49 protein-coding genes (1 of these 49 running past the window's edge) are annotated in these 57,671 nt (G+C 63.0%); 20 read left to right on the top strand and 29 right to left on the bottom strand.

The annotated features are described in order from the left end of the window. The 3 genes from G7007_RS15505 to G7007_RS15495 form a co-directional block, all read right to left on the bottom strand. A protein-coding gene (locus G7007_RS15505) for an RHS repeat-associated core domain-containing protein (RefSeq protein ID WP_181103031.1) crosses the window boundary here: on the bottom strand, positions 1-2,446 show its 5' portion. 1,019 nt of this gene lie to the left of the window's left edge; only the first 2,446 of its 3,465 coding nucleotides appear in the window; its start codon is at positions 2,444-2,446; the stop codon falls past the left edge of the window. Positions 2,447-2,565: 119 nt separating this feature from the next. Beyond that, positions 2,566-4,131 (bottom strand): hypothetical protein, encoded by a 1,566-nt coding sequence (locus G7007_RS15500; protein WP_181103029.1) that lies wholly within the window; start codon positions 4,129-4,131, stop codon positions 2,566-2,568. Between the two features lies 1 nt (position 4,132). After that, positions 4,133-5,182 (bottom strand): hypothetical protein, encoded by a 1,050-nt coding sequence (locus G7007_RS15495; protein WP_181103027.1) that lies wholly within the window; start codon positions 5,180-5,182, stop codon positions 4,133-4,135. 228 nt (positions 5,183-5,410) lie between these two features. Between G7007_RS15495 and G7007_RS15490 the strand changes: the two genes are divergently transcribed. From G7007_RS15490 to G7007_RS15465, 6 genes are all read left to right on the top strand, one after another. Further along, positions 5,411-7,258: a hypothetical protein gene (locus G7007_RS15490; RefSeq protein ID WP_181103025.1), complete on the top strand. Its 1,848-nt coding sequence runs from the start codon at positions 5,411-5,413 to the stop codon at positions 7,256-7,258. Between the two features lie 22 nt (positions 7,259-7,280). Beyond that, positions 7,281-9,734 carry a hypothetical protein gene (locus tag G7007_RS15485; protein ID WP_181103023.1) on the top strand — a complete coding sequence of 818 codons (2,454 nt, stop codon included), beginning with the start codon at positions 7,281-7,283 and terminating at the stop codon, positions 9,732-9,734. Beyond that, a complete protein-coding gene (locus G7007_RS15480) occupies positions 9,731-12,604 on the top strand; it encodes a hypothetical protein (RefSeq protein ID WP_181103021.1) in 2,874 nt (957 codons plus the stop codon). Before G7007_RS15485 ends, G7007_RS15480 begins: the two co-directional genes overlap by 4 nt. An 11-nt stretch (positions 12,605-12,615) precedes the next feature. Beyond that, positions 12,616-16,590 (top strand): RHS repeat protein, encoded by a 3,975-nt coding sequence (locus G7007_RS15475; protein WP_181103019.1) that lies wholly within the window; start codon positions 12,616-12,618, stop codon positions 16,588-16,590. 294 nt (positions 16,591-16,884) lie between these two features. After that, positions 16,885-17,280 (top strand): hypothetical protein, encoded by a 396-nt coding sequence (locus G7007_RS15470; RefSeq protein ID WP_181103017.1) that lies wholly within the window; start codon positions 16,885-16,887, stop codon positions 17,278-17,280. Between the two features lie 115 nt (positions 17,281-17,395). Continuing rightward, positions 17,396-17,869 carry a hypothetical protein gene (locus tag G7007_RS15465; RefSeq protein WP_181103015.1) on the top strand — a complete coding sequence of 158 codons (474 nt, stop codon included), beginning with the start codon at positions 17,396-17,398 and terminating at the stop codon, positions 17,867-17,869. Here the strand turns inward: G7007_RS15465 and G7007_RS15460 are convergent. The 14 genes from G7007_RS15460 to minC form a co-directional block, all read right to left on the bottom strand. After that, positions 17,853-18,593 (bottom strand): fimbrial biogenesis chaperone, encoded by a 741-nt coding sequence (locus tag G7007_RS15460; protein WP_181103013.1) that lies wholly within the window; start codon positions 18,591-18,593, stop codon positions 17,853-17,855. The two genes, G7007_RS15465 and G7007_RS15460, sit on opposite strands and share 17 nt — an antisense overlap. Positions 18,594-18,653: 60 nt before the next feature. Beyond that, positions 18,654-19,190 carry a fimbrial protein gene (locus G7007_RS15455; protein WP_181103011.1) on the bottom strand — a complete coding sequence of 179 codons (537 nt, stop codon included), beginning with the start codon at positions 19,188-19,190 and terminating at the stop codon, positions 18,654-18,656. Between the two features lie 196 nt (positions 19,191-19,386). After that, entirely contained in the window at positions 19,387-19,797 is a 411-nt protein-coding gene (locus G7007_RS15450; RefSeq protein WP_181103009.1) for a PA2817 family protein, read from the bottom strand. Positions 19,798-19,863: 66 nt separating this feature from the next. After that, positions 19,864-20,853 (bottom strand): ABC transporter ATP-binding protein, encoded by a 990-nt coding sequence (locus tag G7007_RS15445; RefSeq protein WP_181103007.1) that lies wholly within the window; start codon positions 20,851-20,853, stop codon positions 19,864-19,866. 1 nt (position 20,854) lies between these two features. Continuing rightward, on the bottom strand, positions 20,855-21,664 hold the full coding sequence (locus G7007_RS15440; protein ID WP_181103005.1) for an ABC transporter permease: 810 nt from the start codon (positions 21,662-21,664) through the stop codon (positions 20,855-20,857). Beyond that, positions 21,654-22,487 carry an ABC transporter permease gene (locus G7007_RS15435; protein WP_181103003.1) on the bottom strand — a complete coding sequence of 278 codons (834 nt, stop codon included), beginning with the start codon at positions 22,485-22,487 and terminating at the stop codon, positions 21,654-21,656. Before G7007_RS15435 ends, G7007_RS15440 begins: the two co-directional genes overlap by 11 nt. A gap of 46 nt (positions 22,488-22,533) precedes the next feature. Continuing rightward, positions 22,534-23,604, bottom strand: a complete 1,071-nt coding sequence (locus G7007_RS15430; RefSeq protein ID WP_181103001.1) for an ABC transporter substrate-binding protein — start codon at positions 23,602-23,604, stop codon at positions 22,534-22,536. Between the two features lie 231 nt (positions 23,605-23,835). Further along, a complete protein-coding gene (locus G7007_RS15425) occupies positions 23,836-25,995 on the bottom strand; it encodes a mechanosensitive ion channel family protein (protein WP_181102999.1) in 2,160 nt (719 codons plus the stop codon). Between the two features lie 45 nt (positions 25,996-26,040). Further along, positions 26,041-26,205: a hypothetical protein gene (locus tag G7007_RS15420; RefSeq protein WP_181102997.1), complete on the bottom strand. Its 165-nt coding sequence runs from the start codon at positions 26,203-26,205 to the stop codon at positions 26,041-26,043. A gap of 452 nt (positions 26,206-26,657) precedes the next feature. Next, positions 26,658-27,947: a M18 family aminopeptidase gene (locus tag G7007_RS15415; RefSeq protein ID WP_181102995.1), complete on the bottom strand. Its 1,290-nt coding sequence runs from the start codon at positions 27,945-27,947 to the stop codon at positions 26,658-26,660. Positions 27,948-28,156: 209 nt separating this feature from the next. Then, complete coding sequence (locus G7007_RS15410; RefSeq protein ID WP_181102993.1) at positions 28,157-28,792, bottom strand: RluA family pseudouridine synthase; 636 nt, start codon at positions 28,790-28,792, stop codon at positions 28,157-28,159. Between the two features lie 88 nt (positions 28,793-28,880). After that, positions 28,881-29,135 (bottom strand): cell division topological specificity factor MinE, encoded by a 255-nt coding sequence (minE, locus tag G7007_RS15405; protein WP_060393040.1) that lies wholly within the window; start codon positions 29,133-29,135, stop codon positions 28,881-28,883. A gap of 3 nt (positions 29,136-29,138) precedes the next feature. Beyond that, entirely contained in the window at positions 29,139-29,951 is an 813-nt protein-coding gene (minD, locus tag G7007_RS15400) for a septum site-determining protein MinD (protein ID WP_181102991.1), read from the bottom strand. Between the two features lie 98 nt (positions 29,952-30,049). Further along, positions 30,050-30,805 (bottom strand): septum site-determining protein MinC, encoded by a 756-nt coding sequence (gene minC / locus G7007_RS15395; protein ID WP_181102989.1) that lies wholly within the window; start codon positions 30,803-30,805, stop codon positions 30,050-30,052. A gap of 111 nt (positions 30,806-30,916) precedes the next feature. Here minC and G7007_RS15390 point away from each other — a divergent pair, with 111 nt between their 5' ends. Further along, positions 30,917-31,849 (top strand): lipid A biosynthesis lauroyl acyltransferase, encoded by a 933-nt coding sequence (locus G7007_RS15390; protein WP_181102987.1) that lies wholly within the window; start codon positions 30,917-30,919, stop codon positions 31,847-31,849. A 147-nt stretch (positions 31,850-31,996) separates the two neighbouring features. Here G7007_RS15390 and G7007_RS15385 read toward each other — a convergent pair whose 3' ends face one another. Both G7007_RS15385 and G7007_RS15380 read right to left on the bottom strand, forming a co-directional pair. Next, positions 31,997-32,455 (bottom strand): MarR family winged helix-turn-helix transcriptional regulator, encoded by a 459-nt coding sequence (locus tag G7007_RS15385; RefSeq protein ID WP_181102985.1) that lies wholly within the window; start codon positions 32,453-32,455, stop codon positions 31,997-31,999. A gap of 56 nt (positions 32,456-32,511) precedes the next feature. Further along, entirely contained in the window at positions 32,512-33,468 is a 957-nt protein-coding gene (locus tag G7007_RS15380; protein WP_181102984.1) for a LysR family transcriptional regulator, read from the bottom strand. 119 nt (positions 33,469-33,587) lie between these two features. On the opposite strand from G7007_RS15380, the gene G7007_RS15375 reads away from it, so the two are divergent. Then, the gene (locus G7007_RS15375; RefSeq protein ID WP_181102983.1) at positions 33,588-34,334 is read left to right on the top strand and encodes a sulfite exporter TauE/SafE family protein; all 747 of its coding nucleotides are present in this window, start codon (positions 33,588-33,590) and stop codon (positions 34,332-34,334) included. A 169-nt stretch (positions 34,335-34,503) separates the two neighbouring features. Here the strand turns inward: G7007_RS15375 and G7007_RS15370 are convergent, their stop codons facing one another. Next, positions 34,504-35,853 carry a class II 3-deoxy-7-phosphoheptulonate synthase gene (locus G7007_RS15370; RefSeq protein WP_181102982.1) on the bottom strand — a complete coding sequence of 450 codons (1,350 nt, stop codon included), beginning with the start codon at positions 35,851-35,853 and terminating at the stop codon, positions 34,504-34,506. Between the two features lie 114 nt (positions 35,854-35,967). On the opposite strand from G7007_RS15370, the gene G7007_RS15365 reads away from it, so the two are divergent. Beyond that, positions 35,968-36,723: a spermidine synthase gene (locus G7007_RS15365; RefSeq protein ID WP_181102981.1), complete on the top strand. Its 756-nt coding sequence runs from the start codon at positions 35,968-35,970 to the stop codon at positions 36,721-36,723. Positions 36,724-37,009: 286 nt separating this feature from the next. Beyond that, positions 37,010-38,716, top strand: coding sequence for a DEAD/DEAH box helicase (locus tag G7007_RS15360; protein WP_172798432.1), 1,707 nt, complete (start codon positions 37,010-37,012; stop codon positions 38,714-38,716). A 360-nt stretch (positions 38,717-39,076) separates the two neighbouring features. Here G7007_RS15360 and htpX read toward each other — a convergent pair whose 3' ends face one another. Both htpX and G7007_RS15350 read right to left on the bottom strand, forming a co-directional pair. Beyond that, complete coding sequence (gene htpX / locus G7007_RS15355; RefSeq protein WP_060393050.1) at positions 39,077-39,964, bottom strand: protease HtpX; 888 nt, start codon at positions 39,962-39,964, stop codon at positions 39,077-39,079. Positions 39,965-40,190: 226 nt separating this feature from the next. Beyond that, positions 40,191-41,402 carry a pyridoxal phosphate-dependent aminotransferase gene (locus tag G7007_RS15350; protein WP_181102980.1) on the bottom strand — a complete coding sequence of 404 codons (1,212 nt, stop codon included), beginning with the start codon at positions 41,400-41,402 and terminating at the stop codon, positions 40,191-40,193. Between the two features lie 168 nt (positions 41,403-41,570). Here G7007_RS15350 and msrB point away from each other — a divergent pair, with 168 nt between their 5' ends. Together msrB and G7007_RS15340 are read left to right on the top strand one after the other, a co-directional pair. Beyond that, a complete protein-coding gene (msrB, locus tag G7007_RS15345) occupies positions 41,571-41,966 on the top strand; it encodes a peptide-methionine (R)-S-oxide reductase MsrB (protein ID WP_181102979.1) in 396 nt (131 codons plus the stop codon). Between the two features lie 43 nt (positions 41,967-42,009). After that, on the top strand, positions 42,010-42,498 hold the full coding sequence (locus G7007_RS15340; protein ID WP_219859118.1) for a glutathione peroxidase: 489 nt from the start codon (positions 42,010-42,012) through the stop codon (positions 42,496-42,498). On the opposite strand, the gene G7007_RS15335 is transcribed toward G7007_RS15340, so the two are convergent. Continuing rightward, entirely contained in the window at positions 42,458-44,818 is a 2,361-nt protein-coding gene (locus tag G7007_RS15335) for a hybrid sensor histidine kinase/response regulator (protein ID WP_181102978.1), read from the bottom strand. The genes G7007_RS15340 and G7007_RS15335 overlap by 41 nt on opposite strands. A 61-nt stretch (positions 44,819-44,879) precedes the next feature. Here G7007_RS15335 and G7007_RS15330 point away from each other — a divergent pair, with 61 nt between their 5' ends. Then, a complete protein-coding gene (locus G7007_RS15330) occupies positions 44,880-45,770 on the top strand; it encodes an ATP-binding protein (RefSeq protein WP_181102976.1) in 891 nt (296 codons plus the stop codon). After that, a complete protein-coding gene (locus G7007_RS15325; protein WP_181102974.1) occupies positions 45,767-46,249 on the top strand; it encodes a GAF domain-containing protein in 483 nt (160 codons plus the stop codon). The genes G7007_RS15330 and G7007_RS15325 overlap by 4 nt, the downstream gene beginning before the upstream one ends. 74 nt (positions 46,250-46,323) lie before the next feature. On the opposite strand, the gene G7007_RS15320 is transcribed toward G7007_RS15325, so the two are convergent. Beyond that, positions 46,324-47,778: a TrkH family potassium uptake protein gene (locus G7007_RS15320; RefSeq protein ID WP_181102972.1), complete on the bottom strand. Its 1,455-nt coding sequence runs from the start codon at positions 47,776-47,778 to the stop codon at positions 46,324-46,326. Between the two features lie 202 nt (positions 47,779-47,980). Here G7007_RS15320 and G7007_RS15315 point away from each other — a divergent pair, with 202 nt between their 5' ends. Then, positions 47,981-48,535, top strand: coding sequence for a nitroreductase family protein (locus tag G7007_RS15315; protein ID WP_181102970.1), 555 nt, complete (start codon positions 47,981-47,983; stop codon positions 48,533-48,535). A gap of 587 nt (positions 48,536-49,122) precedes the next feature. Here the strand turns inward: G7007_RS15315 and G7007_RS15310 are convergent. From G7007_RS15310 to G7007_RS15290, 5 genes are all read right to left on the bottom strand, one after another. Beyond that, positions 49,123-50,457, bottom strand: coding sequence for a sensor histidine kinase (locus tag G7007_RS15310; protein ID WP_181102968.1), 1,335 nt, complete (start codon positions 50,455-50,457; stop codon positions 49,123-49,125). A gap of 66 nt (positions 50,458-50,523) precedes the next feature. Then, positions 50,524-50,940, bottom strand: a complete 417-nt coding sequence (locus tag G7007_RS15305; RefSeq protein WP_181102967.1) for a Spy/CpxP family protein refolding chaperone — start codon at positions 50,938-50,940, stop codon at positions 50,524-50,526. A 251-nt stretch (positions 50,941-51,191) separates the two neighbouring features. Then, a complete protein-coding gene (locus G7007_RS15300) occupies positions 51,192-51,869 on the bottom strand; it encodes a response regulator transcription factor (RefSeq protein ID WP_181102966.1) in 678 nt (225 codons plus the stop codon). A 47-nt stretch (positions 51,870-51,916) separates the two neighbouring features. Next, positions 51,917-52,216, bottom strand: coding sequence for a YciI family protein (locus G7007_RS15295; RefSeq protein WP_181102965.1), 300 nt, complete (start codon positions 52,214-52,216; stop codon positions 51,917-51,919). Position 52,217: 1 nt separating this feature from the next. Continuing rightward, entirely contained in the window at positions 52,218-52,826 is a 609-nt protein-coding gene (locus tag G7007_RS15290; protein WP_181102964.1) for a septation protein A, read from the bottom strand. Positions 52,827-52,893: 67 nt separating this feature from the next. On the opposite strand from G7007_RS15290, the gene G7007_RS15285 reads away from it, so the two are divergent. The 5 genes from G7007_RS15285 to rluB all read left to right on the top strand — a co-directional run bounded on the left by G7007_RS15285 (position 52,894) and on the right by rluB (position 57,281). Further along, complete coding sequence (locus tag G7007_RS15285) at positions 52,894-53,754, top strand: PHP domain-containing protein (RefSeq protein WP_181102963.1); 861 nt, start codon at positions 52,894-52,896, stop codon at positions 53,752-53,754. Between the two features lie 13 nt (positions 53,755-53,767). Then, on the top strand, positions 53,768-54,397 hold the full coding sequence (locus G7007_RS15280) for an L-threonylcarbamoyladenylate synthase (RefSeq protein ID WP_308852302.1): 630 nt from the start codon (positions 53,768-53,770) through the stop codon (positions 54,395-54,397). 119 nt (positions 54,398-54,516) lie between these two features. Next, the gene (locus G7007_RS15275; RefSeq protein ID WP_181103033.1) at positions 54,517-55,215 is read left to right on the top strand and encodes a segregation and condensation protein A; all 699 of its coding nucleotides are present in this window, start codon (positions 54,517-54,519) and stop codon (positions 55,213-55,215) included. A 22-nt stretch (positions 55,216-55,237) separates the two neighbouring features. Beyond that, on the top strand, positions 55,238-56,044 hold the full coding sequence (gene scpB, locus G7007_RS15270; RefSeq protein ID WP_181102961.1) for an SMC-Scp complex subunit ScpB: 807 nt from the start codon (positions 55,238-55,240) through the stop codon (positions 56,042-56,044). A gap of 151 nt (positions 56,045-56,195) precedes the next feature. Then, complete coding sequence (gene rluB, locus G7007_RS15265; protein ID WP_181102959.1) at positions 56,196-57,281, top strand: 23S rRNA pseudouridine(2605) synthase RluB; 1,086 nt, start codon at positions 56,196-56,198, stop codon at positions 57,279-57,281. Positions 57,282-57,671: the final 390 nt, after the last annotated feature.

The following is a 57,671-nucleotide window of genomic DNA, read 5'->3' as shown; positions in this document are numbered from 1 at the left end:
AGACGCTGTAACTGCCAACGTGTACGCCATCCGCCGCATATTCGCCAAGCACGCTGTTGGCGGCATCGGTGAGCAGCAGACGACTGTCGCCTGGTTGTCCGGCGGTCTGCATGGCCAATGCCGTCTCACCGTCGTACAGGTACTGGTTGAGCACGCCGTCTTCAAGCGTGGCACTCAAGCGATAACCCTGGTAACGGCGTTGAACCTCGGCAGCAGTGCCGTGGCGCACGCCCAGCAGGTGATCGTGTCCATCATAGCGGTAGCGGGCCAGCACCTGCTGATCGTCCTGAGTGCGCACTTCAGCGAGCCGGCCAAGATCATCGTAGTGCAGCTGGCGGCCCCAGTCGTCGTTGCGCATGTTGCCGTCAGCGTCGTAACTGAATGTCTGGTCGGCCGGATAGTCCGGTTGCAAGCTATGGGTCACGCGTTCGAGCTGGAAGCTGCCATCGGCCTTGTAGGTAAAACGCGCATCGTCCTTCTGGCCGTCGGCAAAGGTGGTCTGGCAACGGGTCATGTTGTCCATGGCGTCGAAACGGAACAACTGACTTCGAATGGCGCGTCCGGTGCTGTTGCCAGGCAGTTGTGTACCGCTGTATTCGACCTTTTCCAGCCGGTCGAGATCATCGTACTGGAAGGTTTCCTCCAGCAGCAGTTGCCCGTCCTGGCATCGCAGGCGCTGGTGCAATTGGTCATCGTCGCGCCAGACCAGGGTCAGCGTCTGGGTCGTGCCATCGTCCAGGGTCAAGGTGCGCTCGGTTTCGCGACCGAGGCAATCGTACTGGCGCAGGCAGGTCAGGGTGCGCTGGCTGTGCTTGTCGAGCGTGACGGTCTTGCAGGGACGACCATCGATGTCGTACTCGAAGTCGGCTTGTAGCTCACCTTGCACGGTCTGTTTCAGACGGCCCATGGCATCGTAGTGATGCTCGATGGGCTCGCCGGCGTCGCTGCTGCGTGACAGCAGGCGGCCTTGCAGCGAATGCCGATGTTCGGTGAAGTGTTCATCCTCGTAATCGCCGTCCGCATTCTTGGTCGCCCAGCTTTCACGCAACAGATAGCCTTGGTCGGTGTAGCTGTACCGGCGCTTGCCCTCGGCATTGGTGGCGGCGGTGATGGCAGCGTCCGGGCGTTCGTAGTCGAAGCTGGGCGGGTCAAGGTTCGTGACACCGTTCTGGTTCGTGGTGGCGATGCCAGTGGGTTCGGTGGAGACCTCGGGCTGGTAGCTGTAAGTCCGTGTACGACCGCTGGCACGCTGGTGCTGATGCACCAGCGTTTGCCCACTCTGGTAGGTATACGACTCAGTACGTGTGCCCACGATCAGCGTTTTCATGCGCGCCAGCCCGTCGAAGGTGCGGTGGCAGACGATACTGGGTGGTTTTCCAGCGCCCGCCTGCAACTCCAGGCGCGTCACCAGCTCGTCGGTGCAGAAATCGGCGAAGTGGCGGATCAGCGTGCTCGCGTCGGGGCGCTCGTGGTGCGTCATGCGGCCCCATGTGTCGTAGGTGAACCGCGTGGTGCGTACAAGGGGTACCTTGGTGCGGTCCTTGTCCAAGGGGTCACGCAGGTGGCTGACTTCCCGTACACAGCGGCCAAAGCCATCATAGAAGTACTGCTGTCTACCCACTTCCTGGCCATCCTCGGCATTGCGCTGCTGGTACTCCGGCTTGCCAAAGCGGTTCAGCTCGGTCACTTGCCATTGACGCCTGACCGGTGCTTCTTCGTTCGGACGTTCCTGCCAGGTATTGAGGATAAAGCCCTCTTTGCCAAACGGTGAACGTTCGCGGCGTTCGATGACGCCATCGGGACGAATGGTCGTGCAGCGCTCACCCCAGTCGTCATACTCGAAAGTACTGGTCAGTTCGAGGCCGGTGCCATCAAGGTGATCGTGAACGGTTTGGCTGACCTGTCGACCCAGGTTGTCGTACTGGTGAGTCTGCACAGTGTGCGTGACGCGCCTGGGCTTGCCCTGGTCGTCGTCTTCAGTCACTTCGCGGGTTTCGCGCACGCTGCGCCCGGCACCGTCGAGCCACTGGGTATTGACCACGCCCTGCACGTCGGTTTCACTCTGGCTGGCTTGCGCACCATTGGCGCTGAGCTGATAGGCGTAGGTACGGGTAGCGCTCAGTGCCGGTTTGTCGGGTGCAACGGTCTGGCGGACGGTGCGGCGCAAGGCGTCGTAGTACGTGTAGGTATACACGCCATTGCTATCCTGCTGGCGCATTGCCAGCCCGCAGTAGCGGGATACTGCGCTGTGCAAGGTGCGTTGCACCTGGTCGTGGCCCTGAATGGTCTGGCGAACCTGCAACAGGCTCTCATGGCCCTCTTCGTCCTTGATCAGGCTGTGGACGAAGCGGGTCGTGGTGGTGCGGTTCTTGAGTGGATCTTCGCCCTGTATGAGCGTCTGACGCTGCTGGTCCAGGCGCATGTGCAACAGCGGCTTGTCCGGCATGTCCAGGTACGTCGCCTCGCTCAACTGCAGAAGGGTGCCGGTTTCGTCGCTGGCATCGCTCAGTTGCAGGGTACGCTGATGCTTGACCACTGCCTCTCCAAACGTCTTTCGGGCACCGGTCACAGGCCCGATGGCACGGTAGCGATAGTGACTGCGCAGGATCGCTGCCTGGCCTTCTCCTGATTCGGCAGGGTAGGTGGTCTTGTACTTGATGCGGCGTTTGAAGCCCTGTGGGTCGGGTGGGCAGGCGACCTCCTCAGTGTCCCCTGCCTGTTCGGTTTCGCCTTCGATCTCGTAGTAGGTGTACTCGGTGTACCTACCGTCGGGCTCGATCTCTTGAGCAGATTGCCATGCATGTCGAAAGTGGTGGTCTTGGTTTCTTGGCGGGGCCAGGTGTCACTGCCTTCGAGCTTCCATCGCAGGGTGACCTGGTGAGGCAACTGGAAGAAGGACGGCTGGCGTTCGAATGTCAGCCCAGGCACTTCATGGTAGACGGTGCTGGTTTCCTGGATATGCCCATTCTGCGTTTCGGTTTCGAGCCGCATGAGGTGGAAGCGGTTATAGCGCCGGGTCACCGTGCGCAGGGCCTTGCCATCACCGGGAGTGCCTGTGTCCTCATCCTTGAGCCACAGGCTGGCAGTGGAAGCGTATTCATAGTCGCTGCCCGTGAACTGGTACAGGTTGTCCTGCCCATCGTCGCTCCATTTCACACCGCTGGCGCCGTAGCCAAGGAAGTTGTTGTCGGTATAGGTGTAGGTGGTGACCATCACCGGTTGGCCGAAGCCTGGATCCATCTGGTGGCGCTTGACCCGTGGTAGGGGCGGACGGGCGTCGCCAGGGAAGTGATGGCCATCGTTACCCTGCCAGTGTTCGAGGGTCTCGGTCGCGCCCAGGGGGGTCTTGACCTGCTTGAGCAGTGCCAGGTTCTGCTCGGCGGTGTAGGCCAGGTGCAAATACTCGAACTGCCAGCAGGCGTCTTCGGCCGTCGGCAGGAATACGTGGGTGGCCAGGCGCAAGGCGGGGCTGCCAAGCTGTTGCAGCTGCATGCGGTAAGTGGCCCGGGACGGGTCGCCCCTGGCTGCATCAGGGAACAGCTCGAACGAGACAGCGCCACTGTCGTAGTTGACCGTCAGCAATGTCGTGCCATTGGCATCGGTGATGCGAGTCAGGCATGGATTGCCGTTGAAATCGTGATCATACCTTAGATTGATCCAGTGCCCCGAAGCGGCTTCAATGCGTACCGGCAAGGCCACCTGGCGCTGAGACGGACCCATGAGTTCGAGAAACTCGACCAGACCCGTCTTGTAGTCCACGCGCCAGCAGGTGCTGCTTTCCTGGTGAAGATGAAAACTTTCAATCTTGCGTTCGGTAATCCCAAGGCCGGTACCATCGCCTACGTCACTGCCATCGACCTTGAAGGTCTCGCCATTCTGCAGGCTGAGCAGGTTGCTGGCAGGCCGGTACTGGCTGAGGTTCAGGCTCCAGCCATGGCCAAAGCCTGCGTCGGTGTGATTCATGGGACTGAACGCCAGGCGCAGGGGCAATGCGGGGCCTTGCTGGTCGTTGCCGACCAGTTCCGGCAATTCGATGCCCAAAGTGTACTGGCCAGTACGTGGATCGACGCTGTTCTGCACGAAGCTTGTGAAGTTGAACGCATTGGACTGGGCGGTTGAAGTGGTCGACATTTCAGTTCGCTCCTTTGGCGGCAAGCGGGCGCAAGGTCGCGCAGAGGAAGCGTGTCTGGCCATTCTCGTCATTCTTGTGCGCACGCCCAATCATGGCTTCATCCGAACCGCATGTTTCATAGGTTGTGGAACTTTCCTTGAACTCGTTGGACCAGGCGCCGGGCTCAACGAGCACCTCTTGCCCCCCGGGTGATAGCAGGGTCGCACACTGATACTTGGTCTTGCCATTTTCGTCACCGTCGTGCCATCGTGCAGTCATCACTGTATTGATTGGACATGTAAAATAGATATAACGTTTGTCATTGGCGGTGACGTGGGTCCCCTCTATTTTATCAAGGCCAGATTCGCGGAATTCAGGTGACCATTGTGGCGATCGTGTCGTGTAACCGCTTACCGTGCTGCAGGTATAATGGGTGTCCGCATTTTCATCACCACTATGATAGCGTGCAGTCATGAAGTGATTGGCGGGACAGGCGCGCTCTTTAGGACCGTTCTGTTCAGACGCTGCTGGAGTTTTCTGCTGGCTGGAGATGCTTAGCGTATCGAGTTGCGCTGGCGTGTCGATGTCCGCCGATGCCGAAATGCGGATGCACGTGGTGGCATCACGCATGGTGTCGGCTGCAACGGCCTTTTTGTCGATCACCTTGAGGCCCCTGAAGATCGTCTTGTTCTTCGTGAAGGCTTGTAACTCTTCGAATGAATAGATGCGCTCATCGCCCGTGTTGGTGGCGATGGTCCTGAGGCGTACCCAATATTCGTCTTGCTTGGCCGACTCAGGACGGCAGTCTCGGTTGGATGTCAGCAGGATGTCCATGGCCGAAGGCAGATTGCTGAACCGGATCTGTCGAACGCCTTCCGGATAGCAGGAGTAGGACGGACTATCCACCGCATAGTGATACGTCAATCCCGAGCCGGCCTCAGGCGTAGGGAAACCACAAGTGCCATTGTTCTTGTTTAATAAGGTCAGGTTTCCAGACTGGGCCTGAGCGCTCATGAAACTGGCGGCCAGTGCAATACAGAGTGCGAGGCGTCCTGGTGTGTAAATGGGCATGGTCGTCGGGGCTCCTAAGGATTCAGCGGGAAGAGGTGTCACGCCAGGCGTACACCGCTGTCACACAAGCCTAATTTGATCGCGCGCGGCGAGCACCTGATAGAAATAACAGGCCAAGTAAAGCGAGCATCTCGTCAGGCTCGTAATTGACCTGTCATTTCTACCAGTTGGTGCGCGCCTGACATCGGCCTATAACTGTCGACCAGTCATCCGTAATCAGGCCTCTTCATGAACAGCTCAACTGACAGTATGTTCCCCACGTCGGCGTCGCTGGCTGCCCCGACTATCGAGATTCTTAATAGTTATGACGAAATTGATCTTGAACGTCTGGCGGGCCAACCGCTGGTGACGTTCATCCAGTACAGCGGTATTCAACTGGGCGACCGGCTGCGTATCAATTGGCGAGGTGCCAATGCTGCGGGTGAGCCATTGGATGATGTCAGCACCGAACTGGAAATCGAGGAACCTGATTTCGACCCGATCAGCAAGCGGCTGACGGTCAACATTCCGAATGCCTTCGTGGCTAAGGCCGATCAGGGGTATGCGTTCTATTCCTATGAGCGCCTCACTGGCGTACCCGAAGAATCGCTGCGTACGTTCTGTTTCGTCGGTGTGCGTCGTCACCGCATGGAGCACATGCCGGTGGCGCAAGCCTTGAACGGACACGCCTTGCATATCGATCCTGCAACGCTGGGCAGCGCAGGCTGCCTGTTCCTGGCGCCTGCGTATCAGGCCATGCAGGCAGGTGATCAGATCACGCTTCATTTCCGTGGTTACGATGAATATGGCGACTTCGATGAAGAGCGTCTGATCGACTATCGGGTAACCGACCAGAGCGTTGGCCACAGCATGCGCTGGACGGTGCCCAAGGGGCAGTTCGACTGGATCGATGGGGGCTATGCCGACGTCTTCTATCGCATTACGTTCGTCGACGGCGGTGACCTCGAAAGCGCACAGCAGACCTACCAGATCAAACCGCCTCCGGAGCCTTCGAAGGATCCGGACAAGCCGAACGGCCATGAATTGCTTTCGGCGCCCTCCATCGTGGGGCATGCCGGCGGCCCTCTGGATCCAGCAACCTTCCCCGACGGTCTGACCATTCGCATACCGCCTTATCCAGACTTGCATACGGCTGACTGGACGCTAGTGCAGGTCAATGACGAGCCAGGCAGCGCTGCGCTGCGTGCCGATCTCACTACCCTGGCCAGTGGCATTCAGGGGGCTGTTTTGGAGGCTCGCGTGCTGGCCGGCCTGACGCGGCTGAAGCTGGGGTATCAGGTTGCACGTGAGGGCCTAGGGCTGGTGTCGAGGGAACTGGACATCGAGGTGCTGCAGCCTCGGGACTTCAAGCGTGTACAGATCAACAGCGCGCAAACGGAGCTCCCCGAGGGAAATATGGTGCTGGATGCCGAACACGCGACAGGCGGGGCCGTTGTCAGTGTGCCGGATCTGCTGCTGCGTCCTGGGGAGCGCCTGCAACTGCATTGGCAGGGGCGCTCCCAGGCAGGTCGGTATGAGCACATGTTGCCCGCGAGCAGCCAGCCTCCCTACCAATTCCATATACCTGCTACAGCAGTGGCTCCCAATATGGAGGCGACCGCGAATGCTGCGACCAAGCGCTTTCCAGTGTTCTATCGGGTGGTGAGTGAAGAGGGCAAGTACCAGGAATCGCCAGCCGTGCAATTGCGCATTCAGCCGTTGGCAATCATGCGTTACCCCACGATTCAGTGCGTCGAAGCGATCGGCAACACATTGTCACGGGCTGCTGTGCCTGAGGCCGGTGCCACCTTGAAGCTCGCCGCTTGGGTGTTCATGGCGGTGGGTCAGAAGATCAGGGTCCTGTTCAAGGGGGTTGCCGAAAACGGCAGGCCATTGGTTTCAACGCTGTGCAATAGCGACGTAAAGGCCGACGACATCAGCCGCAACGAAGTGATTGTGATGCTCAGCACGGGGCAGCTTAGCCAACAAGCCGCTGGAAAAGACTTCACCATTCAAGTGCAACTCAATTTCGAAAATGAGGCGTCAACGGATACCTGGTTTGATTTCCCATTGCTGACGCTGACGCTACAACCGTGATCCAGAAAGTTAGGAGGTTGCCATGAAACAGTCAATTGATAAAGGCCGAGCTGAGTTGCAGGTCTCTGAAGACCAGGTGCTCGATTATTTCAAGAGAACGCCTGATCTGCTAGGGTGGGATGCGATCATTGCGTACGATCGTAATAAAACCAACAAGATCTTGCTGCAGGAATATATTAAGCGCTTCAGTAGCACTTCCTGGTTCGAACCGATCAGTTTTGACGGCGCGTCGACGCCTTCGGTCATCGAGCGGGTGATCGACTACCGCATCGACGCGCCACGCCTGTCCTTTGAAAACGCGGACCTGGAATCGTCTCGTGCCGATTTGAAGATGCGCATCATCGGCGGCAAGCAGCTGACCATCGAGAATCCGAATAATCCGAAATTGTTTCAAATTACCCGTGTCAAAATGGCCGACGCGTTGAATGGGCCAGTGCTGCATGTGCGGGTCAACCTGAATCAAGTCGATGTCCAGATCGGGGCAGGGTGTGTAGGGATAGACCTGAGCAAAGGAACGGACTTCTACCTGACCTACGCGGACACAGCGGAAGAAGACGCGATCGGCGGCGTGAAATTCAAGGAATTTTTCGATCGGTTGCCGGGCAGCAAGAAAATCTTCGTAGTGAGTGAACTGCTGGAAAGTGACGGTATCATCAACCCTACCCTCATCACGCTGCGCACTCAGCCGTCACCCAACACGCACCTGTTGGGAACCCCCAGCGCAGGGGACGGTGCTGTCCTGGTCTTTGTCGGGCTGGAGAGCTCGGGTGGAAGCGGTGGTGGTATCCCGGCTAAAGGCTCTCAGTATTTGTTGCCTACAGAAGCCACGCGTACAGACGCTCTCATCGCATTCAAGGTCTCGTCAGTGTTCGACAAGATGGTGGCGGGCATCATCGATCTCATGCCTTCATTGACACAACGTTTTACAGCGGACTACGAGAATGGCGTGTTGAGGAGTACCCATGGCGTTCTTTATGAACGCGATGCCAGTGCGGAAATTCCGATCAGTGGTAATAGGCGTCTAGAAGCATTTTCCACGTACAGTGCCTTTGGCGCCTATCAGAATGCCGTGGATCACTGTGATGGTCAGTTGGTAGCGCGCCTTGACGAAGGACGAATGGTTATTGAGTGGAGCGGAAACAATGATTTGAATCATCTCATTTTCCGCGACGGGGCGGACCTTAAAACCTGTCGGTCTTTCACCACGTTTACCCTTCGTGTAGTGTATGAATTTGTGTTGCTTGAAAACGGCCGAGTCGGGACCTCGCTGTTTGATTCAACGCTCGATATTAAGACCGATTTGAACGATCAGGACAATCTGTTGAATGCGGATGATCGAGCCAAAGCGATTCCTTTCTTGTCGGAACGTGCGTCGCGTCAACTCGATCGATTTCGCGAGGCGCTCGGTCGCTTAGGTTTCGAGTTCGATCTGTTCGTGCTGAACAATGTGCTCTTCCGAGGGGAGCAGGCATTCAAACCGCTGGCCGTTCACAATCCTGGCCCACTGATCACCTTTGGACAACTGGCGCCGACGTTGACCACGTTCGAAATCGACCCGGTCGAAACCCTGCTGGGGGCTGGCGCTCAGCGCACGTTCGCAACGTCTCCTGCGGGCGTGTCAGTCACCTGGTCGGTTGCCAACCTGCCTGGCGAAGGAGGTGATCCGGGCACCATCAATGCCAGCTCGGGGGTGTACACCGCACCGCCGCGCTCGACGATGCAGGATTTCCACAAGCGGGTGATCGTCACCGCCCGGGCCCGATCCGGCACCGCGTCCAGCAGCGCCTTGGTCGGCATCGTGACACGCGACATCGGTCTTGACCCGCTCGTGATGCTGGTCAATCGCGGCGTCAGTGGCTACAAGGTGCGCGGCACGCCGCTGGACCCGGCCAATACGCTGACATTCCGCATGTCTTCCGGAGCGCTGGGCAAGGTGATCGATGATCCTGATGGCGACCCCGATGTCGCTTACTCCAAGCTCTACGTACCACCTCCCGTCCTGCTCGATGCAAAGCCAGGCCCTGGAGCGATTGCTCCACAATGGCGTGAACATCGCCGAAGCGAAGCCTGGCGCGCCGATGAAGATCTCGCTCAGCTCCTGGCCGTGGAGCAAGTGCTGGTAACCGGCAGCCGAGGCGGCAGTCAGGAAGTCCTGGTGCTGCTGCCGCTGGAAAACCTGACGAACTGGTTCACTTACGAAACCAGCGGTACAGGCGTGAAATTGACCTTCTATGGCAGCGGCAAGAAAGGCGATTACGTCGTCGCCCCTGAAGACACCACCTGGTATTTGGTCGCAGGCTCAGGAACATTTATCGAAGGGCTCTACACGCCCGCTCCTGATACTGAAGAAGCCTACGCCGTGGTAGCCGCAGTGGAGAACGATGACAGGAACTGGTACTGGGCAATCGCCATCCTGCCTGTGCCGTTCATCACTGCCGAGCGTTTCGTCAACCTCACCCAAGAGGCGAAATCATGAACTTCAATTCCAAAAGTGCGTTGCTGGAGCGTTTAGCCCAAGGCGGCGTCATGCATGACTGGGGGGCGATCATGGCAATCGGTCGCACGGCACTCAACGACTTGCTGCAACAACAGTTTCTCGCGGCGTTCGACGACCAGCGCTTCATCCTGCCATTTGATGACACCTTTGCCTTGGATGAAACCAGCACCGAACACATGACGCTGTCAAATGTGGTGCTGGGTCCGCCGCAGCTTTCTTTTGAAAACGCATCACTGGCCAATGCCAAGGTGACGCTCAGTCTGCCCATCCTGACCGGAAGCGTGGTCTCCAAGCTGCACTTCGCCGGACGTCCACCGCGATTGAACTACAGCATGAGCTTGCACGAGCGCATGGGCTATCGAGTGAGCATGAGCATCCCCCTGGAGGTACAGAAGGCAAGGGTCGCCAATCAAGGTCGGTTGATTGTGGATCTGGCCAAAGCAGAGTCGCCGAGCTGCAATCTGGGTGGAACCCCGTACGCCAATCGGGTGATTGGTGAACGTTTTGGCAAACGGATACTTGAGCACCCGAGTTATCGGCAGACGTCCGTGCCTCTCAGCCTCGATTTCAGCGATTTCGGGCCGTTGTCCGTGCAGTCATTCACGGTGCGGACCCAGGCCCACCCGCAAGCCGGTGTGGAAGGCTCGGCACACGCAGGTGATGGCGCTGTGGTGCTGCTCTGCCAGCTCAATGTCAGCGTCGAGCCAGGCCGCTTGCCAGCCAGTCCGGCGATGCTCCCCTATCTGATCCCTGATGACATGGACGCACGAGGGGCCTTGGCCTTCGACACGACGTTGCTCGTCAATAGCGAGCTCAATGGGTTGTTCGACGGCTTTCAGAACAGCCTGATCGATCAGCTGCGCATGCCCAATGCCTTTCAGGTTGCCGATCTTGAGCGGCACACGCCGCTGGACCGGGTAGTGTTCGGCCGTGTTGGACCCGCCACGCGCTCGTTCATGGTCGCACCGTTGCACAGCCAGCTCAGCGCGGGCCAGAGGCAGCAATTCGAGCTGCAGGCGGGCGGGCGGCGCCTGGCTGAGGCGCAGTCGTGGAGCGCTGAGAGCGTTCAGTACACGACGGGCGCTGCGGATATCGACAATCAGGGACGCTACACCGCGACGCCTGAGGGGCGCGCGCGTCAGGCCCAGCAGGTAGTCGTGGTCACCAACCGACATCAAGGGCCTGCGGGAGAGCAACGACGCAACGCACTGATTGTCGAGTCCGCCGACCCTCTGGCGATCTCGCCGCGAGTGTCCAGTTGGGCCGAGGGGCAGGGTGCGGTGACACTGGTTAGCGACCCCTCGGTGACCTGGTCACTTCCTGATGATGAACCGGTATTGGGTGAGCTGGTGGACCTGGGCGGAGGGCTCGCAACATTCGAACCCTTCGTGCCGGAAGAGTACGTGCCGGAGGTGCTTTTTCAGCGGATCATCGCGCGCGATGACGACCTCGCCGCTGAGGCTCAAGCGCTAGTGGCCATTTACGCCTGGGCACCTAACCTGACGCTTACCCCCGATTATGTGGGCGAACTGGACGCTTCCGAGCCTATCCAGTTCCAGATAAATGACACTCTCGTGACCTTGGAAGACGGCAGCACGCTCGATCTACCAATGCCTGACGCCACACTCTGGAAGGTCTTTGGTGAAGGCAATATCACTCAGAGTGGGCTCTACACGCCACCTCCTCAACGTGGTTCGATTGCCAGCGTGATCATGGCGGAAGTCAACGGTAGAGACAGCGGTTATGCACTGGTCGAGCTGGCCGAGCGTTCAACGACGCCTCCCACCTGGAGCGCGCTGAGCGCATTCAAACTCGAGGCCAGAGGCACGAGCGAATGCCTGGCCAATGGCATGCAACAGATCGAGGTGCTGGTCACGATCGAAACCGCCAAGGTAGGCGAGCTGGAGATCCCGCTAAGCCCGGCCGAACTGTCGACGCTGACATTCTACAATCTGATCGGCAACGCCAAGCTGCCGTTCGTGGAGGCGAGTGCCGAAGGGGTGCTACCAGGCCCAGACGCGCAGCCCTGGTATGTCAACCTTGAGCGTAACCCTTTCAGGTACCGCGGTTCGCCTACTGCAGGCGGTTCGGTGCAGGGCGAAGCGGCTACCAGTCGCAAGCTGTTCTACCTGCAAAGTACCGAGGCAGGAACTGCCGAATTCTACGCAAAGTTCACCAAGGACGGCGGCGGGGAATGGGACTCGCGTGAAAAGCAGAGTACGGTCAAGGTGGTGAGCGTGGCCGCGCCGCGCTTTTCGCTGAGTGAATACGAGCTCAGCCGTGAGCGCGTGTTCAATGACCCACCACCGCCCACTCCGCAGCCGGGATATCCCGTGGAAGAGTTTGCGTTCAGCGACGAGAGCATCGACTACTGGACGCTGTCCTGTATCCACTTGGGGGTGCCGGTGAATTTCCGTACCTGCACGTTGAGTGCGGCCTCTGCAGTACGTTGGGAAAGCGAGCAGGTGAATGAAACCTACTTTAGCTACCTCGCCTATGCCTTCAACCCCGCGGATGAAGATGCGCCTTCCGGGTTGACCATTGACGGGCGCCTGCTGGCGATGGCCCATGAACTGGATTATCACGGTCTGAAGACGGACTTCGTCGACAACAAGGTGCCCGGCAAAGGTCAATTGCTGATCAGTCTGCATCGGCTACCCGACATGCCTTACTGGCACGACAAAATGGCCAAGGGCAGCATCCACAAGCAATACCGTAGTGCGCTGGATGCGCCCCTGCAGATCGAGTTGTTCGACGAAGATGGCAACCTGCATCGCCTTCGCGTCGACTTCGAAGGTCGTTCGGTACTGGACAATCGCAATAGACTCGTGCTCAACATCGGCGCCTAGGGAGGCCAAGGATGAACGATAAGAACGTAGTGCATTCCAATGCCTTCAACTTCATGAGCTTCATGCAGAACAGTGTCGATCCACGTACTGGCCAGTACGCCCTGGGCATGGTGCTGCCGGAGCTGATAGGCAACCACCTCAATGGCCCGTCGATACCACTGCGCCTGGCCTTCAACCCGATGAGCCAGCAGGATGCGGGCTTCGGTCACGGATGGAGCTTGAATCTCACCCAGTATGTACCGGCAAGCAACATGCTCGATCTGCACACCGGTGAGCGTTACAAGGTGACCGGGTCTGATCAGGGGGATGGCACCGGGCTGGGCATCGACGAGCGCAAGTTGTTGACGTTCCAACTGCATCAGGACAGCACCAGCAGCTGGCGGGTGGTGCACAAATCGGGCCTAGTGGAGTTCTTGCAGTTGCAAGGGTCGGGCGAAAACGCCGTGGCGCTGCCAGTACGCGTCGAAGCGGCCACCGGACACTGGATCAGTCTGTCCTATGGCTACAGCTACAAGGGTGTGCCCTGCCTGACCCGGGTCGAAGACGGTACCGGGCTGGCCCTGCTGGCGGTGAGCTATGACAGCAGCGAGGTGTATCTGGATCTGCATCCGCATGCGCAAGGGCAAGGCAGACCACTGGCGCGCTATGGATTGAAGCTCGATAACCAAGGATCGCCAGCCCTGCGGGTCGTGCATACGGTAGAACTGCCCTATGACCAAGACGCCACTTCGCCGAACAAAGGCAGCTGGCGCCTTGAATACGACCTGGTCGCGCAGGCAGCGGAGCGTCGCCTGGCGTTGCTCAAAACAGTGCACAACCCGGTCGGTGGCACCGAGCACATCGAACATGAGCATGGCACTACCCTTGGGCATCGGTTCCCTGGGGATGCGCATCCACCGTTGCCCAGAGTCAAGCGTCATGTCGTCAATCCCGGTGCCGGACAGCCGGCCATGTTGACCACTTATGCCTATTCGGATCACAACTTCCTGGGATGGGGTGCGGCGGGTGTGGGCTGGACCGACAATGGCCTGGACAATCTCTATGCCTTCACCGGCAGCGACTACGAGTATCACACGGTGGCGAGCCACTATCTGTATGCCGATGAGCAGGCGCCAGGGCAGGTGGTGCGCCTTGAAACCAGCTATTACAACCGCTTCCATCTCCTGACCCGACAGGTCATCGTCCAGAATGGCCATGAGCAGGAAGTGGTCACGGCCTATCATGAAAAGCCAGGTGAGCGCTTTTCCGCGCAGCCTCGGTACTTCCAGATGCCTGCCAGCGTGACGCGCCGCTGGCGGGTAGGCACAGGATCGAACTGGCCGCGCGAGGAGGTCGACAGCACCACCTTCGACGACTTCGGCAATTCGCTGGAAGAGACACTGGCCAATGGGGTACGTACGCAGAACCGCTATTTCCCCGCAGCTGGGGACGGTAGCGATTGCCCGCCCGATCCTCACGGTTTCGTTCGCAGTCTGCGTGATCAGACGGTGATCCCAGGTGCTGGCGACGAGGGCCAGCCAGCGGCAGCGATTCTGCGCACTGGGTATACCTATGTGCATCTGCCAGCACTGGCCGGTGCGCAAGACACGGCGGGCACGTTGCAGGCCAAGGACGAAACGCTTTTGGCGCTTGCAAGCGAGGAAAGCGAGACCGGGCAGGTCCATCGTTTCACCGCCTACGACTACTTCGTCGCCAGTGACGACCCGCTGCGTCATGGACGTGTCAGGCAGCAGGTCGCGACCCTGGGTGGCAACTCCACCACGACTGCCTACCAGTACGAGATGTCCGCAGCCCTCGGTGACCATGTGCTGCAAACCGTGCAGACGCTGCTCGGTTTCGATCACGGCGAAGCGCTGGACGACGAGACCTTGCAGGACAGTCGCAAGGTGATCACCTTACAGCATGACACGCTGATCAATCAGCCATTGCTCAACCGCGATGACAACGACGTGGAGATCGCCTACGCCTACGATGCCCTGCGCCGGGTCATCGAAGAAACCGTCTCGCCTAATGATGAATCGTTCAAAGCGTCTCGCCGCTACACGTACAGCCTCGTGGCGACCGCCGGCCAGCAGGCGCAGCAGACCAGCGAAGATGTCAAGGGCGTGATCACGCGCACCTGGGTCGATGGCCTGAACCGTGCGGTCGCCGTGGAGCGCCATGATGCGGACAACCCGGACGAACTGCGTATTCCGGCGTTCCGTGCCAGTCAGGCCATGGTATACGACGGACTGGGCAATCTGGTCGAGGAAACCGAATACGACTGGTTGGATTACGACCCTGTCAGCATCGATGCACGACCAAGGCAGCAGACCGGTCGACCCGTGCAAGCGACTGCGGCGGAGACCGGGTACACGACCTGTTACCTGTACGATGACTGGGGCCAGTTGTACTGCCAGGTGCCCCCGAACGGCGTCAAACACTTCGAGCAGACTGCCCCACAGGGCGATGAACACTGGCGTCTCGGGCCGGTACAGACGGTCTGGCGGGAGTCAGCCGACGGTGAGTTACGCGATGCCGGTAGCGGTGAGCTGCTGCAGCCAGGCGGCCTTGGCCGTACCGGCAAGACAGTCACGCGTTTCAACCTGTTCGAACAGCCTGTGCAGGTCGAGCGCTTCGGCATCGACCGCTCGAGTATGGCAGACACCCCTTACAGCGTGCAGCGCAACCACTATGATGGCCTCGGGCGTTTGACAGCCGAAATCGATGCGCGCAATGCCACTCAGCAGTCTACCTACGATGTGTTCGACCGCTTGGTGGACCGGACGCTGGCGGACGGGAGCGTGGTACACCGTGATTATGCTACGCATAGCAGTGAGGACCTGCCGGTGTCGATCCAGGTCGGCAGCAAGGTGCTGGGTGAGCAGCGCTTCGACGGCCTGGACCGCATGATTGAGTCCACGACTGGCGGGAGAGTGCGCAAGCTGTTCTACCTGCCAGGTCAAGGCCAGCCACACAAAGTCATCACGCCTGCCGGAGAAACCATCGAATACCGCTATAACCTGCAGCTCAGTGAGCAACCCGTGTACCGCAAGGTCGTCAATCCAGACAGCACCACCCGCACCCAGAATCTGGAAGCCACTTTCAGCTTCGATTCGAAGAATGCGCGTCTGGTTGACTGTGCAGAGCAGGAGCAAGCCTTGCAGCGAACGTATTTCAGCTTCGGGGCGGTGAAGTCGGAAACCCGTGGCATCGAGGGCGAGCAGTACACCATGCACTACCAGGCAAGCCTGCGTGAGCGAGAACTGAGCTACACCGACGTACTCGGCCAGACTCAGCATTATGCGTACAACGCGGCGGGCGATCTGCATGAAACCACGCTCGGGGGGCTGAGTGCCCGCTTCCATTACGACACACTGGGTCGGCAATTCAAGGTGCATACCGAGGACGGGGCGCAATACCTCACCACAACCCTAACCTTTGATGAGTTCGACCGGGAAACCCTGCGCACGTTTGACATCGGTGGCACTGTACAAACCTTGCATCAGAGCTACGACGTGCGCGACGCGCTGGTCAGTCGCACCCTGGCCGAAGGGCAAACGACCCTGCGTGCGGAAACGTACCAATACGATGACCGCGCGCGGCTGGAAAAGTACACCAGCGAGGGCGAGCTGTCTCCGGTCGACCCCTTTGGCAAAGTGATTCAGGAACAACTGTTCCGCCTGGACGAACTGGACAACATCACCCAGGTTCGAACGAGGTTCCCGGAGGGAAGCAACACGGCCCGCTACCTGTTCGACAACGCCGCCGACCCGGCACAACTGACCGGTATCCGGAATAATCATCCTGATTACCTTCCACGCGAGGTAGAACTGACGTATGACAAGAACGGAAATCTGATCGAAGACGACGAGAGTCGCGTGTTGAGCTACGACCCACTGGGCAGGTTGGTCGAGGTCAATGTACCTGCCTGCGGGGACACGCCGGCGCAGTCGTGTGTATACGGTTACGATCCTGTAGACCGTCTGGCCAGCCAGGGCAACTGACACAGCCTCGACGCATCAAGCGTGAATTGACCCGTGCCTGCACGGGTCTTTTTCATTGCGGCCATGCAATCGTCATCGTGTCCTTCCCGAGGGAGTAGGGCCTGTCGCGGCTGCACGTGTTCCCTCGCGCTCTGCCCACCTGATAGACATGCCAGTTGTGGCATTTCTCGCTCCACTCGTAGGCTCTAATCATCACCGTCGCAGCAGACAGAGCCAAGTCTCGGACGTTGAACGGCTGGTGCTGACCACCCCACCGCTAAAAAGCGCTGATTCAATCACGGGAGAGCCTGCAACATGGACGAATTCTCTGGATCCAGACAGGGTGACGTACAGCCACCTGTTGAAGACCGCGATGGGCGCCTCATCGACACGGACCTGGCGCCCATGGCACCTCCTTCGATCGACAGCGCGCTGTTGGCCGACCCATCGGACAACACCGTTCTCGCCGAGTACCTGGAAGATGACAGCAAGCCATTCACACTCGCTATCCCCATGTGGGCGGAATTGGTCTCCAGTCCGGCCGGCGGTCCTGGCGACCACCTGACGGTGTTTCATGTTCAGACGGGTACGCTGCTGCTGGACGAATCCTATGATCAGAGCCACGTTGGCCTGTTCCCGCTGTCGATCACCCGTAACCGTGCGCAGCTGAGGGAATGGGGCGACAGGTCCAAATTCCCAGCGAGGCAGTGATTGGCCTGGACGAGCCCTTCACGGTGAGCTGGGGGCAGGGCAGTTTGGTGCACAGGATGTGTCGGGGGTGCCAGGTATCAGATGCTACGACATTGCCGAGCGTAATGCAGTGGCCATGAGCGGCAAGACCGGGGCGGTGCGTTACCTTGTCCAAACCCGCGAAGGGCTGCTGCAATCGGCGGTGCGGCGGGTCAAGGTCAACCCTTTGCCACGTTCGCGCCTGACCATTGCGCAGCTGTCGGGTACGACGGGGACTACTCTGATTCTGAGCCAACAAACTCAAGACCCCGCCATCACGCTGGCGGCGTGGAAGCTGATCAGCTCCGATCAAAGGGTCAGAATCGACGTCCGCGGCGTGTCCGCCGCCGGGACGGAAAGCTTCTCGGTCATGCGCAATCATGCCGTCAGCCAGGAAGAGCTTACCTTGGGTATTGGGTCAAGGCGTGATGCCCTGGTGCCGCTGTCGTTTCTGCGTAACTTGCTGGATGGGCAGAACATTAGCGTCGAAGTGAAGGTGAGTTTCGACGCCGGCCGTACTTGGCCGGCGCTGCCGAATTTCGAGACGCTGAACATTACTGTGTTTGAATGAGCGCCAAGGGCTGCTTCACCAGCGCGGTGGCCGCGCCATAGTCGTTGATGGTGTTGAAGGTGACGTGTAGCCCTGGTTGTGGACGAATGCTGGCAAGCCGATAGCTTTGCTCGGTGAACGGCATGGCCATTGCCTGAGCATTGGGTTTCTCCGACTGCCCGGCACCACTGACCTGCAACTGGTCGAATGTGTAGTGGAAGGGCGTGGGGTTGTTCACGACCAAGTGCAGACCGTCATCGTGCTGGCGCAACGACCACCTCAAGCGCTTGACTTGGCTTTCGGGCGAGTCGCTGAGCTGGCTTGGCCGATAGAAGAGCTTGATGCGGGTGCGCATGGCGATGTTGAGGCTATTGCGCACCTCGGTCTGCTGCGGGATTTCCTGAACGTTGAAAAAGAACAGCGATTCGCGGTCCTGTGGCAGCGTATTGGGCAGGCCATTGATCTGCACCATCTGTTCTTTGCCAGCATCCAGGCGAAACAGCACGGGCGTCGGCATCAGCGGTACCGCCGCAAGGGTGTCGTCCTCAAGGGTATTAACCCAGGTTTGCACGGCGAAAGGCCGGTTGGTAGGGTTGGCGACCAACACGGTTGAGCTGCGCGAATCGCTGGTGTGGACGATGCGGGTCGCATTGATGGTCAATGCCGCTTCTGCCGCTGGCAGGGCAAGGGCCAGCATCAGCGTAGGCAGGGCATGGCGAAGGTATCGTGAGGCGGAGGGAAACATGGGCTTCGATTCGCAGATTGGGCCAGGAGCAGGCCGCATACCGCACGGCCTGGCACGGCATCACTTGATGTTGAAGACGAAGGGTATCGTGGCGTTGACCGGGCCTGGGCTGACCGAAGCGGCCGTCGAACGCAGATTGGCCTGGAACACCATGGTCTTGGAAACGTCCAGGTCATATTCCTTGGAGTCGGCACCATAGGCAATCAGAGTACCGTAGCTGTCCTTGATCGCCAGCGCCACACCCGTAGCGCTGCCAGTATGCAGGGCATGCAGCTCGTTGTTCGGACCTGCGGCTCCATCTTTACCCATGAATGACACATAGCCTTTTTTGCCAGTAGTGTCGCAGCTGGTGCCGTCAGTGATTTTCAGGCCAAAGGAGACTGGATAGCTTTCCTTGCCTATGGCATTGAGCTGGGCCGCTTCGCCTTCAGGCAATACGACTGGGTTCAGCACCGCGCCATTGTAGGGGTCGGTGATTTCGATTGAACAGGTATTGCCGTTCACCTTGCCTGTGAACAGGATGGTACCGGTATCGGGCAGTGCGTGCGCAGCGCTGGCAGCGGTCATCAGGGACAGGGCAATGAGGGATCGTTTCATGGTGATATCCGTATGTCGGTCGATGCAGGCCGGCCTTTGCAGGGCCGGCCGTCTGGTATCCTCTGGGGGCGGTGCGTAACCGCTCCGGGACAGGCGCAGAGTAAGCAGCGTGCCGATAGACGTCTGTAAGTTGAATCAACTTGTGACAGGGGGAAAGGGCAGCAAAGCGGCTACGCCCTGGACGCAGCCTCTGAGGTCAGTGGCGCGAGTCGTCCACGGATACCGACAGCAGTTGCTTTTCCTGATGCCAATCGAAGGGCTCATCGTTCTGGTGCGCCTCGTGCCGCCGCTCTTCCAGTTGCTGATACATGTCCAGCTCCTCGTCAGGCATGAAGTGCAGGCAGTCGCCGCCGAAGAACCACAACAGATCGCGTGGGACCAGGTGCGCAATCTGCGGGTAGCGCTGGATCACTTGGCACATCAAGTCCTGGCCCAGGTACTGGCTTTCCAGCGGATCTTGTGGCAGTTGATCCAGCAGGTCATCGAAGCGTTCGAGGAACAGGGCGTGGCTTTCATCCGGCACCTGCTCGGCCTCGCCCAACGCCACCAGAATGGTGCGCAGGTGCTGGAGCAGTTGCAGGTGGTAGACCAGATGCGGGTTGGCCATGGGGAGGTCCTCGGTTGACTGAAACGGAGGCGGAGTATACGCCTGATCGCAGACCGCTGGAGGACTTCAGTCGATCTCGATCAGGGCCGAGGGCTCGATGGACAGGCGTACGTGGCACCCAGCAGCGTGCAGGTCGGCCGCCGTGCGATTGAGCACATCGACGCGCAATTCGATGTCCTCGATTGCGATGCGGTAACGGATGACGTTGCCGAGCAGACTGTGATCGACGATACGCCCCAAGAGCATGCCCTGTGCGTCGAGGCGAATGGCCTCTGGGCGGATGGCCAGGCGTCTGGCGATGGGGCGGCGTAGCAGCCGACTGGCACTCGGCGCCTCGAGCAGGTTGTAGTGGCCGATGAAACCGACCGCGAAAGCGTTCACCGGGGCGGTGTACAGCGTTTCGGCAGCGCCACTCTGGACGATGCGGCCCTCGTTCATCAGCACGATCCGATCGGACAGCGTCAGGGCCTCTTCCTGGTCGTGGGTGACGAACAGGGTAGTCAGCCCCAGCTCGCGCTGGATGGCCCGGATCTGTTCACGCAAGTGCCGGCGAATGCGTGCGTCCAGGGCCGAGAGCGGTTCGTCGAGCAGCAGCAGGCGTGGCCGAGTCACTAGCGAGCGCGCCAGGGCGACGCGCTGGCATTGCCCGCCCGACAGCTGATGCGGATAGCGCTTGGCGAAATCTGTCAGCTCGACCAGTGTCAGCATCTCGCGGACGCGTGTCAGGCGCTCCTGGGAGGCGATCTTTTGCATGCGCAGGCCAAAAGCGACGTTCTGCTCGACGGTCATGTTGGGAAACAGCGCATAGCTCTGGAACACCATGCCGATGCCGCGCTGCTGCGGGCTGAGCGGTACCAGGTCCTGGCCATCGAGCAGGATGCGTCCACCGTCGACCGCTGTCAGGCCGGCGATGCAGCGCAGCAGGGTCGACTTGCCACACCCTGAAGGGCCGAGCAGGGTCACGAATTCACCACGTTGGACCTCGCACGTGATGTCCTGAAAGACTGGGTTGTCGCCGTAGTGTTTGTGCAAGTGCTGCACACTGAGGAAACTCATCTCAGGGCTTGTCCTTGTTCAGGCGGTGGGCGACCCAGGTCAGCACCAGCACGAAGGTGAAGTAGGAGATCACCAGCGCGCTGTTGAAATGCCCGCTGCTGTTGCGCATGTTGTTCAAGTAGACCTGCAAGGTCTCGTAGCGCGTGCCGACCAGCAGGTTGGCGAAGACGAACTCGCCGAACAGGAACGAGAACGACAGCAGCAGGGCCACCAGCAGGCCCTTTCGCAGGTTGGGCAGCACCACGAGCAATGCCGCCTGCCAGGGGCTGGCGCCGAGCAGTTGGGCGGCGTCCATCAGGTCGTGCAGGTTGATCGCCCGCAGGTTGTTGGTGATGGCTCGGTACATGAAGGGCAGGGCGATGGTGAAATAGCAGCCGATCAGGATCCAGGGCGTGCCGACCATCGCCAGAGGGCCGCTGCCGTAGAGCTGCAGCAGGCCGACCGATGACACCACCGGGGGTACGGCGAACGGCAGCAGGATCACCCCGTTCATCCAGGCATCCAGCCGCGGGACGTGGTAATGCACCACGAACAGCAGCGGCAGGATCAGCGCCACCGACAACAGCAACGCCCCAATACAGATCAACAGCGACCGACCGAACGCCGCCAGAAAGCGCGGCTCGCTCCACAAGGCGATGTACCACTTGAAGGTCAGCCCGCTGGGCAGCAGGCTGGCCGACCAGTTGGTGGCCAGGGAGTAGAGCAAGGTTCCCACCAACGGCAGCAGCAAAATCAGGAACAGCAGGTACACCACCCCGCGGTGGTAAGCCCGGTTGGCGCGCGAGTCTGTGAGCGAACGGTCAGTGCGCATGGTAGCTCCGCTTCAGCAGCCCGTGATGAACCACGGCGACGAGTGTCATCAGTCCCACCAGGATCATGGCCAGGGCACTGGCCAGATTGGGGTCGAGGGTGATGTCGCCGGCCACCAGTGCAGCGATGCGGATCGGCACCAGGTTGAAGTTGCCGGTGGTCAGGGCATAGACCGTGGCATAGGCGCCCAAGGCATTGGCCAGCAGGATGACGAAGGTGCCCATCAGCGCGGGTGCCAGCACCGGCAGGCCGATGTGCCGCCAGTAGTGCCACGGGCTGGCCCCCAGCAATGCTGCCGATTCCCGCCAGTCTTCGCGCAGCGCGTCGAATGCCGGGTAGAGCAGTAGCACGCCCAGCGGAATCTGGAAGTAGCTGTAGACCAGGATCAGGCCGCTCTTGGAGTACAGGTTGAAGCCTTCGATCAGGCCCGCCTGCTTGAGCAGCAGGGTCAGGGCACCATTGAAGCCGAGCAGGATGATGAAGGCGAACGCCAGCGGCACGCCGCTGAAGTTGCTGGTCATGGTGGCAAAGGCGCTGACGACGTCGCGCAACCGCGAGTCCACGCGGGTCAGGGAGTAGCTGCCGAGCAGGGCGATGGTGATCCCGATCAGGCTCGACCAGAAGGCGATCTCCAGGCTATGCCCGATGGCCTGCCGATGAAATGTCGAGGTGGCGATGCGCACGAAGTGGTCCAGGCCCCAGCCGTCGTCGGTCTGCACGCTGTGCACCATGACCCAGGCCAGGGGGGCGATCTGGAAGACCAGCAGGCACAGAGCGAAGGGCACTACGCAGAGCAGCGCCCAGCCACGCGTGCGCGTGTTCATGACACGGCCTGCCGCTGACGAACCTTGGCCATGTTCGAGCCTTGGCTCACTGCATTTCCACGATGACCTGCTCCTGCCACAGCTGCGGCAGTTTCTTGGCCGTCGCCTCCCAGGCCTCGGTATCCTTGATCGGCTGGGCTGCGTGATACTGCTCGTTGGACAACAGCTTGGCCTGCACCTCGGGTGCCAGCTTCAGGTATTCGGAGCGGATCGGCCGGGCGTGACCGATGGCCAGGTTGGTCTGGCCGGCATCGCTGAAGATGTACTCACGGGTGAGCTTGGCGGCGTTCGGGTGCTTGGCGTGTTTGTTGATGATCGTGGTATAGCCGGACATGACCGAACCATCGGCAGGGATGACCACCTCGAAGCGCTTGGGATCGATCTGTTCACGATAGCTCAGGCCGTTGAAGTCCCAGACCACGCCCACTTCGACCTCGCCTTTCTCCAACGTCTGGATGGTCGGGTTGGCCATGGACAGGCGACCTTGCTGAGCCAGTTTGGTGAACAACTGAAGCCCAGGTGCGATGTTGCGTTCGTCGCCTTTGTAGGCGATGGCGGCAGCGAGCACGCCATTGGCGGCCTGGGCGGCAGTACCGACGTCACCGATGGCGACCTTGTAGCTGCCGCGCTCGAGGTCGTGCCATTGGGTCGGTCGGTCCTTTTCCTTGATCAGGTCCTTGTTGATGATGAAGGCGATGGTCCCGGTGTAGGCCAGCGCCCAGTGCCCATCCTGATCCTTGGCCCACTGAGGAATCTGCTCCCAGGTCGTGGGCTTGTAGGGCTGGGTGACCCCCTTGGCCACCGCGATGGGGCCGAACGAGGCACCAACGTCACCGATGTCGGCGCTGGCGTTTTCCTGCTCGGCGGCGAACTTGGCGACCTCCTGGGCAGAGCTCATGTCGGTGTCGCTGTGCACGAGGCCATAGCGGCTGGCCAGGTCGGCCCAGGTGCCTTTCCAGTTGGCCCAGGCATCCGGCATGCCGACGCTGTTCACGGCGCCTTCCTTGCGCGCTGCGTCTTCCAGTGCCTTGAGATCGACGTCGGCGGCCTGCACGCTCGTGCAGAAGGCCAAGGTCAGGGCCGAGCCCAGCATTGATGCCATGAACCGCTGTTTCATCCAGAACTCCTTGCGTGGGAATCTACGATCAAGGCAAGGCCTTCGATCGAACGGCGTTGCAAACGACCATGCTGACGACCGCGCATGACCCTTTGATGTCCGTTGGATGACAGCCCGCTGGAGGTATAGCGTAGTTCAGATCTCGGTCATCGATTGCATTGCCAGCACGCCGACGCCCACGCCGTTCGGCGCGGGACCGGGCCGTGGGGGAGGGCTTGGCGCGAGCAGGGGTCAGGTGGTCGCTTCGCCCGCTGGCTTCGGCGTGCCCCCGCCTGCCGTCACCACCTGCACGGAAAGCCGTGGCGTGGCCAGGTCCAGGCCGGCCTCGTCGAGCTTGCGCTTGAGCGCCAGGTTGAAGGCCCGTGACACTTCCCACTGCTTGATCGGTGCGGTCTTGAAGCGGGCCCGCAGGATGGCCGACCCTGATTCGAAACTCTCCACGCCCTGCAGCTCAAGCGGTGACCAGATATTGCGGCGCATCAATGGGTCGGCGCGCAGCTTCTGTGCCACGTCGCGGATCAGGCCGATGGCCTGGTCGATGTCCATGGTGTGCGGGATGGCCACGCGGAAGATGGCGTAGCCGAACTCGCGCGAGTAGTTCTTGATGCTCTTGATCTCGCTGAACGGGATGGTATGCACGATGCCGTCGATGTCGCGCAGGCGCACGGTGCGGATGGTCAGGCCTTCGACCGTGCCCAGGTGCCCGCCCAGTTCGACGTAGTCGTCGATGGCCAGCGAGTCCTCGATGATGATGAACAGGCCCGTGATCAGGTCGGCCACCAGCGACTGGGCACCGAAGCCCACGGCCAGGCCGATGACACCGGCACCGGCGAGCAGCGGCGTGACGTTCATGCCCATGTTGGCCAGGGCCACGATCAGCGCGATGATGAAAATGGTGATGAACAGCACGTTGCGCACCAGCGGCATCATGGTCTGCGCACGGGCGTTGGCCAGACCGCGGCGCGAACGCACCAGGGCATGGTGCACGGCGCTGTCGGCCAGGATCCACACCAGCCAGGCGATGATCAGCGTGGTGGCCAGGCCCATGACCCGCAGGCTGACCTCATGACCATCGCCCTCGGCGAAGCGGATCATCGACAGGCCCCAGACCCGCAGGCCGATTTCCAGGAACACCAGCCAGATGAACAGGTGCAGCAAGGCATAGCCGAAGCTCTTGAGCCGTTCGACATAGACCTGCTGGCGCCGATGCGTGCGCCGGGGGTTGACGGCGTGTCGACGGACCAGGCCGTTGAGCACCATGCACACCACCACCAGCACCGTGCACATCAGCGACTGACGCAAGGCGGTGCTGGTGTCGCCTGCCGAAACGAAGGTGGCGAACAGCGAGATCGCCACCAGCACCAGCGCCGGCACGTACCAGAAGCTGCCCAGCACGCCGATGGTGTCACTCAGGGTGCGTCGCGTCAGGCGGCGCGACAGTGGCTGGTTGCGGATCAGGTGGGCGATGGGCCGGCGGAAGCGCAGGATGAACAGGCCTGTGCACACCGCTGCGACGATGTTGGTCAGGGTGGCCAGGGTGTGCGCCAGGTGTACGCCCAGCGCCGCGGTCAGGCGCGGATCGCTCATGGCCTCGCCGAAGGCGGCGAAGCTGCCGATCAGCCAGAGCGGATTGAAGGCCCGGTGGCGCAGGATGTCCAGCGCACGATGACGGTGGGGGCCATCGAGCAGGGAGAAGGCGATCACGCAGATGGCCGAGAAGCAGGTGCCGACCACCAGGGCATAGGCCAGCACCATGGCCATGGACTTGCCCAACGAGGAGGGCAAGGCGAAGCTCAGGTAGACCGTGAAGATCAGCGCCACCAGCCAAGGCCCAAGCTTGCGCACCGCGAAGCGCAGCAGGTCCCAGGGCCGTGGGTGCTGTGGGAGTTCTTCAGGCAGCCCGAAACGCACCTGCAGACGGTGGCCGAGCCAGTTGAAGGTCATCGCCAGCAGGCTCCAGACCGCGATGATGGCGGCGAAGCCGAAGAGGATCATCGGCCATTCCTGCATCGGCACCGCCAGCGCCGACAGTTCTTGCTTGGCCTGGTCGAGTTCCAGCGACCAGCGCAGGAACGGGCTGGCTTCGCCTCGGAACTGCTTCTCGACATCGTGCAGCGTGCTGCCGATCAGTCCGAGTACGCCTTGTGCCTGGGCGGGCTGGGCCTGGCGCGTGCTGTCACGCAGCTTTTTCAGGTCCGCCAGAAGCTTGCCGCGTTGCTGGTCGTTTTCCAGCGTGGTGATGACCTCGTCGAGCGATTGGCCCAGAGGTTCGGAGGCGTGCTCCTGGTGCGACGAATCTGACCCGAGCAGGCTGGGCAATCCGGCCGCCTGAACGGGTGCGATGAAGGCGAACAGGCACAACAGATAAAGACAACGCAGGAGAACAGGCACCGGACACTCTACCTCGGGACAGACGATGCCCGAGTGTAGAGGATTTCAGGCCAGTTTCTCGAGGATCTTCCAGCACATGATCGCAAAGATGCTCAGCGTGCCCAGCCACATCATCAGCACGCCCAGGTCACGTTCGCGCAGACTGAAGCCTACGGTCAGCAACGAGAGGCCGGCGACCACCGGGATCAGCATCGAATGGAAGGCGGACATGGCAGGCTCCTTCTGCAAGTGCGCAAGGTCGACAGGAGGAGTGTAGCCAATGCAGGGGGCTGGGTATTGATGCAGGGCAGGAGATGGCCAAGCAGGACTGCGGCGCTGGTAGGACAGGCCAGATTTTCGAGGGAGCAATCGTTTGTCCTCGAAGGATGCTCCACTGCAGTGGCTGGATTCTGTGGGCCCTGGCGGACCCCATCGCGGCGCAGGGCCGCTCCAGAAGGTGCTCACGCCGCAGTGGGACAGCTCAGCCCCATGTGGGAGCGGCCCCCGTGCCGCGATTGGGCCCGCCAGGGCCCATGAAATCGGCAACGCCGTGTATCAGGCAAACCTGCCTTGGAAACGCCATGCCGAGAGTGGCTCGTCAGGATGGCTGATCCGACCACTGTCTTGTCTTGACGTGGTCTGGCGCGCATCGAACACAGGCCCCACGCCTCGCTACCTTTGCCCTACGGCAACTCCACACTCCGGTAGAACGCCGTCAGCACCTTCACCAGGTGCGCCAGGTCCTGGCTGCCGCACAGTTCGCGGATCGAATGCATGGCGAAGGTCGGCAGGCCGATGTCCACCGTGCGCACGCCCAGGTGACTGGCGGTGATCGGTCCGATGGTCGAGCCGCAGCCCATGTCGCTGCGCACCACGAAACTCTGCACCGGCACTTCCTCGGCCATGCACAGGTGGCGGAAGAACCCGGCCGTCTCGCTGTTGGTGGCGTAGCGCTGGTTGCTGTTGACCTTGATCACCGGCCCGGCGTTGAGCTTGGGCCCGTGGTTGCCATCGTGCTTGTCGGCGTAGTTGGGGTGCACGCCGTGGGCATTGTCAGCCGAGATCAGCAGTGAACGCTGAATGCAGCGCACATACTCATCGTGCCCCGGCAGCAGGCGCTGGAGGGTCTGCTCGAGCATTGGACCATCGGCGCCGCAGGCCGAGCAGGAACCGACCTCTTCGTGGTCGGTGCAGACCAGCACGCAGGTCTCATCGCTGTCGGCAGCCAGCAGGGCTTGGACTCCGGCGAAGCAGGACAGGAGGTTGTCCAGTCGCGCGCCGGCGATGAACTCGCCATGCAAGCCGATCTGCGCGGCTTCCTGGGTGTCGTAGAAGCTCAGCTCGTAATCGAGCACCACGTCGGCGTTGAGTTCATGCTCACGCGCCAGTTGTTCGGTCAGCAACGCCCGGAAGTCGACCCGCTCGTCACCGGCCACCTGCGCCAGGATGGGTGGCAGCTCGTGCTGGGCGTTGATCGGCCACCCTTCGTTGGCCGTGCGATTCAGGTGAATGGCCAGGTTGGGAATGACGGCGATGGGAAGCTTGAAGTCCACCAGTTGGCTTTCGACCTTGCCGTCGCGGCGGAAGGTCACGCGCCCGGCCAACGACAGGTCACGGTCGAACCACGGGGCCAGCAGCGCACCACCGTAGACCTCCACGCCCAATTGCAGGAAGCCATGGCGCTGCAGCTCCGGTTGCGGCTTGACGCGCAGGCAGGGGCTGTCGGTATGGGCGCCGACCAGGCGCATGCCGCCGTCGAGCGGCGATTGCTTGCCCAATTGAATGGCGATGATCGAGGAGTCGTTGCGCGTGACGTAGTATCGGCCGCCGGGTACCGTGGTCCAGCGCTCGCGTTCATCGAGGCGTTTGTAACCGGCCGCCTCCAGACGCTGGGCGATCGACGCAGTGGCATGAAACGGCGTCGGCGACGCCTTGAGGAAATCGATCAGGCCTCGATTGAGGGTGTCGCGCATAAGGTACTCCAGACCAGCGGCAAGCGTTGAGCTGCAAGCTTCGGGGAATGGGGGAGGAGTTGCAAGTCGTGAGCGGTAAAGCTGCAAGCCTCAAGCCTCAAGCTAAAGCGATTACGCAGGGCTTTGGCCCAGCACTCGGTAGCTAGATTCATGTCGCAAGACCATCGCCATGAACATCGGCTTGCAGCTTGCAGCTTGTAGCTCGCCCTTCAGAAGGGCGCAGGACAGGTAAAGCGCAGGCGCTCGCCCGACACCGGATGGGTGAACGCCAGCATGCTGGCATGCAGGCACAGGCGCTCGTGGGCGGCCAGGGCCTCGGGGTTGGCGTAGAGACGGTCGCCCAGCAGCGGGTGACCGATCGACAGCATGTGCACGCGCAGCTGGTGCGAGCGGCCGGTGACCGGCGTCAGTTCGACGCGGCAATGATCGGCATGTCGTTCGAGCACGCGCCAGAAGGTCAGGGCGCGCTTGCCCAGTTCGTGGTCGACCACGTGACGCGGCTTGGTCGGCGGGTCGTAACGCAGGGGCAGGTCGATGCTGCCGCTGTCGCGCTCCGGTTGCCCCCAGCACAGGGCCGTGTAGGCCTTTTCGGTTTCCCGGTCATGGAACTGCCGGGACAGTTCGCGGTGGCTGTCGGCGTCGCGGGCCAGCAGGATGATGCCTGAGGTTTCCCAGTCGAGCCGGTGCACGATCAGCGCGTCCGGGTAGCCGTTTTCCTGCAGGCGGGTGATCAGGCAGTCCTTGTTGTCGTCGGCGCGCCCGGGCACCGACAGCAGCAGCGTCGGCTTGTTGACCACCAGCACGGCGGCGTCTTGGTGGAGGATCTGGACGTTCGACAGCGGCATTGCGGGTTCTCTGCAAAACGCAACGGCGACGGCAGGCACGACAGTCGAGCTGTCGGCCTGGCCGTCGCCGTGCAGGTGACCCGGGCGATCAACGCTCCGGGAGGGTGATGTTCAACTCGAGGATCGAGCAGTTGCCCTGGTCTTCCAGGGCGACCTGCACATCGTCGTTGCCAATGTTCACATATTTGCGGATCACCTCGACCAGTTCCTTCTGCAAGGCCGGGAGGTAGTCCGGGGTGCTGCGCTGTCCGCGCTCGTGCGCCACGATGATCTGTAGACGCTCTTTCGCCACCGACGCGCTGCTCTGTTTCTGTCTGCCACGAAAGAAGTCAAAAAGGTTCATGGTTTATTTGCTCCCGAAAATGCGCTCGAAGAATCCCTTCTTCTGTACGTCGATGAAGCGCATCGGCTTCTCTTTGCCCAACAGGCGGTCGACGGCGTCGCTGTAGGCCTGGCCAGCATCGCTCTGGTCGTCGAGGATGACCGGAATACCCTGGTTGGAGGCCTTGAGCACCGCCTGGGATTCGGGAATCACGCCCTTGAGCTTGATCGAGAGGATCTCCTCGACGTCGGCAACACTGAGCATCTCGCCTTTTTCGACACGCTCGGGGTGGTAGCGGGTGATGAGCAAGTGTTCCTTGATCGGCTCCTCGCCATTCTCGGCGCGGCGCGATTTGCTGGCCAGAATGCCCAACATGCGGTCGGAGTCACGTACCGACGAGACTTCCGGGTTGGTCACCACGATGGCTTCGTCGGCGAAGTACATGGCCAGGTGCGCGCCCTTCTCGATACCGGCTGGCGAGTCGCAGACCACGTAGTCGAAGGTTTCCTTCAGCTCGTTCAGCACCTTCTCGACGCCTTCCTGGGTTAGCGCGTCCTTGTCGCGGGTCTGGCTGGCCGCCAGCACGAACAGGTTCTCGAGACGCTTGTCCTTGATCAGGGCCTGCTGCAGGTTGGCCTCGTTGTTGACCACGTTGACGAAGTCATACACCACGCGGCGTTCGCAGCCCATGATCAGGTCCAGGTTACGCAGGCCGACGTCGAAGTCGACGATGACCGTCTTGTAGCCGCGCAGCGCGAGCCCGGTGCCGATGGCGGCGCTGGTGGTGGTCTTGCCCACACCCCCCTTGCCGGAAGTAACGACGAGAATCTTGGCCAAGGTGTTTCACCCCTAGATGAACGGGACAGCAGTCCCTGCAAATACACAAAAACGGCAACATGAAAAGAAGTTGCACTAAAAATGACGGCAAGTATCCGTCAAAGGCGGGTGATGTTCAACACATCGCCAGACAGGCTGACCTGGACGCCAGCGCCCCAGAGCGGGTCGCGGCGCAGCTCTTCGCAGACACGGTATTGACCCGCGATCGAGAGCAGTTCGGCGGTCATCTGCTGGCAGAAGATGCGCGCGCGGGTGTTGCCCTTGACGCCCGCCAGGGCCCGACCCCGCATCGCGCCGTACACATGGATGTTGCCGTCGGCGAGAAGTTCCGCACCTGGGCTGACCGAAGAGGTCACGATCAGGTCGCCGCCCTGGGCGTAGATCTGCTGGCCACCGCGCACCGGAGAGCTGACGATGCGCGTCGGACGTACTTCCGGCTCGCTGGGCGGTGGAGGCGGGGCAGGCTCGGGTTTCTTGACTTCCGGCTCGGGTTCCAGCGGTCGTTCCCGGGCGCCCGAGGGCGGCAGAACGGGCAGGTCGATGGCGATCGCCGCAGCGATGTCCTCGATCCGGTTGGCGCGAATGGCCAGGGTGCGCAGGCCATGGTGGCGGCAGATGCGCATCAGGGCGGGCAGGTCGACGGTGCCACAGGCGGCTGGCAGCTTGTCCAGCGCCAACACCAGGGGTGTGTTGCTGAAGAAGTTCGGGGCCTGTGCGACCTTCGCCGCCAACTGCCGGTCGAGCGCGTCGAGATCGTTGTGGGCGAGCTCCAGCACAGTGATGGCAAGCATGCTGCCCTTGAGCTGGAACACGGGTACGGCGTCGGGTGTCTGGTTTGGGCTCATGGTCTGCATAGACGGCTTGTTACGAAAAAAGTGCCCTGACTTATAACGAGAACGCCCGTTGGCCGCAACTCGTGACGATCCATTGTAGAATGCCCGGCCTTTGTCTGACCGGATGCTTCAATGGAACGCCCGCGTTTTCGTCTTCAGTTCTTTCATCCGCGCTTCTGGGGGCTCTGGCTGGGCCTGGGGCTGCTCTGGCTGATCGTACAACTGCCATACCGTGCCTTGCTGGGGCTGGGTCGGGCGCTGGGCGCGGTCATGTACCGCGTCGCCGGCCCGCGTCAGCGCATCGCGGCGCGCAACCTGGAGCTGTGCTTTCCCGAGCTGTCCAGCGCGCAGCGCGAACGGTTGCTCAAGGAAAACTTCGCCTCCACGGGCATCGCCTTCTTCGAGATGGCCATGAGCTGGTGGTGGCCCAAGGCCCGGCTGGCGCGCCTGGCCCACATCGAGGGCCTGGAGCATCTGCGCGATGCCCAGCGCGACGGGCAGGGCGCGATCCTGATGGCCGTGCATTTCACCACCCTGGAAATCGGCGCAGCGCTGTTGGGCCAGGCGCACACCATCGATGGCATGTATCGCGAGCACGGCAACGCGTTGTTCGACTATGTCCAGCGGCGTGGGCGCGAGCGGCATAACCTCGATGCCCTGGCCGTCGAGCGGGACGACGTGCGCGGCATGCTCAAGCTGCTGCGCAACGGGCGCGCCATCTGGTACGCGCCGGACCAGGACTACGGGACCAAGCAGAGCGTGTTCGTGCCGCTGTTCGGCATTCCAGCGGCCACGGTCACGGCCACCACCAAGTTCGCGCGCCTGGGCCGGGCGCGGGTGATCCCGTTCACCCAGCGCCGCCTCGAGGATGGCAGCGGGTATCGGCTGGTGGTGCATCCACCGCTGGAGGGCTTCCCGGGGGAGAGTGAGGAAGCCGATTGTCTGCGCATCAATCAGTGGGTGGAGGGCGTGTTGCGCGAGTGTCCTGAGCAGTATCTATGGGCGCACCGACGCTTCAAGTCGCGACCTGAAGGTGCACCACGGTTGTATGAACGCAAGCGTTGAAAGGCAACCAGATGGGAGTAATCTGCTGGGCTGTACCGCTGTCTGTTGCCTGGTCGATCGACGTCAGCTGATCATGTGGGCCCCGTGGGCCCACAAATAACGTGCAGATGAATGCCTTGTAACGCTGAAACGGAACGGCGGGCCGCCTCAGGACAGGTTCTTCTGCAAGCTGGCACGCAGTTCGAGCAAGTCTTCCTGCAACTGACGCAAGCGCTCCTGACTGCGCCCACTGGCACCCAGGATGTCACTGGGTACATGGCGCGCGTCCTCGCGCAACTGGCGGCCCTTGTCGGTCAACTGCACTTGCACCACCCGCTCATCTTCCCGGCTGCGGTTGCGTTTGAGCAGGCCTTCGCTCTCCAGCCGTTTGAGCAGGGGCGTCAGCGAGCCAGGGTCGGTCAACAATCGTTGGCTGATTTCGCCCACGGTCATGCCATCGTGCTCCCACAGTACCAGCATCGCCAGGTACTGCGGGTAGGTCAGACCCAATGTCTGTAACAGTGGCTTGTACACCTTGGTCATCAGCAACGAGGTGGAATGCAAGGCGAAACAGACCTGGCTGTCCAGCAACAGCTCATCGCTGGGGGATCGGATATCGGCGTTCATGCATGTCCTTCACTGCTAGGTGGATATCAATCTGGCATGCGCACAATGCGTTAGGTTCATTGTCGATGCAGCCCACTGCGCAAGGCCTGGTCCCAGGGTGGGATCGGGCTGAAGCGGTGCTTGAGAAATTCGAGCAGCAATCGGCTGCGAGAGTTCGTTTCATGTTCGAGGCGCAGGGCATAGATGCCACTGGCTTCCGGTGGCGGCAGCCCGTTTTCGCAGAACAACGGCACCAGTTCGCCACGCATCAAGTGTTCGCTGGTCAACCAGGTCGGCAGGTGCGCGATGCCTAGTCCGGCCAGCGCGCCGCAGAGCAAGGCCTCGGCATTGTTGGCCGTCAGGCGCAAGCGGCGAGGACGATACAGGCGGGGGCCGTCGCCTTCGTCGAAGCGCCAGGCGAAGGGCGGCGCCAGGCCGTCCCAATCCAGGCCGTCATGCTCAGGCAACTCGGCCGGTGAGCCAGGGATGCCTCGACGTTCCAGGTAGGCCGGGCTGGCGCAGGCGATCCGGACCATCGAGGCCAGGGGTGTGGCGACACGGCGCGTGTCGGCCAGTGGACCGGCGCGCAGTACCACGTCGAATTCGCCCAGCAGACTGCCCTGCAGGTCGACGAAGCTGTCGATCAGTTGCAATTGCACGTCCAGGCCTGGATAGGCGACCAAAAAGTCGGCAATGGCCGGGGCCAGGTGGCGGCGGCCCAACGCAGCGGGCGCATTGATACGGATCAGGCCTTCGGGCGACTCGCTCAAGGACACCGCTTCGGCGCGGGCCAAGCGCAGTTCCTCGAGAATACGCCGTGCGCGCTCGGCGAACGCGCGGCCTGAGGGGGTCGCTTCGACCCGATGCGTGCTGCGCACGAACAGGCGGCTGCCCACGGCGTTTTCCAGGCTGTCCATGCGCCGCGCCACTGCCGAAGGCGTCAACGGATGACGCCGTGCGGCGGCTGAGAAACTCCCGGTTTCCAACACGTCCAGAAACAGAGCGAATTGAGCGGACAACACGTCAGGCGTCATGAAGAACCTTCTTGGCTGTGCGAAATGCGCACAGCCATTGTGCGGGGTTATGCGTTTCCGTGCAAAGCGCGAGCCGTTAGCATGACAGCCTACTGGGCGAAGACAACAAGTGAGTCAGGATGGAAACGGTGATGTTCGTGGCGCTGGGCGCGGCCCTGGGGACGATGGGGGGCTTGTTCGGCATTGGTGGTGGGCTGGTGGCCATTCCGGCATTGGCCGTCCTGTTCGGGCTCGATCAACAGATGGCGCAGGGCACGGCCCTGGTGATGGTGGTGCCGAACGTCATGCTCGCCCTGTGGCGCTATCACCAGCGCAATCGCATCGAATGGCGCCATGCCTTGCCCTTGTCGGTGTGCAGCCTGCTGTTCGCCTGGCTGGGCTCGATCTGGGCAGTGGGGCTCGACGCTCACGTCATGCGCCTGGGCTTCGTCGGCTTCCTGGTGGCCCTGGCGCTCTGGAACGGGGTGCGCCTGCTCATGCGCAGCGCGGTGGCCAGCGACCGTCTGCGCCATGCCTGGCCCTGGCTCGGCGTGCTGGGCGCGTTCGCCGGGAGCATGGGCGGCCTGTTCGGCGTGGGTGGCGCCGTGGTGGCGACGCCGGTGCTGACCAGCGTGTTCGGCACCACGCAAGTGGTCGCCCAGGGCCTGTCCCTGGCGCTGGCGGTGCCGAGTACGTCCATCACCTTGCTGACTTACGGCCTGCACCACAGCGTCGACTGGAGCATCGGCCTGCCCCTGGCCGTGGGCGGCCTGCTGAGCATCAGTTGGGGGGTGAGGCTCGCCCATGCCCTGCCTGAGAAAGTCCTGCGCGGGCTGTTCTGCGGGTTCCTCGTGGTGTGTGCGGTGTTGCTGGCGTTCGAGTTGTGAGTCGCAAACCTCAAGCTTCAAGCTTCAAGCTTCAAGCTTCAAGCGATGGCGGGGCTGAGTATCTTGGGATCGACTGAACGGCATCGGGGCCGAACCTGATGCCGATCGTCAATGCAGCGTCTCTCAGCTTGTAGCTTGTAGCTTGCAGCTTGCAGCTTGCAGCTGCCCTCTACCGCTTGAGGCTGCTCTTGAGGGTGTCGGCGATCATGAACGCCAGCTCCAGCGACTGGTCGGCGTTCAGGCGCGGGTCGCAGTGGGTGTGGTAGCGGTTCGACAGGCCGTCCTCGGTAATCGGTCGGGCGCCGCCGATGCACTCGGTCACGTTCTGGCCAGTCATTTCGATATGGATGCCGCCGGCATGGGTGCCTTCGGCGCGGTGGACGTCGAAGAAGTGCCGGACTTCCGCCAGGATCTGCGCGAAGTCACGGGTCTTGTAGCCGCTGCTGGCCTTGATGGTGTTGCCGTGCATCGGGTCGCAGCTCCACAGCACCTGGCGGCCTTCACGGGTGACCGTCTGCAGCAGTCGCGGAAAGTGCTCGGCCACTTTGTCCGCGCCCATGCGCACGATCAGGTTGAGACGACCTGGATCGTTGTCGGGGTTGAGCACGTCGATCAGCCGCAGCAGTTCCTGCGGGTCCATGCTCGGGCCCACCTTGACGCCGATGGGGTTGTGCACGCCGCGCAGGAACTCCACATGGGCGCCGTCGAGCTGGCGCGTGCGGTCGCCGATCCACAGCATGTGCGCCGAGCAATCGTAGGGGTCGCCCGTCAGGCTGTCGTGGCGGACGAAGGCCTGCTCGTAGTTGAGCAGCAAGGCTTCGTGGGCGGTGAAGAAGCTGGTCTCGCGCAGCTGCGGTGCGCTGTCCAGGCCGCAGGCGCGCATGAAGGCCAGAGTCTCGTCGATGCGGTCGGCCAGTTGATGGTACTTGGTGGCCAGGGCCGAGTTGGCGATGAAGTCCAGGTTCCAGCGATGCACCTGGTGCAGGTCGGCGAAGCCGCCCTGGGCGAAGGCGCGCAACAGGTTGAGACTGGCGGTGGCCTGGTGGTAGGCCTGCAACAGGCGTTCAGGGTCCGGCACGCGGCTGACCGGGTCGAAGCCGATGCCGTTGACGATATCGCCGCGGTAGGCTGGCAGGGTCACCCCGTCGAGGGTTTCATCGTTGGCTGAGCGCGGTTTGGCGAACTGGCCGGCCATGCGTCCGACCTTGACCACTGGCAGGCCGGCGGCGAAGGTCATGACGATCGCCATCTGCAACAGCACCTTGAAGGTGTCGCGGATCTTCGCGGCGGAAAACTCCGCGAAACTCTCGGCGCAGTCACCCCCTTGCAGCAGGAAGGCCCGGCCCTGAGTCACCTCGGCGAACTGACGGCGCAATTCGCGCGCTTCGCCTGCGAACACCAGGGGCGGGTAGCTGGCCAAGGTCTGCTCGACCCGGCCCAGGTGGGCGGCATCGGGGTAGATCGGCTGCTGCTGGATCGGCAGGGCACGCCAGCTGTCGGGGCTCCACGGTCTGTTCATCAGGGCACTCGGGCAAGGGAAAAGGGCGATGGCTCATGGTAGCAGGTGCAGGCCGGCTTGTTGCGCCCCCGGCATTGACGGACAATGCCCGCTTTTGCGCACGTGGACGGGGCAATGACGAACGAGCGGCAAGAGCGGCTGCTGGAGCGGGTCGAGGACGCCTTCGGCGTCATCAGCGTGCTCGAGGTGGACGACTACCGGTTTCTGGAATTCGGCGATGCCATCGAGCAGAGCTGCGTGTTCACCGCCGATCCGGCCTGGCTCGAATACGACTACACGCGCGCCATGCTGCTGGGGGCGCTGTGCCACGAGGCGCCGGACAGCGCACTGTTCCTGGGGCTGGGTGCTGGCACCCTGACCCAGGCCTGCCTGAAGTTCCTGCCGCTGGAAGACGTCGAGGCCATCGAGCTGCGCCCCGATGTGCCGCGCCTGGCCATGCAGTACCTGGGGCTGGACGACGATCCGCGCCTTTATATCCGCATTGGCGACGCCATGGCCTTGCTGCCGGAGGCCGAGTGCGCGGACCTGATCTTCGTCGACCTGTACACCGACCATGGCCCAGGTGTCGCCCACCTGGCCTGGAACTTCCTGCAGGACTGCCAGCGCAAGCTCAACCCGGGCGGCTGGCTGGTGATCAACCAGTGGGCCAACGACGATGGCAAGCCGCTCGGCGCCGCCTTGCTCAGGGGGCTCTACCATCGGCATTACTGGGAGCTGCCGGTCAAGGAGGGCAATGTGGTGCTGCTGGTGCCTGCCGACCTCGACCAGACGCTCGACCTGGACAGCCTGCGCCAGCGCGCTCAGGCCCTGGCCCCGCGGCTGGGCTACAGCCTCGAGTCGCTGATCCAGGTGCTGCGCCCGGCGACGTGAAGGCGCGCCGGCCTAAACGATTCAGCTGCCAGGCATGCCTGGCCGGCGACTTGACCGTTTGGTAAAAAAAATCCTACAGCGAATCACCGATTCGGGTATAGTACGCGCCGGTCTTTCAGCGGGCCCCCGTTGCAGGTGGTGCAAATCCTCCGAATTCAGCTACGGCTGCGCGTCCGCTCGTCGGACTTTCCCAAGATGTTCCCTTTTCAATCGTCTTCGCAAATCCCCGCCGCCAGAGCTGCCTGGGTGACCTTAGGGTCTTTCAAGGCATGTGCAGCTTTGGAGCATGGGTCTTTGCGGATGCACCTCTAGAGGCAGACCCATGACCCAGGAAACCGGCGGATTCGCCGCTCTCGATCTCAATCCCAGCATCGTTGCCGCCGTATTGGCCACCGGCTATGAAGAGCCGTCCGCCATTCAGCAGCAATCGATCCCGATCATTCTCGCCGGTCACGACATGATCGGCCAGGCGCAGACCGGCACCGGCAAGACCGCTGCCTTCGCCCTGCCCATTCTGAATCGTATCGACACGAGCAAGCGCGAACCGCAAGCCCTGATCCTGGCGCCAACCCGTGAGTTGGCGCTGCAAGTAGCTACAGCCTTCGAAACCTACGCCAAGCAGATGCCAGGCGTGAACGTGGTGGCCGTGTACGGCGGCGCGCCGATGGGCCCCCAGCTGCGCGCCATCCGCAACGGTGCACAGATCGTCGTCGCCACCCCGGGTCGCCTGTGCGACCACCTGCGCCGTGACGAGAAAGTCCTGTCGACCGTGCGTCACCTGGTCCTCGACGAAGCCGACGAGATGCTCAAGCTCGGCTTCATGGACGACCTGGAAGTGATCTTCGCCGCCCTGCCGGAAACCCGTCAGACCGTGCTGTTCTCGGCCACCCTGCCGTCGTCGATCCGTTCGATCGCCGAGCGTCACCTGCGCGAGCCCAAGCACGTCAAGATCCAGAGCAAGACCCAGACCGTCACCGCGATCGACCAGGCGCACCTGATGGTGCACGCCGACCAGAAGATCCCGGCCGTGCTGCGCCTGCTGGAAGTGGAAGAGTTCGACGCGCTGATCGCCTTCGTGCGCACCAAGCAGGCCACCTTGGACCTGGCCAGCGCGCTGGAAGCCAAGGGTTACAAGGCCGCTGCGCTGAACGGCGACATCGCCCAGAACCAGCGCGAACGCGTCATCGACTCGCTCAAGGACGGCCGTCTGGACATCGTCGTCGCTACCGACGTCGCCGCCCGTGGCCTGGACGTACCGCGCATCACCCACGTCTTCAACGTCGACATGCCGTACGACCCCGAGTCCTACGTGCACCGTATCGGGCGTACCGGCCGTGCCGGTCGTGAAGGCCGTGCCCTGCTGCTGGTCACCCCGCGCGAGCGTCGCATGCTGCAGGTGATCGAGCGTGTGACCGGCCAGAAAGTCGCCGAAGCGCGTCTGCCCAATGCCCAGGCCGTGCTGGACGCCCGCATCAAGAAGCTGACCAACAGCCTCGCACCGCTGGTGGCCGACTCCGAAGCCAGCCACGGCGAGCTGCTCGACCGTCTGACCACTGACCTGGGCTGCAGCCCACGGGCGCTGGCCGCGGCCCTGCTGCGCAAGGCCACCAATGGCCAGGCCCTGGACCTGGCCAGCGTCGAGCGTGACCAGCCTCTGGTACCGTCGCACACCCCGCGCGAGCGTACCGGTGAGCGCAGCGACCGTGGCGAGCGTGGTGACCGCGAGCGTCGCGCGCCGCTGCCACTGGCCGAAGGCCGTGTGCGTTGCCGTACCGCCCTGGGTGCCCGTGATGGCATCGCCGCCAAGAACCTGCTGGGCGCGATCCTCAACGAGGGTGGCCTGGCCCGCGATGCGATCGGTCGCATCCAGGTGCGTGACAGCTTCAGCCTGGTCGAGCTGCCGGAAGACGGCCTCGAGAAGCTGCTCACCAAGCTCAAGGACACCCGGGTCGCTGGCAAGCAGCTCAAGCTGCGTCGCTATCGCGAAGATTGATGCGTAGGTGATGTGGAAAACCCCGGTTCGATCCTGATCGAGCCGGGGTTTTTTTATGGCGTGCGTTCAAGCAAGGTATGCTCGATTTGTATGCAGTCAGGGCGCCAGCTGAAAGATCGACATAACCCCGTGTGGGAGCGGGCTTGCCCGCGATGCAGGCGGTGATGGAATGGACGCTATCGCGGGCAAGCCCCACACGACCGCGTTGCTTTGCCTCATCGCGGCGTAGCTACGGGTGTAGGAGCACCCTGTAAATCGATTGACGATAAAGCCTCCGAGCGCGGCGGGCGCAGGCTCATGGGTACGAAACGCAGGCAAAAAAAGGGGCGACCGAAGTCGCCCCGTAGGGTAATGCCGAACTCAGCCGCGACGACGCAGTGCCTCGATGCGCTCCTCGAGCGGCGGGTGGCTCATCAGCAAGCCGGCCAGGCCGTGCTTGAGGCCACCATTGATGCCGAAGGCCTTGAGCGTGTCGGGCATCTGCGCCGGCATGCCTTGCTCCGAGCGCAGGCGTTGCAGGGCGCTGATCATGGCGCCGGTGCCGGCCAGGCGTGCACCGGCGTCATCGGCACGGTATTCGCGACGGCGCGAGAACCACATCACGATGATGCTGGCAAGAATGCCCAGGACCAGCTCGGCGACGATGGTCGCCACATAGTAGGCGATGCCCTGGCCTTCTTCGTTCTTGAAGATCACCTTGTCGACGAAGTTGCCGATGATCCGGGCGAAGAACATCACGAAGGTATTGACCACGCCCTGCACCAGCGCCAGCGTCACCATGTCGCCATTGGCGACGTGACCGATCTCGTGTGCCAGCACGGCACGCACTTCATCGGGCGAGAAACGCTCGAGCAGGCCCTGACTGACCGCGACCAGTGCGTCGTTGCGGTTCCAGCCAGTGGCGAAGGCGTTGGCCTCGTAGGCCGGGAAGATGCCGACCTCGGGCATCTTGATGCCCGCTTCGCGCGACAGCTCCTCGACGGTCTGCAGCAGCCACTGCTCATGGCGCGTACGCGGTTGGGTGATGATCTGGGTGCCGGTGCTCATCTTGGCCATCCACTTGGAGATGAGCAGCGAGATGATCGAGCCGGCAAAGCCGAACACGGCACAGAAGACCAGCAGTTGGCCAAGGTCGAGGTCGACCCCGTTGGCGGCCATGAACCCGTCGAAGCCGAACAGGCTCAGGGTAATGCTTGCAACCAGCACCACCGCAAGGTTGGTGGCTACAAACAACAAGATGCGCATCATGGTTGTCACGTTCTCCTGACGGATGAAATGTTCCTCACTGCCGGGGTATATAAGGCGCAAGGCGCGCGGATTCAACCGGGGGACTATTTCAAACTGTGTAGGGCGAGGGCTGACAGGGGTGATGACATGTGCCGTAGGATGGATCTGACTTCGAAGTAAGGCATATCGATAATGAAACACGGCCTCGACAGGCCCCCCGCTCACGGTCGGGAGGCCCCGGGTCGGTCTATTGACGATAGGTGCGCAGGAACTGGCCGATCCGGCCGATGGCCTGCTCCAGGTCGTCCACCCGTGGCAGGGTCACCACACGGAAGTGGTCGGGCCACGGCCAGTTGAAGGCCGTGCCCTGGACCACCAGCAGGCGCTCGGACAGCAGCAGGTCGAGCACGAACTTCTCGTCGTTGAGAATCGGGCAGACCTTGGGGTCGATCCGCGGGAAGGCGTAGAGCGCGCCCATGGGCTTGACGCAACTGACGCCCGGAATGTCGTTGAGCAGTTCCCAGGCGCGGTTGCGCTGCTCGAGCAGGCGGCCAGGCGGCAATACCAGGTCGTTGATGCTCTGGTAGCCGCCGAGTGCCGTCTGGATCGCGTGCTGGGCCGGCACGTTGGCGCACAGGCGCATGTTGGCCAGCATGTCGATGCCTTCGATGTAGCTCTGGGCGTGGTGCTTGGGCCCAGAGATGATCAGCCAGCCGGAGCGGAAGCCTGCCACCCGGTAGGATTTGGACAGACCGTTGAAGGTCAGGCACAGCAGGTCCGGTGCCAGGGACGCGGTGCTGACGTGCACGGCCTCGTCGTACAGGATCTTGTCGTAGATCTCGTCGGAGAACACCACCAGGTTGTGCTGGCGGGCCAGTTCGAGCATGCCCAGCAGCAGTTCGCGGGAGTAGACCGCGCCGGTCGGGTTGTTCGGGTTGATGATCACCAGTGCCTTGGTGTTCGGGGTGATCTTGGCCTTGATGTCGTCCAGGTCCGGGAACCAGTCGGCCTGCTCGTCGCACAGGTAGTGCACCGGCTTGCCGCCCGCCAGGCTGACGGCAGCGGTCCACAGCGGATAGTCCGGCGCCGGAATCAAAACTTCGTCGCCATTGTTCAGCAGCGCCTGCATGGACATGACGATCAGCTCGGACACGCCGTTGCCCAGGTAGATGTCCTCGATGCCGACGCCTTCGATATCTTTCTGCTGGCAGTACTGCATCACCGCCTTGCGGGCGCTGAACAGGCCCTTCGAATCGCTGTAGCCCTGGGCGGTGGGCAGGGTGCGGATCACGTCCTGGAGGATTTCCTCGGGCGCCTCGAAACCGAAGGGCGCCGGGTTGCCGATGTTCAGCTTGAGGATGCGATGGCCTTCCTCCTCCAGGCGCTTGGCGTGCTTGAGCACCGGGCCGCGAATGTCGTAGCAGACATTGGCGAGCTTGTTCGATTTGCTGAACTGCATGTTGGAAATCCCGAATGGAGAGGTCGCAGCGGCCCGCCGACGAATAGACCGAAAAAAGGCGGAGCGTGTGTGACTGGCTGATGTCAGACACAGAGCGCACTAATATACGTGCCCCCCGCGCCAGCGAAAAGACGGCGCGACGCAAATTCAAGCCTGCCGAGGTGCTGTATGCAGAAGATCGAAAAGACATTGGAAGAGTGGCGCGCGATGCTCGACCCCGCGCAATACGAGGTCTGCCGCCTGAAAGGCACCGAACGGCCTTTCACCGGCAAGTACAACGATGAAAAGCGTGCGGGCACCTACCAGTGCATCTGCTGCGGCGCGCCGCTGTTCGATGCGTCCACCAAGTTCGATTCAGGTTGCGGCTGGCCAAGCTTCTACGCACCGATCGGCCAGGAGGCGATGATCGAGATGCGCGATACCTCCCATGGCATGATCCGCACCGAGGTCACTTGCGCGCGCTGCGACGCCCACCTGGGGCATGTCTTCCCGGACGGCCCGCCACCGACCGGATTGCGCTACTGCATCAACTCGGTCTGCCTGGAGTTCAAGCCTCGTGACTGAGCGCAGACTGGGGGTGCGTGACGAACTGCTGGGCATCGCCTGCATGACCTTGAACGGTGAGCAGAAGTGCCTGGCCGACTTTTCCGCCAAGGCCGTGCTGGTGGTGAACACCGCCAGCCAATGTGGCTTCACGCCACAGTACGAAGGGCTCGAGGCGCTGTGGCAGAGCTACCAGGCACGGGGGTTGGTGATCGCCGGTTTCCCCTGCAACCAGTTCGGCCAGCAGGAGCCCGGCGACGCGCGCTCGATCGCGCAGTTCTGCCAGCGCACCTTCGGCGTGAGCTTCCCGATGTTCCGCAAGGTCGAGGTCAACGGGCCGCGTGCGCATCCCCTGTTCGTCACGCTCAAGCGCCGTGCGCCCGGGCTGCTGGGCACCGAATCGATCAAGTGGAACTTCACCAAGTTCCTGATCGACCCGGCCACCGGGCACGTGTCGCGGTTCGGGCCGTTGACCAAGCCCAAGGCGCTGGAAGCGGCGATCGAAGCGGTGCTCACCGGGCAGGTGGCACCAGCCAACGCTCGATCAGCGTGACCAGGTGCTCGCGCCGGAAAGGCTTGGCCAGGTAATCGTTCATGCCGGCGGCCAGGCAACGGTCACGCTCGTCCGGCATGGCGTTGGCGGTCAGCGCGATGATCGGCAGGTCGGCCCAGCGCGGCATCTGGCGAATGCGATGGCTGGCCTCGTAGCCGTCCATCACCGGCATGTTGCAGTCCATCAGCACCATGTCGAAGCGGTGCTGCTCGAGCAGGTGCAAAGCCTCGGCACCCTGGGTGGCCACCTCGACCTGACAACCCAGGCGCGCCAGCATGCCTTGGGCGACCATCTGATTCACCGGATTGTCCTCGACCAGCAGGATACGTGCGCAGGGGCCTGAGGCGCTCGGCGTGTGCCCCGAAGGCGCACGACCGGTGTCGCTACCGGGCAAGGCTCGGCGTAGCGTCTGGTACAGGGTCGCACGACTGACGGGGCGGGCCAGTTGTTGCAATGGGGCAAGGTGTGCCAGCTGCGGGCCGCGCAGGAATTCGCCGTAGGCGGTGACCAGCAGGATCGGTGCCGAACACGTCGTGCGCAGCGTTTCGAGCAGGACGCGGTCGTTGAGGATCAACACGTCCGCCAGCGCCTGCGTCCGCTCATCGGGGCTATCGCGCTGGGTGTAGTCCAGACCCCAGCCTGGCAAGGTCGCGGCCAGCCACTCGGCCAGCCCGCTACTGCGGTCGCACACCGCGACCACGCGCCCTGCGAGGCGTCCGGGCGCCATGGCATCGGTGTGTACCTGCAACGGCAGTTCGATGCTAAAACGACTGCCGAAGCCCGTGCGTGACTCGATGTACAGATGGCCCTGCATCGCGCTGCACAGGTTGCGTGCCAGGGTCAGGCCCAGTCCGGTGCCGCCATATTGCCGTGTGATGCCGTCGCCAGCCTGCACGAACGGCTGGAAGATCCGCTCCTGGGCGTGCTCCGGAATGCCGATGCCGGTATCGCAGACCTCGAGTCGAATGCACCCGTCACCCCGACTCAAGCGCACGTCGACGCGCCCGAATCGGGTGAATTTCAGGGCATTGGCCAACAGGTTGCTGACGATCTGCCGGACGCGGGTAGGGTCGCCCAACACGGCGCCGGGGAAGTCCGGCGCTACCAGACAGGTGAGTTCCACGCTGGCGGCGGCGTTCTGCGACAACAGGCTGGCGGTGTCCTCGACCAGCGTGCTCATGTCGAAGGGAATGCATTCGAGCGTGAGCTGGCCGGCGTCGAACTTCGACAGGTCGAGGATATCGTTGAGCAATTCCACCAGAACCTTGCCCGACTCGTGGGCGATGGACAGCTGCTGGCGTTGCTCCCCAGGGTCCGGGCTGTCCAACGCCAGCGCGATCATGCCGAGCATGCCATTGAGAGGGGTGCGGATCTCATGGCTCATGTTGGCCAGGAATGCCGCACGGGCCTGGGCCATGTCCAGGGCCTGGCGCCGCGCCTGTTCCAGCTCCAGGTTGGACTGGCTCAGACGCGCATTGCTGGCCTCCAGTGCCTGGGTGCGGGCCGAGACGATGCTTTCGAGTTCGCCCAGGTACTCGGTCAGACGGTTCTCGGCGGTGCGCCGCTGCTGGATCTCGGTCGCCATGCTGACGAACTGGCGGTTGGCGACCTTGACCAGCACGCCGATCTCGTCGGTCTCGTGGCCAGGTGGATAGGTCAGCTTGGCCTGGTCGGGCTGGCGCAGGTCGGCCCGGCTCAGGGCGTTGATCACCCGGACCAGCGGCTGGGTGAGCATGGTGTAGAACAGGGCCATCAGGATCACGGTCAGCACCAGGCTACGGGCGAACCCATTGACCAGCGTGACCCCGGCACGGTTCAGGAAGCGACTGCCGAAGGCGAAGGTGTCCACATCCAGGTACAAGGTGCCCAGGTGATCATCAGGCATGTGCGTCAGGTACAGCGGGTCGGTGAACTGCCGGTAGGCACCGAACAGGAAATCGCTGATCGGCCGGTAAGGACTTTGAAGACGGGCGCGTCGCTCGTCGGCCAGCACCGTGTCGGTGTTGTCGATCAGCCGGGCACGCAACACAGCAGGGGAGCGCAGCAGCCCTGCGGCCAGTTCATGGGCCAACTCCGTGTCGATGTTGTAGGCGATCCGCGAGGCCGGGTTATGGCTGATTTGCAGCAGCGCATCTATTTCACGGTTGATGGAGGCGTCTTCGCTGGCATAATCGATGCCGATCTGGATGAGACTGAGCAAGGTTCCGAGAACGAAGCCGACAAGGACCGACAAGCGGGCCTGCTTGTAGGACAGACGATGGGTGAACTTGATATCCATGGGTTCCCGAACCAGTTGACGTTCCCTGCGCTGCGCAAGCATAGCCGACTCGGCGTGTTTGAAGCTGTCCATCCTTGCCATTGATCTGACATGAGGAGTGGTCATGGACCCCCGCTTGAGTGCTTTTCTGGAGCGTGCCGAAACGGTAATGGCGCGCCTCGAACCCCTGCTGCCCGCACCGCGCCCGACGATCGACTGGAACCAGTGCCTGGCCGCACGCTGGCAGCGCGATGCGCGCAATGGCTACCTGCTGCCCCTGGACGTCAGCCTGGACATCCGTCTGAGCGATCTGATCGGCGTCGACAAGCAGCGTGAACAGCTGGGTCGCAACACTCACCAGTTCATCGAAGGCCTGCCGGCCAACCATGCACTGCTCTGGGGCTCGCGCGGCACGGGCAAGTCCTCGCTGGTGCGCGCCTTGCTGGCCGAGCATGCCGAGGCCGGGCTGCGCCTGATCGAGATCGAGCGCGATCACCTGGCCGACCTGCCGCGGGTGGTCGAGCAACTGCAGAAGCGGCCGCAGCGGTTCATCCTGTTCTGCGACGACTTGTCGTTCGAGGCGGGCGAGGGCGATTACCGGGTGCTCAAGAGCGTGCTCGACGGCTCGCTCGAACAGGCCCCCGACAACGTACTGTTGTACGCCACCTCGAACCGGCGCCACCTGGTGCCCGAGAAGCAGAGCGACAACGAACACTGGAAGATGATCGACGGCGAGCTGCACCCCAACGAGGCCGTGGAGGACAAGATCGCCCTGTCCGACCGCTTCGGCCTGTGGTTGTCGTTCTACCCCTTCAGCCAAGCGCACTACCTGAACGTGGTCGAGCACTGGATCGGCCAGTTGGCCCGTGCGGCCGGCCTGACCTGGCAGCGCGACGAAGCGCTGGACACCGAGGCCGTGCGCTGGGCGACCGGGCGCGGCAACCGTAATGGCCGCTGTGCCTACCAGTTCGCCCGTTACTGGGTCGGGCTGCAACTGCTGGAGCACCACCCATGATCGACCTCAATGCCAGCGGCAAAGGTCTCGATGGCTACGACCTGCTGGTCGCGCAGGTGCGCGCCCTGTTCGCCGACGAACACGACTTCATTGCCAACGCTGCCCAGCTGTCGGCGTTTCTCTACCACCAGGTGGACGACCTCAACTGGGCCGGCTTCTACCTGGCCCGTGACGAGCACCTGGTGCTCGGCCCGTTCCAGGGGCAGGTCGCCTGTGTGCGCATTCCCTTCGGCAAGGGCGTCTGCGGCGCGGCGGCCGCCACGCGGCAGACCCAGCGCGTCGAAGACGTGCATGCCTTCCCGGGGCACATCGCCTGTGACAGCGCGTCCAACAGCGAACTGGTGATCCCGCTGGTCAAGGAGGGGCGGCTGATCGGCGTGCTGGACCTGGACAGCCCGCGTCTGGCGCGCTTTGGCGTGGAGGATCAGCAGGGGCTGGAGCGGCTGGTCGCGGCGTTCCTCGAGCTGACCGATTGCTGAGTACACGCTGACTCAGGGCAGGGGCCGCACGACGTAGCGGCGCCTGCCCCGAGAGGTTTGCCTGGTCCCTGGGATCAATGCCGCCAGAAGGCGGGCATGCACAGTACCAGTACGGTGATGATCTCCAGGCGCCCCAGCAGCATCCCGCCGGCCAGGATCCACTTGGCCGCATCCGGCAGGGTCGAGAAGTTGCCCGCCGGGCCGATGATCTCACCCAGGCCCGGCCCGACCCCCGAAACGGTGCTCGCCGCGCCCGTCAGCGCCGTCATCCAGTCCAGGCCCAGCAGCGACAACGACAGCGCGATCAGGCAGATGGTGATGGCGAAGAAGAACGAGAAGGTCAGGATCGAGCGCACGATCTCTTCGTCGAGTCGGTGGCCGTTGTACTTCTGCTTGATCACGGCGCGCGGGTGGATCAGCTGGTTGAGGTTGGCCTTGAGCAGGATATAGGCCACCTGGAAGCGGAAGATCTTGATCCCGCCGGCGGTGGAACCGGAGCAGCCGCCGATGAAGCCCAGGTAGAAGAAGAACATCAGCGAAAAGTTGCCCCACAGGCTGTAGTCGCCCAGGGCGAAGCCCGTGGTGGTGACCACCGAGGTGACGTTCAGCGCCACATGGCGCAAGGCGTCCATCCACGGCAGGTTGGTGGTCAGCCAGTACCAGGTGCCCAGCACGATCCAGGTGGCGACCAGCAGCGCCAGCAGGCCTTGCACCTGCTGGTCACGGACCAGCGCGCCGCGGTTGCCGCGCAAGGTGGCCACGTACAGGGTGAAGGGCAGGCTGCCCAGGATCATCACCACCACCGCCACCCAGTGCACGGCCGGGATGTCCCATTTGGCCAGGGACAGGTCGGAGGTGGAGAAGCCTCCGGTGGAGATGGCCGACATGGCATGGTTGATGGCATCGAACAGGCTCATGCCCGCCCACCAGAAGGCCAGGCTGCCCAGCACGGTGATGCCCACGTAGACCAGCACGATGGACTTGGCGACCATGTGCGAGCGCGGCATGACCTTTTCCGAGCGGTCGGACGATTCGGTCTGGAACAGGCGCATGCCGCCGATGCGCAGCAGCGGCAGGATCGCCACGGCCATGGCGATGAAGCCGATGCCGCCGAGCCAGTGCAGCATGGACCGCCACATCAGGATCCCCGGCGACATGTCGTCCAGCCCGCTGAGGACGGTGGACCCGGTCGCCGTGATGCCCGACATGCTTTCGAAGAAGGCGTTGGTGTAGCTGATGTGCTGGGTGAAGAGGAACGGCAGGGCGGCGAACACGCACACCACCACCCAGCTGCAGACCGTGAGCAGGTACATGTCCCGGGGGCGCAGGTGCACCTGCTCCGGCCGCCCTTGCGCGAGCATCGCCAGACCGGCCGCGAGGGTGATCAGGCTGGCCCAGCCGAAGGAGGGCAGGTCATCGGTACGGTCGAAGATCAGCAGGGTCGCCATGGGCACGAGCATGCTCACGGCCAGGGTCACCAGAAAGATGCCGATGATGAATGCGATGATCCGGAAGGTCGGCAACGCCATGTGGGAGGGCTCTGAGTCGAAACGGAGGGGCGCCATTTTCGGGGGAGCGAGGGCGGGCTGCAAGGGGCAAGCTACAAGCTACAAGCTACAAGCGGACGGTAGTGCGGTTGCGTCAGTTGAGGCGACGCTGACGCTCTGACTTGCAGCTTGCAGCTTGCAGCTTGAGAATGTCCCTCATCTATCCATGACCAGGAGAAAGCCGATGGAGGCTCTCGATGCATTGCTCAACCGCGTGTCGGTGGCACGTCTGACCGAACCGGCGCCCAATACCGCACAACGTGAAGCGCTGTTTCAGGCCGCGTTGCGTGCGCCGGATCACGGCCAATTGCGGCCCTGGCGCTTCCTGACCATCGAAGGCGCGGCGCGCGAGCGACTGGGCGAGCTGTATGCCGAAGCGGTGCAGCTCAAGGCCGATGCCAGTCAGGCCGCCCTGGACAAGGCCCGCGCCATGCCGCTGCGGGCGCCATTGATCATCGTGGTGATCGCGTGCCTGAAGGAGCACCCCAAGGTACCGCTCGTGGAGCAACGGTTGGCAGCCGGCTGCGCGGCCCATGGCATCCTGCTCGCCGCCCATGCGCAAGGGGTCGGGGCGCTGTGGCGTACCGGCGACATGGCGTTCGATGCCCACGTGGCCCAGGGGCTGGGTCTGCAGGACAACGAAGAGCTGATGGGCTACCTGTACGTCGGTACGCCGGCGAACGAGCCACGTACGGCGCCGGTGCTGGCGACCGAGGACTTCGTCGCTGCGTGGGGGTGACGCTCAGACGATGGTGACGAGCGGCGCAGTCTGCGCCGTTTCGTACACCCCGCGCCACAGTGATCGCTGGTTTTATGGGCCTTGCAGGCCAGGCCTTTCAACGTCTTTGCCTAACAGGATGTGGGCCATATCGCTGATCTGGCAGAGCGGTTAATCCCCGATAGCCTGCAACCCCGCGGTGGGACTACGGGTGTAGGAGCGGCCCCAGTGCCGCGATGGGCCGCAAAGCGGCCCTAAATCGATCAGCAATAAAGCCCCGGATCCTGCCAGCTACCGTCATGTTCTCTGCGCGACAGCGCGGCGCAAAGGCGGCGGGCGGACTCCCATAGGAGGGTTGCGCTTGCCTGTATCATGCCGGTGAATCTATGGATGCAACAATGACCCTATCTTGGGCTTTTTCCAAAGACGTTGAAAGGCATGGCCTTGCAGGCCCAATCGCGGCACGGGGGCCGCTCCCACATGGAGCCGCGATCGCCTGTACCAGCGCGGCGGGTGAGCGGCCCCTGCCGGGGCGCCGGACCGGCCGCGATTGGGCCCGCAGGGCCCACAAACCCTATCAGCGTGTGGGCGCAGACATCACCTTCCGGTCAACCCGCCACCACCGGCTCGACCGGCAGCACCAATCGTGCCTCGAAGCCACCCTGTGCATGGTTCAGCAGCTCGAGCGCGCCACCATGGCGCTCCACCGCCTTGCGCGCAATGGCCAGGCCCAACCCGTGACCGGCGGCCGTCTGGCCCGGCGCGCGGAAAAAGGGCTCTCCCAACTGCGCCAGGTGTTCCGGCGCGATACCGGGCCCATGGTCACGCACACTCACCACGATGCCCCGCGCCTCCCGCTCGGCCAGCAGCTCGATGGGCTGGCCCTGGGGATTGAAGCGCAGGGCATTTCGCACCAGATTGTCCACCGCACGTTCGATCAGCGTTGGCCAACCCTGCAGACTGACCCCTGGCCCAACTTCACAGCGAATGTCCTGCTCCGGCGCCGCCAGCTGGGCATCCTTGCACACACTGCCCAGCAACGCAGGCAGGTCGACCGGCTCGGGATGCGCCTGCTCGGCATCGACGCGTGCCAGTTCGAGAATCTCGCTGATCAGCCCTTCCAGCCGATCGCACTCGCGCGTCAGGCGCGGCCAGAGCGCCGCGCGTTGTTCCGGTCCGGCACGCTCGGCCAAGGCCAGGGCCACGCGCAGACGTGCCAGGGGTGAACGCAGCTCGTGCGACACGTCGCGCAGCAATTGTCGCTGGCTGCCGATCAGGCTCTGCAGGCGAGCGCCCATCTTGTTGAAGTCGGTCGCCAGAACGCCGAACTCGTCACGTCGATCGGCCAGTCGGGCCAGGCTGTTCTGCTGGTAGCTGGTCTGCCCCAGGTCATGCACCGCGCTGCGCAGCCGACTCAGGGGGCGGGTGATCGACAGCGTCACCAGCAGGCTGAACAAGGTCAGCACCACCAGCGCAATGCCCAGGGCGCTCAGCGGCCAGAGCAGGCTGTCACGGTGCCAGGCATCGAGTTCCGGGTGAGGGATGCGGTAGATCAGCAGGTAGGTCTGGCCGCTGCGTGGGCTGGTGTACTCCTCGGTCAGCCGGCGCCAGGGCAGGGGACGTTCGTCGTTGGTCTGCCGTGCCTCGAAGTCGGCGGCGCGCCGCGGGAACGTTCCGGGGACCACCGCCTGACCGCTTTCGTCGAGCACTTGCACATCGACCTTGTAGCGTTGCTTGCGCTGCTCCAGGAAGCGCTGTGCAGGTGCCAGGCCCTTCTGCTCGTAACGCTGCGCCCACTGACTGGCCAGGGTGTTCAGGCCAGGATGTCGACTAAGGATCCAGGCGTCCTGGTTGAGCATGTGGCCCAGCAGGATCGACAACCCCGCTACCAGGGTGATGGCCAGCCAGAAGCTGGCCAGGATTCGCCAGAACAATGAGCGCACGCCGGCACCTCCGCACACGAAAAAAACCCGACCCGCCAGGTGGCGGGTCGGGCAGTCAGCGACAGCTTACTGGGCCTTCTTGGCTTTTTCAGCTTTCCAGGCCTGGAATTCCTGCCATTCGGCCTTGCGGGCGGCACGTTCCTTTTCCAGATCGTCGAATTTCTTCTGCTGTTCCGGCTTGAGCAGCGCGCGGATGGCGGTCTGGCTCTTCTCGCGGTTGGCCTTGATGTCGTCCTGCATGGCTTTCTTGTCCGACGCGGACAGCTTGTCCAGGTAGCGGTCGGTGATGTCGTGACGGGCCTTCATCTGATCGCGCATCAGGGCGTCCACCTGGTGACGCTGTTCCGGCGTCAGGTCGAGTTGGGCGAACGGTGCGCCACCACGGTGAGGCGGGCCATCATGACGCGGGCCGCCTTCTGGCATGGCCATGGCCACGGTCGGCAGTGCGGCGGCGAACAGCAGGGCGGTCAGGGTCTTGCGCATGGTGTCTCTCCTCTCATGGGCCGGTGGTTACCGGATGAGCCCAGTCTAGGGAAGACAAGGTCAAGCGCGGTCAGGGGTCGGTAAAGGATTGGTAAAGCGGGGGAGAGGATTGAGCTGCAAGCTGCAAGCGACAAGCGACAAGCGACAAGCGACAAGCGACAAGCGGACGGTAGTGCGGCACGTCAGGTGTTGGCAGGGCGTTGAGGCGACGCTGACTTGCAGCTTGCAGCTTGCAGCTTGCAGCTTGCAGCTCAAGGGCTGTAGTAATACCCCCGGCTGCGCAGGGCGACGATCCGCGGGCGGCCATCGGCATGGGGGCCGACCTTCTTGCGCAGGTTGCTGACGTGCATGTCCAGGCTGCGATCGTACAGCGTCAGTTTGCGTCCCAGGGCCAGCTGCGCCAGTTCCTGCTTGTCCAAGGGCTCGCCTGGCTGGCGCAGCAGGGCTTCGAGGATCCGGCTTTCCGACAGGGTCAGGGTCATCTCGCGACCCTCGACCGCCACGACACCGCGCGCCGGGCTGAAGGCCAGGTCGCCGATCTCCAGTTGCGTGGTCGGGGTCGCCGGATGGGTGCGGCGTAACACGGCCCGCAGACGCGCCGTCAGTTCGCGCGGGTCGCACGGCTTGGCCAGGTAGTCGTCAGCGCCCAGCTCGAGGCCAAGGATGCGGTCCAGGGGTTCGCCCCGTGCCGACAGCATGAGCACCGGCAGTTCGGCGTGCTCGGTACGCAGTTGCCTGAGCAGCTCCAGGCCGCTGCCATCGGGCAGCATGACGTCCAGCACCACGGCCGCAGGCGGTTGCTCGGCCAGGGACTGGCGCGCGCTGTGCCCGTCATGACAGGCACGCACCTCGAAGCCTTCCTGGCTCAGCCAACTGCCCAGCAGCTCGCAGAGCTCCTGGTCATCGTCAATCAGTAACAGCTCACTCATGACTCACTCGAGACGGCAAGGGCGGCAGGAACGGCCGCCAGTAGGGATCAGGGCAGCACGTGCTTGAAAGGCTTGACCACGACCTGGTCGTAGACGCCCGCCGCGGTGTAAGGGTCGGCATCGGCCCAGGCCTGGGCAGCGGTCAGCGAGTCGAACTCGGCGACCACCAGGCTGCCGGTGAAGCCGGCCGGGCCTGGATCGTCGCTGTCGATGGCCGGGTGCGGCCCGGCCAGGATCAGGCGGCCTTCGGCCTTGAGTTGCTGCAGGCGCTCGAGGTGGGCCGGGCGCGTGGCCAGGCGCTTGTCCAGGGAACCGTCGACGTCGCGGGCGATGATGGCGTAGAGCATGTCAGTCCTTGTGCTGGGTGGAAGAGGGCGGGGTGGGCGTCTCGTTGTCGCGCAGGTGACGCGACAGATAGAGCCCCTGGGCGACCATGAACAGCACGGTCAGGCCCAGGCTGCCGAAGACCTTGAAGTCGACCCAGAAGCGCTCGAAGGTGAAGGCCACGAACAGGTTGGCCGCGCCGCAGAACACGAAGAACACGACCCAGGCCAGGTTCAGCCGTACCCAGATCGGGTTCGGCAGGTTCAGGGCATGGCCCATGATGCGCTTGACCAGCACGCGGTCGCCGACGAAATGGCTGCCCAGGAAGGCCAGGGCGAACAGCCAGTTGACCACCGGCGCCTTCCACTTGAGGAAGGTCTCGCTGTGGAAGGCCAGGGTCAGTCCGCCGAACACCAGGCAGGCGACGAGCGTCAGCCACTGGCCCTTCTCGAGCCTGCGCTGGCGCAGGAACAGCACGCCATACACCACCACGGAGCTGAGGATCAGCACCTTGGTCGCGCTGTAGATGCCGCCGAGTTCGAAGGCATGACCGCCGACGTCGACCAGGCGAGGGTCGAGCTTGTAGACGATGAAGAACAGCAGCAGCGGTATGAAATCGATGAATTGTTTCACGGTGGCAGCCAGAAGCGAGAGGTGGCGGCATAATAACAAACATCGAATACCACGAAAGCGTTCCCCTATGAATGTTGATCTGCACTGCCACAGCACGGCTTCCGACGGCGCCCTCACGCCCACGGCGTTGGTCGCACGGGCGCACGCGCACGGCGTGCGCACGCTGGCGCTGACCGACCACGACACCCTCGACGGCCTGGTCGAGGCCCGCGAAGCCTGCCAGGCCCGGGGCATGCAGTGGATCAGTGGCGTGGAACTGTCCTGCACCTGGGGTGGCGCGACCATCCACGTGCTGGGCTACGACTTCGCCCTGGATGCACCCCCGCTGCTCGAGGCGGTGCAGGCCCTGCACAAGGGCCGGTGGCTGCGCGCTGAAGAGATCGACCGACGGCTGGCAGCCAAGGGCATGCCGGGCGCCTTGGAGGGCGCGCGTGCCCTGCAGCAAGCGCTGGGCGACAGCCACAACGCCCCGGCCCGACCGCATTTTGCCGAGTTTCTGGTCCAGGCCGGGCACGTCAAGGACCGCGGCGAGGCTTTTCGCAAGTGGCTGGGTGCCGGCAAGCTGGGCGACGTCAAGCTGCATTGGCCGACCCTGGATGAAACCGTCCAGACCCTGCGCCGGTCCAACGCATGGGTCAGCCTGGCGCACCCGATGCATTACGACCTGACGCGCAGCAAGCGTCGTCGTCTGATCGCCGACTATCTGCAGGCCGGCGGTCAGGCATTGGAAGTGGTCAACGGGATGATGCCGGCCGAGCAGGTCGGCACGCTGTCCATCCTCACCCGCGAGTTCGGTCTGCTGGCAAGCGCTGGCAGCGACTTCCACGGCCCCGGCGCCTGGGGCGAGATCGGCGCCTACCGGCCAGTGCCCGAGGACCTGCCACCGTTGTGGCGTCGATTCCGACATGAACAGCCAACTGCGCTATGAACAGGACAACGACGTGAGCCAATTTTTCCAGATTCATCCGGAAAACCCTCAGCCGCGGTTGATTCGCCAGGCTGTGGACATCATTCGCAAGGGCGGGGTGGTGGTGTACCCCACCGACTCGGCCTACGCCCTGGGTTGCCAGATCGGCGACAAGGCGGCGATCGAGCGGGTGCGGCGCCTGCGCCAGCTCGACAAGAACCACAACTTCACCCTGATGTGCTGCGACATGTCCCAGCTGGGGCTGTACGCCAAGGTCGATACGCGGCTGTTCCGCCTGCTCAAGACGCACGTGCCAGGCCCCTACACCTTCATCCTCAACGGCACCCGTGAAGTGCCGCGCCTGCTGCTGCACGAGAAGCGCCGCACCATCGGCCTGCGCGTGCCGGACCATGCGATCACCCTGGCGTTGCTGGCCGAGCTGGGCGAGCCGTTGATGAGCGTGAGCCTGATCCTGCCGGGGGATGACGAGCCCATGACCGATCCCTACGAGATCCGGCAGCGCCTGGAGCACCATGTCGACCTGATCATCGATGGCGGCTTCGGCGACCTCAAGGCCTCCACCGTGATCAGTCTGGTCGACGACGAGCCGGAAGTGCTGCGCGTGGGCTGCGGCGATCCCGAACCCTTCCTGGCGCCCGCATGACCGAGGTGCATGAACACATGGGCGAGGCAGAGCCGGCGCCGCGTCCGGCGCCCTCGCCACTGGTCTATGGCCAGGCGCTGACCGAACTGCCCGTCGACCTGTACATCCCGCCGGACGCGCTGGAAATCTTCCTGGACGCCTTCGAAGGGCCGCTCGACCTGCTCTTGTACCTGATCCGCAAGCAGAACATCGACATCCTCGACATCCCGGTGGCCGAGATCACGCGCCAGTACATGGGCTACGTCGAGCTGATGAAGAGCGTACGCCTGGAGTTGGCCGCCGAGTACCTGGTCATGGCCGCCATGCTCGCCGAGATCAAGTCGCGCATGCTGCTGCCCCGGGCGGTCGTGGCCGAGGAGGAAGAGGGCGATCCGCGCGCCGAGCTGATCCGCCGCCTGCAGGAGTACGAGCGGTTCAAGACGGCAGCCGAGGACCTCGACCGCCTGAGCCGGGTCGGGCGCGACATCGTCGTGCCGCGCCTGGAAGCACCTCAGGCCAAGGTGCGCAAGGTGCTGCCCCCGGTGCTGCTGGAGGAGGTGCTGCTGTCGATGGCCGAGGTCATGCGCCGCAACGACCTGTTCGAAAGCCACCAGATCAGCCGCGAGACCCTGTCCACCCGAGAGCGCATGACCGAGGTGCTCGAACGCCTCAAGGGCCAGGGGTTCGTGCCCTTCGCCACGCTGTTCGGCGCGGCCGAGGGCAAGCTGGGGGTGGTGGTGACGTTCATGGCGGTGCTCGAGCTGGTGAAGGAATCCTTGGTCGAACTCGTGCAGAATGAGCCTTTTGCCCCCATTCACGTGCGTGTGCGCGCCGAGTGACCCACGAGCCAAGCCCTGCCCCATGAACCTCAATGAACCCCGCGACCTGGCGTCGCTGATCGAAGCCTTCCTGCTCGCCTCGGGCAAGGCACAGTCGCTCGAACGGCTGTACGAACTGTTCGAAGAAGCCGAACGGCCGGCCCCGGCCGTGTTCAGGAAAGCCCTGGACGTGCTCGGCAAGTCCTGCGCGGGCCGGGCGTTCGAGCTCAAGGAGGTGGCTTCCGGCTACCGCCTGCAGATCCGCGAGGCCTATGGCCCCTGGGTCGGTCGGCTTTGGGAGGAGCGTCCGCAGCGTTACTCGCGTGCCTTGCTCGAAACCCTGGCGCTGATCGCCTATCGCCAGCCGGTGACTCGGGGCGAGATCGAAGACGTGCGCGGGGTGGCGGTGAACAGCAACATCACCCGCACGCTGCTCGAGCGCGAATGGATTCGCGTGGTGGGGCACCGCGACGTGCCGGGCCGCCCGGCCATGTTCGCCACCACCAAGGCCTTTCTCGACCACTTCAACCTCAAGAGCCTCGACGAGCTGCCTGCGCTGGCCGAGCTGCGCGAGATGGAGCCTGAGCCGGCCTTCGACGATGACGATGCCCCGGTGCCGATCCATCTGCAGGCGCTGGCCGATGCCAGCCTGGGCGACGAGCCCGAGCCCGAAGACGATGCGCCGGAGGAGACCAGTTTCCGCTCGCTGCTGGTGGAGCTCGATGCCATGGAAGACGGGCTCAAGATCGACTTCGATGACCTGCATCTGCCTGACGAAGGCGATGCTGGACAGGTCGAGCCTGTGTCTGGCGAGGCGCCGGACGCCGTGGAAACGTCGCGCCGCGACTAGCCTTGCCACCATCGGGCGGAAAGTGCAGGCGTGCGTCTGAAAAGTGATCGCCCGGCTCGTGCATGCCGAGCGGTAAGGGCGTATCATGCGCGCCCGCTCGACGCGATCGACGTCGACACTGATTGACTGCCTACACCGGGAGGTGCCCAGCATGAACGACAACGACCTGCAAGAAACCCCACAGACCCCACCGGCCGGCGAGAAGCTGCAAAAGGTGCTGGCGCGCATCGGCGTCGGCTCGCGGCGTGACGTCGAGGCCTGGATCGGCCAAGGCCGGATCAAGGTCAACGGCGTGGTGGCCACCCTGGGCCAGCGCGTCGACCTGCACGACGCCATCGCCGTCGACGGCAAGCTGATCAAGCGTGAAGAGTCCGCCGAATCGGTTCGCCGGGTCATCATGTACAACAAGCCCGATGGCGAGATCTGCACCCGTGACGACCCGGAAGGGCGCCCGACCGTGTTCGACCGCCTGCCGCGTCCCAGAGAAGGCCGTTGGATCAACATCGGCCGCCTGGACATCAATACCACCGGCCTGCTGCTGTTCACCACCGACGGCGAACTGGCCAACCGCCTGATGCACCCGTCCTACGAGATGGACCGCGAATACGCGGTGCGTGTCCGGGGCGAGGTCGACGACGACATGGTCAAGCGCCTCACCGACGGCGTGATGCTCGAAGACGGGCCGGCCAAGTTCACCGACATCCAGAAGGCTCCGGGCGGCGAAGGCTTCAACCACTGGTTCCACTGCGTGGTGATGGAAGGTCGCAACCGGGAAGTCCGTCGCCTGTGGGAATCCCAGGGCGTGGTGGTCAGCCGCCTCAAGCGTGTGCGCTTCGGCCCGGTGTTCCTCAATTCGGACCTGCCGATGGGACGCTGGCGCGAAATGACCCAGGGCGAGATCGACATCCTCGCGGCCGAAGTCGGGCTCCAGCCCGTGGCGCTGCCGGCCCTGAACCTCAAGGCCAAGGACAAGCTCGAGCGCCTGCAGCGCAAGTCCACCCGGCCCATGGGCCGCAACGAGCGCGTGCGTTCCCTGCGCCCGGCTCAGGACGCCGGCTCGACGGCCGAGCGCCCGCCGCGCCAGCCGCGTGAGGACGCGCCCCGCAAGGGCGGTCGTGGCAGCAGCACCGTGGCCGAGCGGCCGAGCGACATGCGCAAGCGTCCGGCCCGCCCGGACGGTGGCCGTACCGACGGCGGCAAGCCTTCGGGCGGTGGTCGCGGCAAGCCGCGTGGCTGAGTGATGCCGGGCAGTCGGGGCCACGTCGTGGCCCCCTCGCGGGCAAGCTCGCTCCCACAGGGTGGGTGCACGTCCCTGCCTGTGGGCAGGCTGCATGGGCCTTTGTGGGAGCAACTGTCTTTTCTACTTGGGCCCGACCGAATGGACTGATGTGTGTGCTTACCCGCGACGCAGTCGGCGCCTGACAGGGCCCTATCGCTGGCAAGCCAGCTCCCACCCAGATCTCTGCAGCCGTCGGTCTGGGCATGGCTGCGCAAGCAGCTTGTGGGAGCAACTGTCTTCAGCGACCGTCTATCGGACTGGATCATCCATCCAGTCCTGGTCGTTTTTGATCATGGCGTTGAGGCGTACAGCCAATACCCGCATGCAGGCCACCATGGCAACTTTGGC

The sequence above is a fragment of the Pseudomonas entomophila genome (assembly GCF_013523125.1).
Lineage (GTDB): Bacteria > Pseudomonadota > Gammaproteobacteria > Pseudomonadales > Pseudomonadaceae > Aquipseudomonas > Aquipseudomonas entomophila_B.
The sequence above is the reverse complement of the archived record's forward strand: the minus strand, read 5'-3'. Positions and strand labels throughout refer to the sequence as shown.

Bases quoted from the DNA above. Each gene is read 5' to 3' on its own strand.
- G7007_RS15295 (WP_181102965.1), bottom strand. From the start codon at position 52,216: ATGCTCTACGCCATCATCGCCCGCGACGTCGACGGTTCCCTGGACAAG.
- G7007_RS15475 (WP_181103019.1), top strand. From the start codon at position 12,616: ATGAACGATAAGAACGTAGTGCATTCCAATGCCTTCAACTTCATGAGC.
- G7007_RS15465 (WP_181103015.1), top strand. From the start codon at position 17,396: ATGAGCGGCAAGACCGGGGCGGTGCGTTACCTTGTCCAAACCCGCGAA.
- G7007_RS15320 (WP_181102972.1), bottom strand. From the start codon at position 47,778: ATGGCGTTGCCGACCTTCCGGATCATCGCATTCATCATCGGCATCTTT.
- G7007_RS15390 (WP_181102987.1), top strand. From the start codon at position 30,917: ATGGAACGCCCGCGTTTTCGTCTTCAGTTCTTTCATCCGCGCTTCTGG.
- G7007_RS15430 (WP_181103001.1), bottom strand. From the start codon at position 23,604: ATGAAACAGCGGTTCATGGCATCAATGCTGGGCTCGGCCCTGACCTTG.
- G7007_RS15410 (WP_181102993.1), bottom strand. From the start codon at position 28,792: ATGCCGCTGTCGAACGTCCAGATCCTCCACCAAGACGCCGCCGTGCTG.
- G7007_RS15455 (WP_181103011.1), bottom strand. From the start codon at position 19,190: ATGAAACGATCCCTCATTGCCCTGTCCCTGATGACCGCTGCCAGCGCT.
- G7007_RS15330 (WP_181102976.1), top strand. From the start codon at position 44,880: ATGGACCCCCGCTTGAGTGCTTTTCTGGAGCGTGCCGAAACGGTAATG.
- G7007_RS15450 (WP_181103009.1), bottom strand. From the start codon at position 19,797: ATGGCCAACCCGCATCTGGTCTACCACCTGCAACTGCTCCAGCACCTG.
- G7007_RS15370 (WP_181102982.1), bottom strand. From the start codon at position 35,853: ATGAACAGACCGTGGAGCCCCGACAGCTGGCGTGCCCTGCCGATCCAG.
- G7007_RS15380 (WP_181102984.1), bottom strand. From the start codon at position 33,468: ATGACGCCTGACGTGTTGTCCGCTCAATTCGCTCTGTTTCTGGACGTG.
- G7007_RS15360 (WP_172798432.1), top strand. From the start codon at position 37,010: ATGGGTCTTTGCGGATGCACCTCTAGAGGCAGACCCATGACCCAGGAA.
- minE (WP_060393040.1), bottom strand. From the start codon at position 29,135: ATGAACCTTTTTGACTTCTTTCGTGGCAGACAGAAACAGAGCAGCGCG.
- msrB (WP_181102979.1), top strand. From the start codon at position 41,571: ATGCAGAAGATCGAAAAGACATTGGAAGAGTGGCGCGCGATGCTCGAC.
- G7007_RS15445 (WP_181103007.1), bottom strand. From the start codon at position 20,853: ATGAGTTTCCTCAGTGTGCAGCACTTGCACAAACACTACGGCGACAAC.
- G7007_RS15285 (WP_181102963.1), top strand. From the start codon at position 52,894: ATGAATGTTGATCTGCACTGCCACAGCACGGCTTCCGACGGCGCCCTC.
- G7007_RS15470 (WP_181103017.1), top strand. From the start codon at position 16,885: ATGGACGAATTCTCTGGATCCAGACAGGGTGACGTACAGCCACCTGTT.
- scpB (WP_181102961.1), top strand. From the start codon at position 55,238: ATGAACCTCAATGAACCCCGCGACCTGGCGTCGCTGATCGAAGCCTTC.
- G7007_RS15485 (WP_181103023.1), top strand. From the start codon at position 7,281: ATGAAACAGTCAATTGATAAAGGCCGAGCTGAGTTGCAGGTCTCTGAA.
- G7007_RS15460 (WP_181103013.1), bottom strand. From the start codon at position 18,593: ATGTTTCCCTCCGCCTCACGATACCTTCGCCATGCCCTGCCTACGCTG.
- minC (WP_181102989.1), bottom strand. From the start codon at position 30,805: ATGCAGACCATGAGCCCAAACCAGACACCCGACGCCGTACCCGTGTTC.
- G7007_RS15375 (WP_181102983.1), top strand. From the start codon at position 33,588: ATGGAAACGGTGATGTTCGTGGCGCTGGGCGCGGCCCTGGGGACGATG.
- G7007_RS15435 (WP_181103003.1), bottom strand. From the start codon at position 22,487: ATGAACACGCGCACGCGTGGCTGGGCGCTGCTCTGCGTAGTGCCCTTC.
- G7007_RS15420 (WP_181102997.1), bottom strand. From the start codon at position 26,205: ATGTCCGCCTTCCATTCGATGCTGATCCCGGTGGTCGCCGGCCTCTCG.
- G7007_RS15440 (WP_181103005.1), bottom strand. From the start codon at position 21,664: ATGCGCACTGACCGTTCGCTCACAGACTCGCGCGCCAACCGGGCTTAC.
- htpX (WP_060393050.1), bottom strand. From the start codon at position 39,964: ATGATGCGCATCTTGTTGTTTGTAGCCACCAACCTTGCGGTGGTGCTG.
- G7007_RS15300 (WP_181102966.1), bottom strand. From the start codon at position 51,869: ATGAGTGAGCTGTTACTGATTGACGATGACCAGGAGCTCTGCGAGCTG.
- G7007_RS15340 (WP_219859118.1), top strand. From the start codon at position 42,010: ATGACCTTGAACGGTGAGCAGAAGTGCCTGGCCGACTTTTCCGCCAAG.
- G7007_RS15415 (WP_181102995.1), bottom strand. From the start codon at position 27,947: ATGCGCGACACCCTCAATCGAGGCCTGATCGATTTCCTCAAGGCGTCG.
- G7007_RS15480 (WP_181103021.1), top strand. From the start codon at position 9,731: ATGAACTTCAATTCCAAAAGTGCGTTGCTGGAGCGTTTAGCCCAAGGC.
- G7007_RS15305 (WP_181102967.1), bottom strand. From the start codon at position 50,940: ATGCGCAAGACCCTGACCGCCCTGCTGTTCGCCGCCGCACTGCCGACC.
- G7007_RS15385 (WP_181102985.1), bottom strand. From the start codon at position 32,455: ATGAACGCCGATATCCGATCCCCCAGCGATGAGCTGTTGCTGGACAGC.
- G7007_RS15335 (WP_181102978.1), bottom strand. From the start codon at position 44,818: ATGCTTGCGCAGCGCAGGGAACGTCAACTGGTTCGGGAACCCATGGAT.
- G7007_RS15495 (WP_181103027.1), bottom strand. From the start codon at position 5,182: ATGCCCATTTACACACCAGGACGCCTCGCACTCTGTATTGCACTGGCC.
- G7007_RS15365 (WP_181102981.1), top strand. From the start codon at position 35,968: ATGACGAACGAGCGGCAAGAGCGGCTGCTGGAGCGGGTCGAGGACGCC.
- G7007_RS15500 (WP_181103029.1), bottom strand. From the start codon at position 4,131: ATGTCGACCACTTCAACCGCCCAGTCCAATGCGTTCAACTTCACAAGC.
- G7007_RS15315 (WP_181102970.1), top strand. From the start codon at position 47,981: ATGGAGGCTCTCGATGCATTGCTCAACCGCGTGTCGGTGGCACGTCTG.
- G7007_RS15350 (WP_181102980.1), bottom strand. From the start codon at position 41,402: ATGCAGTTCAGCAAATCGAACAAGCTCGCCAATGTCTGCTACGACATT.
- G7007_RS15490 (WP_181103025.1), top strand. From the start codon at position 5,411: ATGAACAGCTCAACTGACAGTATGTTCCCCACGTCGGCGTCGCTGGCT.
- rluB (WP_181102959.1), top strand. From the start codon at position 56,196: ATGAACGACAACGACCTGCAAGAAACCCCACAGACCCCACCGGCCGGC.
- G7007_RS15325 (WP_181102974.1), top strand. From the start codon at position 45,767: ATGATCGACCTCAATGCCAGCGGCAAAGGTCTCGATGGCTACGACCTG.